The organism is Paenibacillus xerothermodurans (assembly GCF_002220865.2).
Lineage (GTDB): Bacteria > Bacillota > Bacilli > Paenibacillales > NBRC-103111 > Paenibacillus_S > Paenibacillus_S xerothermodurans.
The window spans coordinates 1-57671 of record NZ_NHRJ02000019.1 but is presented as its reverse complement, the minus strand read 5'-3'; the positions used below and the strand labels follow the sequence as shown (position 1 = coordinate 57671).

Here is a 57671-nt window from a genome sequence, read left to right as displayed (position 1 = left end):
TTGCGGTCAGCTTTAACATGCTGCAGAATCCCAACGAAATTGCTGCGGGCGGGGTAACGGGCATCAGCATCATCGTGAGGGAAGTGTTGGGCATCGAGCCGGCGTTTACACAATGGGCACTGAACATTCCTTTGTTTGTTCTAGGATTATGGTTGCTTGGCGGACAGTTTGGCTTGCGAACCGCTATCGGTTCGGCACTGCTCCCTATGCTCGTTTTGCTCACGAGGGAACTGCCTCCTTTGACAGATAACTTGCTGTTGGCTAGTATTTACGGTGGAATTTTGGTCGGAATTGGATTAGGGCTGGTGTTCCGCGGCAGAGGCTCTACAGGTGGTTTAGATCTAGCGGCGCAGCTGGTACACAGATATACGGGGCTCAGTCTGGGACTGGCGGTGGCGATCTTGGACGGGTTGGTGATTCTTGCGGCGGGTATTGTGCTGTCTCCGGAAAAGGCGATGTATGCACTCATTGGATTGTTCGTTACCAGCAGAACCATTAACATTGTCCAGGTCGGACTTAGTTATTCGAAGGTGGCCTTCATTATTTCAAAGCATGCGGAAGATATCAGATCGGCGGTGCTGCATGAATTAGATCGTGGAGTTACGATGCTGGAAGCAAAGGGTGGCTACACCGGGGAGATTCGAACGGTTCTGATGATTGTCGTCGGCCAGACACAGGTAAACAATCTAAAAGAGCTGGTAAAAGCGATCGACCCGGGCGCCTTCGTGATTCTGAGTGATACAAATGAAGTGCTTGGAGAAGGCTTTAAGTTTCATGGCATACCTTAGATAAGGATAGAACAGGCGCGGACCATAAGGGTTCTGTGCCTTTTTACATTTTCATGTTAAAATTTAAAAGAATTTATTGGCTGCCGCCGATGGAGCATGCGCTGTTTGTTTGCAGCCATGGGAGGGGAAGAAAAGCAGGACGACTGTTGACCGGCAGGGGCAGAACACCAAGTGTGATCCCACACACGTCCCAGGCCGAGCGATTTGAGAGCGCTGCCTCACGTGTTAGCATACTTTTTGCCGGGCAGCAGTGAGCGCTTTCTTTTGCCCGCATATATACATAAAGCTCGGTAGAAGCGCTGAAGCTTCGAATGAAAGTAAAAATTACGTTGAATTATTATACTGACAAATGTATAATAATTCATAACTTGCAGGTGGGGGGAACGGATATGTCTACGAAATTGAGAGCGGCTATCATCGGATCAACCGGGTATGGCGGGGTGGAGCTGATCAGGCTCCTGCTCTCGCACCCGAATGTGGAGATCACGTCGGTTATTTCCACATCAAGGGCCGGCGTGCCCATAGCGGATGGTTTTCCGCATTTAAATCAAATCGTGACAAACACACTGGACGGAATCGACATTGGACAGCTGCAGCAAAAAGCTGACGTGGTTTTCACCGCTACACCGCATGGTGTGGCCACTGAACTTGCCCCGAAGCTGGTGGATGCTGGGCTAAAGGTCATTGATCTGTCCGGCGATTTCCGCTTGAAGTCAGGAGAGGCATATGAACGTTGGTATAAGCATAAGCCGGCCGATCCTGCGTATGTAGAGAAAGCCGTGTACGGTTTGTCGGAGGTGTTTGCCGATGAGGTGCGTGGCGCCGGGTTCATTTCAAATCCGGGCTGTTTTCCGACAGCGACACTGCTTGGTTTGGTCCCTGTGGTGAGTGAAGGTTGGGCAGATTTGTCATCCATTATTATCGACGCGAAAACGGGTGTGTCAGGTGGAGGACGGGGATTAAGCTTAGGCTTCCACTACTCCGAGATCAATGAGAACTTGTTAGCATATAAAGTAAATAGGCATCAACACACGCCGGAGATTGAGCAGGTGCTCAGCAGGGTGGCAGGCGAGGCTGCGGTAGTCACTTTTACGACACATTTGGTGCCCATGACTCGGGGGATTTTGTCCACAATGTATGTTAATCTGAGGGAAATGCATACGGAGGAAGAAATTATCAATTTGTACCGGCGATACTATGAAGGCCGGCGCTTTGTCCGAATCCGTCCAGCGGGAAAATGGCCCGCTACCAAAGAGGTTTGGGGCTCGAACTACTGTGATATCGGCATATCGCTGGATCAACGTACAGGGCGGCTCACAATCATATCCGTCATCGACAACTTGGTAAAAGGCGCTGCTGGCCAAGCGATACAAAACCTGAACTTGCTGATGGGCTGGGATGAAGGAGCGGGGCTCGCGTTCACTCCGGTATATCCGTAAACAAGCATGCAATAAATGAGGAGAAGATGAAGGTGACAGATCAATTTACCGTTATGCCGGAAGGTACAATCACCACGCCGGCAGGTTTTCGTGCCGGGGGATTGCACTGCGGGCTGAAAAAGACGACTCGCTATGATCTCGGCATCATAGTATGTGACGTTCCTGCGCAGGCGGCGGGAGTATATACGCTGAACGCATTTCAAGCGGCTCCGCTGGGTGTGACGCAGGCAAGCATCGCGGTAGATGGCAAGCTGCAGGCGGTGCTCGTCAACAGCGGCAACGCCAATGCTTGCACGGGCAAGCAGGGCGAGGAGGATGCACGTGCAATGCGGACGGCTGCGGCAAAGGCGTTCGGTGTGGCCGAGCATCATGTCGGCGTGACTTCCACGGGCGTCATCGGCGAACTGCTCCCCATGCCGAAAGTGTTAAGCGGCATTGAAGAGCTGCCGTCCCAAGTGAAAGCAGACGGCGCGGAAGACTTCTGCCAGGCAATACTTACCACCGATTTGGTGCAGAAGATGACTTGCGTCCGCCTGACCGTAGGCGGCAAGACCGTGCACGTTGCCGGGGCGGCTAAAGGCTCGGGCATGATTCATCCTAACATGGCCACGATGCTTGGTTTCATTACGACGGATGCGAATATTGCCAATGTGCATCTGCAAAAGCTTTTGAACGGTGTAACGGACACAACGTTCAATATGATCACCGTCGATGGCGACACCAGTACCAACGATATGGTGGTAGCTATGGCAAGCGGCTTGGCGGGAAATGAAAGCTTAACGCCGGAGCACCCGGATTGGGCGGCCTTTGAAGCCGGCTTCCGATATGTCGCTGAATATTTGGCGAAGGCGATCGCTCGCGACGGTGAAGGCGCAACGAAGCTGATCGAAGTCACCGTAGCCGGAGCGGAATCACAGGAGGCGGCCCGGGCGATTGCGAAGACGGTGATCGGCTCGAGCTTGGTGAAATCGGCCTGCTTTGGCGCAGACGCGAACTGGGGCCGCATTATTGCAGCGGTGGGGCGTGCCGGGCAGCCGGTGAATACGGAGACGGTCCATATCCAATTGGGCGACATCGTAGTGCTCGAGCAATCCAGACCGGTAAAATTTGACGAGGACCGCGCATTAGCCTATTTGAAGGGCGAGCTGGTACAAATACTTGTGAACCTCAATATGGGCAATGAATCGGCCACGGCTTGGGGCTGTGACCTGACATATGATTATGTGCGGATCAACGCTGCTTACCGGACGTAATGCGATGTACCGGCGAATGAACGGAAGCAACTGTGTGGGATTTGCACTAGCTGTGTGGTCGTAACACAGTCGATGTTTGTGCCTGCTGCGCGCCCGCAAAAACAGTCGGCTTTTACCGCAGCGATGACCAGACGTCCGCCGGGAGGCCGGATGTCACGGTTAGGCGTGCAGCAGAACTAGGCGGCTAAAGGGGAACGAATAGATGAGTGCGATGTGTTTTGTCATGAAATGCGGCGGGAGTACCTTGGCTGCTTTGCCAAATTCATTTTTTGATGATATGAAACGGCTGCAGGATGAAGCGATTATTCCGGTGATCGTGCATGGCGGAGGGCCTGCGATCTCCGATACGCTGGGCAAACTCGGCATTGAGACGGAATTCGTGAATGGACTGCGCAAGACGAACGAGGCCGTGCTGGACGTGGTTGAGATGGTCCTCGCAGGGCGCATCAACAAGGAAATCGTGCGCAAGATACAGCTTTCAGGCGCGAAAGCATTGGGGCTGTCCGGAGTGGACGGCCATCTCATCCAAGCCGAGCCGGTAGCGCATGCTGATGAAGTCGGACTGGTGGGTGACGTGACCGGTGTGAACGCGGATTTGATTCAAGGCATGGTCAAAATGGGCTATATCCCGGTGATCGCGCCGGTTGGCCTTGGTGCGGACGGAAGCCAGCGTTACAACATCAACGCGGACACTGCGGCTGGAGCCGTTGCATCGCATATGGGCGTCGAACGAATGATCGTGGTCACTGATGTGCCGGGCATTATGAAACCTGTGGGCGGTGCGAGAGTGGTACTGCCAAGCGTCACGGTCAGCGAAATTGATAAGATGATCGCCAGCGGTGAAATATATGGCGGCATGATTCCCAAGGTGCGTGCCGCCATCCAGTGTATTCAAGGCAAAGTCAGGGAAGTCATCATTGTCAACGGTACGGAGCCCGAAGTGCTGAGCCGAGTCATCAAAGGCGCTGAAATCGGTACACGGATTGTGAAATAAATGTGCATACGCATTATTCTAAAAAGGAGTGAGTCAACGTATGGGAGAGGGAGCGAGCTCACTGTTTCCGAACTACGGCCGCTATGGCTTAACTTTTGTCAAAGGGGAAGGCAGTCGCCTGTGGGACGACACCGGCAAAGAATACTTGGATTTGATGTGCGGTCTGGCCGTCACTAATCTCGGTCACGCACCCAAGCAGGTGTCAGAGCGCTTGAAAGAACAGGTGGATACGCTGTGGCACACAAGCAATCTGTTTCACATTCCGAATCAGCAACGCCTAGCTGAGCTGCTCACCGATAACAGCTGCGCTGACGCGGTGTTCTTCTGCAACAGCGGTGCGGAAGCGAATGAGGCTGCCATAAAGTTGGTACGGCGCTATTTTCAGAAAATTGTCGGCAAGCCGGAGCAGTATGAGATCATCACATTCGACCAATCATTCCATGGCCGCACTCTGGCGACATTAACTGCGACCGGACAGGATAAGGTTAAGGACGGCTTTGCACCGCTGCCTGACGGCTTTGTGTACGCGCCATACAATGACGCCACTGCTTTGGAGCGGGTGATCGGGCCGAAAACGTGTGCGATAATGCTCGAAATGGTGCAAGGTGAAGGCGGTGTGAACCGTGCGGAGCCAGCCTTTGTCAAGCGCGTGGCAGAGCTGTGCGAGCAGCATGGGCTGCTGTTGATTGTTGATGAGATACAAACGGGGATTGCGCGAACCGGCAAGCTGTTTGCATATGAGCACTATGGTATCGAGCCGGATATTTTTACGTTGGCGAAAGGGCTTGGCAGTGGGATGCCGATTGGCGCCATGTTGGGTAAAGAAAAATTGCGCGAAGCGTTTTCTGCAGGAAGTCACGGTTCTACATTCGGAGGGAACTACCTGTCCACCGCAGCGGGCATCGCTACGATGGAGACGATTCTAGGAGATAAACTCTCCGAACGTGCGCAGGAACTGGGCACATACATCGTGAGCACGCTGCAGCAAAAGCTGGCAGGAAACCCGCTGGTGAAAGAAGTGCGCGGATTGGGATTGCTCATTGGCATCGAGTGCACACAACCGGTGGCGGATCCAATCACTGCCCTCCAAGAGAAGGCGGTGCTCGTTGTATCCGCCGGGCCGAATGTCATTCGCTTGGCGCCGAGCCTCCTTATTGCTAAGGAAGATTTGGACAGCGGCCTGGACGTGATCTGCAGCGTGCTGAGTAAGCAGTCGGCTGCTGCTGTGTAGCAAGACGGGCTAAGTATGACAAGGCTAAGTATAACAATAAAAAACAAATCAACTTTGTGCGTGGAAGTATTCATTGGATACAAGCAATAACATAACTTAAACAGAGTTGAAAAGGAGCTCTATTATGGCCTGGACAGAAACAGAAGAGCAATTAGCCATTGATTTGAACGGTAGAGATTTCCTTGGGATCTCCGACTTCTCAACAGGCGAACTGCAATATTTGATCGACATGGCGATCGATTTGAAGAAAAAGCTGAAAGCGGGAGAGGTTTATCAGCCTTTGAAGGGCAAGACGCTCGGCATGATTTTCGAGAAGTCATCTACCCGCACACGTGTTTCATTTGAAGTGGGAATGTATCAGCTTGGAGGCCATGCATTATTTTTAAGCAAAAATGATCTTCAGTTAGGCCGTGGTGAGACCGTATGGGATACCGCGCAAACCATGTCACGTTATTTGGATGGTATCATGATTCGTACTCATGCTCACCGCAAGGTGATTGATCTAGCCCGAGGCGCTACGATTCCGGTGATCAACGGACTTACGGAGCGTTCTCATCCGTGTCAGGCATTGGCCGATTATCAGACCATTTTGGAGCATAAGGGGCGTTTGCGTGGCTTAAAGGTGGCTTATGTAGGCGATGGTAACAACATGGTGCATTCTCTGATGATGGGTGCCGCCAAATTGGGCATCGATTTCGCAGTTGCTTCTCCCGAAGGCTATGAGCCTGACAAAAATGTGATTCAGCAAACGCAGGACGTCGCTAAACAAACCGGCGCAAAGCTGTATGTGGGTTACGATCCGAAGGAAGCCGTGGCCGATGCGGATGTGGTGTACACGGACGTGTGGGCAAGCATGGGCTTCGAGGAAGAGCAGGCTGAGCGCGAGAAAGCCTTCCACATCTATCAAGTGAACGAAGAACTGGTGAAACTGGCCAAAAAGGATTATCTGTTCATGCACTGCCTGCCGGCGCATCGCGGGGAGGAAGTCAGTGAAGGTGTGATTGACGGGCCGCACTCGATTGTTTTTGATCAGGCGGAAAACCGTCTGCACGCGCAAAAAGCAATTATGGCCGCTATCATGTAGCACTCGTCATCATTCAGAGCAAAGGAGAAATCGGACTCATGGCTAAGCAAAAAATTGTGCTCGCCTACTCGGGCGGTTTGGATACATCGATTATTTTAAAATGGTTGAAAGAAACTTACGATGCGGAAATTATCGCCTTCACAGCAGACATCGGACAAAAAGAAGAACTGGACGGTCTCGAAGCAAAAGCTCTGGCGACTGGCGCTTCCAAAGTTTATATAGACGATCTGCGTGCAGAGTTCGCCCAAGATTTTATCTTCCCTATGTTCCAGGCAGGCGCGCTGTATGAAGGACAATACCTGCTCGGCACCAGCATCGCCCGCCCGCTGATCGCAAAGCGCATGGTGGAGATCGCACGCCAAGAAGGCGCGACGGCGATTGCACATGGAGCCACTGGTAAAGGCAACGACCAGGTGCGTTTTGAGCTGGGGGTTGCCGCTCTCGCACCTGAGCTGGACGTTATTGCACCGTGGCGGCTGGATGAGTTCCGTGAAACGTTCCCGGGACGCGCGGAAATGATCGCTTATGCCGAGAAGCACGGTATTCCGGTAACGGCCTCCGCTGCGAAGCCGTACTCGACCGACCGCAACCTGCTGCATATCAGCTTTGAGAGCGGGATGTTGGAGGATCCTTGGTTTGATCCGAGCGCAGCATCCAACAAAGACATGTTTGTGTTAAGCGTGGATCCGGAGGATGCGCCCGACCAAGCCGAGTACATCGAGCTTAACTTCGAACAGGGGAACTGCGTAGGCTTGAACGGGAGTCGCCTCACCCCGCTGCAGGTGATGGAGAGCTTGAACGAGCTTGGAGGCAAGCATGGCATCGGACGTGTGGACATGGTGGAAAACCGCTTCGTTGGCATGAAGAGCCGTGGCGTATATGAGACACCGGGAGGTACGATCCTTTTCACGGCTCATCGCAAAATGGAGTCACTCACCATGGATCGCGAGGTTATGAGTCTGCGTGATTCCCTTATTTCCCGCTATGCGACACTGGTCTACAACGGTTTTTGGTTTGCGCCTGAGCGGCTGGCATTGCAAGCTTTGGTGAACGAAAGCCAGAAAAATGTTACCGGTACGGTCCGATTGAAGCTGTACAAAGGCAACGTGATCGGTGCAGGCGTACAGAGCCCGGTTAGCTTGTACAACCCGGATATCGCTACGATGGAGGCTGACCCTACTCAAGCTTACAATCAAGGCGATGCGACCGGATTTATTCGCTTGAATGCGCTGCGCTTGAAAGTATCCGCCGGTGTGCAGCAGAGCACGCAGAAGTAACCACTCGCCGCAGGATACTCGAGCATTCGGCTCAGGACGAACGCTGCCGGCGTGCCTAATACACGCAGGTTGAGCGGATTTCACCTTCGGGTGAAGTTAGCGGCGGACGGGTCAGTAACAGTGTAGGCACATTGCCTGGTGAAGAAAGTGGCTGGGTGTGCGCAGCCAGTGGGGAGCGCTGCATCGAGTGCATCAATAGCGGTACGTGTCTACACTACATCATACGCACGAAACAAACGTCGGCGTTGTTGCAGTGCAGCATTGCTGCCGTTGATATGTGGTCGTGAGAGGATACAGGCCTTCCTAGTCCACTAGGGAGGCCTTCGTGTATAAGTGTTTTTATGTGAGCAGCTATATACGGATACACCGGAAAGGGGCAGTAACTTTGTCAAAGCTTTGGGGTGGACGGTTCACCAAGAAAACGGATCAACTGGTAGAGGAGTATACAGCTTCCATATCATTCGATAAAGAACTCGCCGAGGAGGACATCCAGGGCAGTTTAGCGCATGTCACCATGCTCGGCAAGTGCGGAATTCTGCCGCAGGCGGATGTCGACACGATCAAGAGTGGCCTGTTGAAAGTCCAGGGCATGATTCGCCGTGGAGAGCTGGAATTTACGATAGCCAACGAGGATATTCATATGAATATCGAAAAGGCTCTGCTCGACGAAGTCGGTCCTGTGGGAGGCAAGCTGCACACCGGCCGCAGCCGCAATGACCAGGTCGCTACGGACATGCACCTCTATTTGCGTAAGCGGGTAGTTGAGTTTGTATCTTTGCTGAACAAGCTGCAGGAAGCGTTGATCGGGCAGGCAAAGGCAAACCAGGATACTATCCTGCCAGGTTACACGCATCTGCAGCGCGCGCAGCCGATCTTGTTTGCGCACCATATGATGGCCTATGTATCAATGTTTCAGAGGGATATAGAGCGACTGCAGGACAGCTATAAGCGGATCAACGTACTACCGCTGGGAGCAGGTGCGCTGGCCGGCACGACATTCCCTATCGATCGTCATTTTGTGGCCGAGCAGCTTGGGTTCGACAGCGTATACGAGAACTCGCTTGATGCTGTCAGTGACCGCGACTTCATTATCGAATTTCTGTCAAATGCTTCGATGATTATGATGCATCTGTCTCGCTTGTCCGAGGAGCTGATCCTCTGGATGAGCACGGAGTTCCGTTTCGCCGAGTTGGACGATGCTTTCTGTACGGGCAGCAGCATCATGCCGCAGAAGAAAAATCCTGACGTGCCCGAGTTGGTGCGGGGCAAAACCGGACGTGTATACGGTAACCTGTTCGGCTTGTTGACTGTGTTAAAGTCACTGCCTTTGGCATACAACAAGGACATGCAGGAGGACAAAGAAGGTATGTTCGATACGGTGCGTACGTTGCAGGGAGCGTTGCAATTATTTGCACCGATGATTGCGACGATGAAGGTTAACAAGGACCGGATGCGTCAGGCTGTCAATCAGGATTTCTCCAACGCGACCGATATTGCTGACTACCTGGTGAATAAGGGGCTGCCATTCCGTCAGGCGCACGAGGTCATTGGCAAGACGGTACTGTACTGTATTCAACACAATAAATTTTTGCTGGATCTCACGTTGGACGAGTACCACCAATTTTCCGAGCTCTTCGGTCAGGACATATATCAGGTTCTGCAGCCGGAGCAGGTTGTAAATGCGCGTAACGTGTACGGCGGTACGGCATCCAATCAAGTTGCCGCAGCGATTGAGCGGGCAGAAGCGGTCAAGGCACAGACGGATAAATGGTGCGAGGAATATATCGAGAAAAGTAAGTAGTCTCTGTATCTGCATAAATCCCTTTCGCCGGAGTGATCTCTGGAGGAAGGGATTTTTTGCTGTTGGTGGCACCGGCGTGACGGCTCACTCAAGCGTCCCGGCGCCCTTGCTGAGCTGCAAGCTGCGGCGGTACACCTCAGCCCAGCATGGGGGTACCAACGCTGAGCTGTAAGCTTCCGGCGGCACGCGTTTGTTGCAGCGCACCGGTACCTCAGCCCAGCGTGCGGGCACCAACACTGAGCCGTGACCTGTAGCAGCGCACCGGGTACCCGCGCTCAGCTGCAAGCGCGAATCACAATCTTTGCCGTCGCAGCGTGCGCTGCCCAACAGCGTACGACCACTGAGTGTGCTTGCACCCGAGCGATGGAGGCTGTCTGTATTGGGCGACAGATGTGAAATTCTGTTGAAAATGTTTTCCAGGCGAAGGATTTTACCTGTTTATGTCGAATTATTATTAGCTAGTCAAAAATCAGGATGTGATACTGTGATTGAAATGCACGACGTGTGGAAGACATATCCCGACGGAAGTCCCGCGCTAAAAGGGATTAACGTCAAGGTGGACCGTACCGAGTTCCTATATGTGGTTGGACCGTCGGGAGCGGGAAAATCGACATTTATGAAATTAATTTATAGAGAAGAACGGCCGACCAAGGGAAGTATTTTCGTCAACGGTTTTAATCTGGAAAAGCTGAAACAACGTAAAATTCCTTTTGTTCGTCGCAATATCGGTGTTATTTTTCAGGACTATCGCTTGCTGCCGAAGCTGACTGTGTATGAAAATGTCGCTTTCGCAATGGAAGTTATCGAGGCGCCTAAGAAATTCATTATGAAGCGTGTGCAGGAAGTGCTCGATTTGGTGAAATTGAGCGACAAGGGAGGCTCGCTGCCCACGCAGCTGTCTGGTGGAGAGCAGCAGCGGGTGGCGATTGCGCGTGCCATTGTCAATAACCCTGCTGTCATTATCGCTGATGAACCGACAGGAAACCTGGATCCGGACACTTCATGGGAAATTATGAAGCTGCTGGAGGAGATTAACTTCCGTGGCGCCACCATTATTATGGCAACCCATAACAAAGAAATTGTCAACACGATGCGCAAACGCGTACTAGCTATAGAGCAGGGCGAGATTGCCCGTGATGAAGTGAGGGGTGAATACGGCTATGAGGGTTAACACCACGCTCCGCCACTTTAGGGAAGGCGGAAAGAATGTGGTCCGCAATGGCTGGATGTCGTTCGCCTCGATCAGTTCGATTTCCATTTCGTTATTTGTGCTCGGGATCTTCTTGCTGCTGTCGTTGAATGTCAATTACTTGGCACAGCAAATCGAACAGCAGGTTGAGATCAGGGTTTACTTGGAACTGAACACGCCGCAAGAGAAAATTTCAGAGCTGCAAGGCCAAATTGCCTCTTTTTCACAAGTAGCTAACGTGAAGTTCGTGTCGAAAGAACAGGGACTGGTCCAGCTGCGGGAAAAAATGGGCGAAGGCGGACGGCAACTGCTGGAGGGCTTCGATGGCGACAACAATCCGTTAAATGATTCGTTCACGGTAGAAGTTACCCAACCGCGCGAGGTCGCCGCAGTGGCGCAAAAAATCAATGAAATTAACAGCACCGATCCGGTTAAACCAATTCACCGTGTGAGCTATGGTCAGGGAACCGTGGAAACGATGTTCAAAGTGACGCAGATTATACGCAATATCGGTCTTGTTCTAGTGGCAGGTCTGGCGTTGACAGCAATGTTTCTTATCTCTAACACGATTAAGCTCACTATTGTCGCACGACGCAGAGAAATTTCAATTATGAAGATGGTCGGGGCGACCAATTCTTTCATACGCTGGCCGTTTTTCATTGAAGGGGCACTGCTGGGAGTGGTGGGCTCAGCTATTCCCGTTGCTATTTTGCTGTATGGTTATTGGCAGCTCATGCATTCCCCGCAGTTGAACTTGAATCTTATGATGATCAAGCTGTTGCCGTTTGAGCAGATCGTCTTCACGCTATCCGGCTTGCTGCTCGGTATTGGAATTATGATTGGTATTTGGGGAAGTACGCTATCGGTGCGCAAATTTTTGCGGGTGTGAGGGTGAGAACACTAGGGGACATGGGCCGAGCCCATGGTTGGACAAGATCAGGCGAAAATCATGTACACAAGTTTGTGTGCGCTCGGCGCCCATCACGCCTATGGATTAGAGCTTTTGCGGACAGGATGTCCGTGATGCACATTCTGGATTGGGGAGGAAACGCAGTTTGAGAAAGTCTCTTCTGTCTCTTGTCGTCGTGTCGGGATTATTGGGCACTGTCGTGCTGCCTCAGTTTACGTTTGCACTAACGTCATCGCAAAAAATTGAGCAAGAGTTGAATGAATTGGAGAAGCAGCAATCGGCTGCTAGGAAAAACGCGGATCAGGTTCAAGCGGAAATAGGCAGGCTGCAGCAGGAAAAGAAGCAAACGAGCAATGATCTCAATACGATCGTAGGTCAGATCGAAACGGTAAATTTGAAGTTGAATCAGCTGAATGACGAGATTGCAACCATCAAGAACACGCTCCGTGAAATTGGTATACAGCTGGAGGAGGCGCAGGAGCGCATTGAAACTCGTGATGCTCTATTAAAGTCTCGTTTAAGGCTCATGTATATGAATGGAGCTGTGTCCTACGCGGATGTGCTACTTAGCTCGACCAGCTTCAGTGATTTTTTGGATCGTTTGGACGCATTGAAATCGATTGTCAAGCAGGACAAAGAGATTTTGGAAGCCAATCAGCGGGATCGTCAGGCGATAGCGGATAAAGAGGCCGAGAAAAAGCAGCAGTTTGCTCAGCTCGAAGGCTTATACGCCCAGACGGCTGCGGTTAGAGCTGATCTACAGACAAAAGAGAAGGAAAAGGAAGTCAGAATCGCAAGCCTGTCGGAAGAGGAGCGGCAAAAGCGCGAACAGGCTGAGGATATCAGCGAGGCGCAGGAGCAGCTATTACTCCAGCACGCGCGCAAGGAAGCGGCTCTCGCCGCCGCCAGAAGGGCGGAAGCGGCAGCCAGAGCGGCAGCGGCGAGCAAATCCAAATCGGGTGGGAAGAGCTCGCCGACGAGCTCATACAACGCCTTTAGCGGTGGCCGAATGGCTTACCCACTGGAGAAAAATGCCCCAATGACCTCAGATTACGGCACACGCGCAGACCCGTTCACAGGCAAAAGAACATCGCACAAAGGCATAGACTTTGGTGCGCCGAGCGGGACAGGCATATTGGCTGCCGCCGATGGAGAGGTAATTGTCGCCGCATGGTGGAGCGGCTATGGCAACTGTGTTATTATTGACCATGGCAACGGAGTGTGGACGCTGTACGGACATATCCGCAATGGTGGAATCCATGTATCAAAAGGTGATACCGTGAAGCGAGGGCAGAAGATTGCTGAGGTCGGTACGACCGGACAATCCACGGGAAACCATCTGCATTTTGAAGTGCGTATTAACGAACGCCCGGTAGACCCGAAACCGTATTTGCGTTAACCGCTGTTAATAATTTCAAGTAGCTTGTCATATACTACACTGGGCACGTAGTGGACGAGACAAGTAATAAAGGCGGTGAATCGGCAGCAATGACATTTAAGGGACGTACGGTTCTGGCATTTATTTTGTTGGCAATGTTCGCCAGCAGCATTATGACGCTAACAATTGTGCATCCCTCGATCTTTGCCGCGGTAGGCGAAGACAGTGATGCGATGGCTTCGGTGAAAACCGGCCTGGGCACCAAGGATCTCAATAAAATTGCCACCACGTATCAACTGATCGAAGGCAAATTTTTATCGGAAGTCGATCGCGAGAAGGTGGTAAACGGGGCTATCAACGGCATGCTTGCAACGCTGGAGGACCCGTTCACGGTATACATGGATCAAAATGAAGCGAAACAGTTCGACGAGAGCATTACGTCTTCCTTCCAGGGCATCGGTGCTGAGGTGTCTTTGGAAGATGGCAAGGTGACCATTATGGCGCCGATCAAGGGATCACCAGCAGAGAAAGCGGGCCTTCACGTTAACGATGTGATCGTGTCGGTGAACGGAGAAAAGCTCGACGGTCTCACGCTCAATCAAGCGATTATGAAGATCCGGGGGCCGAAGGGCACACAGGCTAAGCTGGAAATCAGCCGGCCGGGTTCACCTGAGCCGATACAGATGATCGTGGTACGTGACGACATCGATGTGGAAACGGTGCATGCGGAAATGCTGCCGGGCAATATAGGCAAAATTGAAATCCGCCAGTTTGCGAGCAATACATCGAAGCGGTTTGCAGACGAACTGCAGGCATTGGAATCCAAGGGAATGAAAGGCCTGATCATCGACGTGCGTAACGATCCGGGCGGGCTTCTGTCGGCAGTCGTCGAAATAGCAGAGCCGTTCGTGCCGAAGGGCAAAGACATCGTGAAGATTGAGGACCGCAACGGAAACCAAGAGGCCACGCCATCACAGGGCACGGGCAAAAACTACCCGGTGACCGTGTTAACCAACAAGGGCAGCGCCAGTGCTTCGGAAATATTGGCGGGCGCTTTGCGGGACTCGGCAGGCAGCAAGGTCATTGGAGAAACGACGTACGGCAAGGGGACCGTTCAGATTACATTTGAGAAAGAAATGGGCGACGGCAGCAATATCAAAATGACCGTGTACAAGTGGCTGACACCGAGCGGTGAGTGGATTCATAAAAAAGGACTCGCGCCGGACATCCCAGTCGAACAGCCGGCTTATTTCAAAGTAGCGCCGCTGGACAAGAAGCAAGTCTTGAAGCCGGACACCAATAACGAGGATGTCAAAAACCTGCAGATTATATTGAGTGGGCTGGGCCTGGCTCCGGATCGCATGGACGGCTATTTCAGCGAAAAAACCGCGCTGTCGGTAAAAGCGTTCCAGCGGATGCAGGGGCTTCCGATCACTGGTGAAGTGGATGCAGACACCGCCAGCCGGCTTGAAAAAGCTATATTGGCAGAAATCAAGAATCCGAAAAATGATCTACAGTTGAAGGCGGCGGTACAGCATTTGCAAACAGCGCTCTCGAATTAACCCTTATAAAAAAGTGACAGCAGAAGGAAAATGCATGCGCCGCGTCGAAATATTCTAAGAAGGTTGGATCTTTCCAGCCTTCTTAATTTTTTTCCTACGAAGGAGAAGCCCTATGACCGTGTTCATGGAAGCAGCGTACAAGGGGCTGCTCGCCCTGCTGCAGTTGCTTACACATCCGTTCTATTATGTAGGTATTTTATTCATCATCTTACAATACCGCCGCCAAATCGCGCTGGAACGCAAGCTTTTTTCAACGAAGCTGCATTCGCTTTTATCAGAAACATGGCGGGCGCTGCTGTGGGGTTGGATCGGCGGGTTAGCTGCATCCGTTCTGATGGGCGTGGTGGGAGCGACCGTCCAGGCTGACGGTGTACTTGTGCTATGGCTCGTTTCACTGCTGCTTTTAGTTGTTCGCGTGCGCTTTTTGTGTTGGGCATACGCTGTTGGTCTAATTGGCATCGCACAGACCCTGCTTGGTGCATTTACAGTGAACACCGCTGCCTGGTCCCCGCCGGCGGCTTGGCTGGCCAACGCCGTGCTAAGTCTAAATATGCCGTCTCTGCTCGCTGTGATCGCCGTACTGCATTTGGTGGAAGCCGGGCTCATATGGCATCAGGGCGCGAAAGCGGCCACTCCGATGTTCTATGAAAGCAAGCGCGGAAAAATCGTGGGAGGCTATCACATACAGGGGTTTTGGCCCGTGGCGTTATTTCTTCTGGTGCCGCTCGAGGGAGGAAGTCAAGCTGCACTCCCCTGGACGCCTATATTAGGCGGTGACATGTGGAGTGGCGGGTGGACGATTATCGCGTTTCCTGTAATGATCGGCTTTGCGGAGTTGACCTTGACCCGGCTGCCCAAAGAAAAGACTCGTAAGAGTGCAAAAATGTTGACCATTTATTCCGCGACGGTGCTGCTGCTAGCTATATTAGCGCATCAATGGCCGGCGGCCGTTGGATTTGCCTCACTTGGCTGCATTTTACTGCATGAAGCTGTACTGTTGTACAGCCGCTGGGATGAAGCTCAACGTACTCCTTACTTCGTTCATGATGAGCGCGGGCTGAAGATTTTAGGAATCTTACCTGGAAGTCCGGCGGAGGAAATGGGTTTGGCGCCAGGAGAGATTTTGCACAAGGTCAATGGCATTGCGGTAACCACAAAACAGCAGCTGCATCACGCGATGCAGCGGAATTCCGCCTTTTGTAAGCTGGAAGTGCTCAATCTGGCTGGGGAAAGTAAATTTTTAAAGCGTGCGATGTTTTCCGGGGAGCACCATCTGTTGGGAATCATTTTGTCTCCCGATCGTGATGCGCTGTACTACGCGCAGGAGCGGCAGCCGCATCTGCTGTTATATTTCAGCAAAAAACTGCTGGGATTATTCAGTAATCAGTCAGGCACAAGGCCTATGTGACACATGGCTGCTGCCGGCGGGAGCGTGACCCGCTGCCAGCCGCTCGAGTGCAGATGGGCAGCTGTTGGAGATGGAGGAAGCTCAATGAACAACGGCGGCACGCGGCCTGAAGGGAACGGAAACACTCACCTAGCTGGTTAGCCCAGCGGGAATACCAAAAAGCTGCCGACTTTTTCCAGTCAGCAGCTTTTTGGTATTGCTGAATCGGCGCATGTGTCCGGAGCACGCCTGTTTGCATCACGCATCCGTTGCGTTTCACCCGTTTGCTCGTCTGTGCATCAGCCCGGCTGTGTTGTCAACTCACAGGTGTGGACTGCGCAGCACGACGATTTCCACGCGACGGTTTTCCGCACGGTTTTCCGCAGTGCTGTTATCCTTGATCGGGCGCGTTTCGGCGTAGCCTGTCGATATGAAACTCTTCGGATCATGTCCGAGATCATTGATAAAATAACGGAGCACGGACAAGGAACGTTCGTTGGACAGGCCCCAATTATCGCGGTAGATCGAGCCTGTAGACAGCGGCACGTTATCCGTGTGCCCCTCGATGCTGATGGTTGTATTTAGCGTTGGAAACAGCGTACCCAGTTGGTTTAAGATGGGGTAAGCGTCCTGTTTCAGCTCGGCCTTTCCTATATCGAACAAAAACAAGTCGTTGAGTGTCACCGCAATGCCTCTCGGTGTGTCAGTCGCGTGTACCTGCGCTTGAAGATTATTCTGCTGAATGTACTGCTGTATTTGAGCCAGCAAATCCTGGAGCTGTTGCTCTCGGTCCGCCTCTGCATTTTTATCCTGCTCGCCGTCTTGCGTCTTATCACCGTCGTTTACGTTGGCGACGCTCAATTGCTCCAAGATGCCTTCGCCGTTCGGCAGCATCGAATCCGCTTGTTTGAATTCCATATTGAGAGATTGGGATAGCAGTTCGTATTTGGCGCTATCGATCTTGCTCATGGCATACATGATAACGAAAAAGATCAGCAGCAGCGTGATCAAATCAGCATAAGTAATAAGCCATCGCTCGTGGTTCACGTGCTCTTCGCGTTTCCTACCTCTCCTGGCCACCGGTATCACCTTCATCTTTAGATTTCTTTTGGGCCTGGTGAACGAATGACTTTAATTTTTTTTGAATCAGCTGTGGGTTTTCTCCCGCTTGGACCGCGAGTATGCCTTCGAGCATGACTTCCATTTCGGCAATTTGCTCCTGGCTGCGGATTTTAATTTTGGTCGCAATGGGCAGGTACACAACGTTAGCAGATGCTACCCCATACAGCGTCGCGGTGAATGCAACGGCAATAGCCGGGCCCAGAGCACCCGGATCAGACAAGTTGCCCAGTACGTGAATAAGTCCCATGACGGTACCGATGATACCCATAGCCGGGGCGTAGCCGCCCGCAGTCTCAAATATTTTGGCCCAGCCCTCGTGATGGTGTTCGAGCGCATCCATTTCGAGCTCTAAAATCTGTCTGGTTAAATCAGGATCCGTGCCGTCGACCACCATTAGCACGCCCTCGCGTAAAAATTCATTCTCACTCTCCTGGGCACGCTGCTCCAAAGCCAACACGCCTTCACGCCGCGCCACAGTTGCCATCTGCACCAGCTCATCGATCACGAGAGACGGGTCCCGCTTGGTTTCCAAGAACGCCATCTTCAATGCTTTCGGTATTTCCTTCAAACGCGACATCGGGAAACTGACAGCGATAGCCCCCGCCGTACCGCCAAAAATGATGAGCATCGCACTAGGAACGATCAGGGCGCCGAGATGGCCGCCATCCCATAAGTAACCCCCGATTAGGGCGCCCAAGCCTATGATAAGGCCGATTATCGTAGTTAAATCCACTTTCCACCCACCCTTACGTCGATAAAATGCTTATTTTTGACCTCTGACTTCCTACGACCGCCTATTGCAGGTAAGGTTTAACCGTTTGCAACAACACATGAAAAAAGGTATAATATATGGGAACAAATATTCCTATGGAGGAAAAAAGTCGTTCGGGGTAAGCCGAAGTCGATTTTTGCATATAAATTGAGTTGGTGCATAGTATTTATCGGTATCAACAGGGTAAAAGTTAATAGAAAACGATCTTTTTCAACGGACGGGTGATGAAATGCACGATGTAAAGATGAACCATAAAACATTTGAGCTGGTGTCGGATTTTGCACCCCAGGGGGACCAGCCTGAAGCCATAAAGAAATTGGTCGGCAGTGTTACAGCGGGTAATAGATATCAGACACTTCTTGGCGCCACCGGCACAGGAAAAACGTTTACAGCAGCCCAGGTGATTGCTCAGTTAAACAGGCCGACGCTGCTTATTGCACACAACAAAACGTTGGCCGCGCAGCTGTGCGCTGAGTTGAAAGAATTTTTTCCTAATAACGCCGTCGAATATTTTGTCAGTTATTACGACTACTATCAACCGGAAGCATATATTCCTTCATCGGATACATTTATAGAGAAAGACTCCAGCATCAATGAGGAGATCGACAAGCTTCGCCATTCAGCGACCAGCGCGTTGTTTGAGCGGCGTGATGTGATTGTGGTGGCCAGTGTGTCCTGCATTTACGGCTTGGGTTCGCCTGTCGAATACGGGAATCTGATGTTGTCCCTGCGTGTGGGGATGGAGCGTTCACGCAACGACATACTGCATCGTCTGATCGACATCCAGTATCAGCGCAACGATATCAATTTTGTCCGTGGCACCTTTCGCGTCAGGGGCGATGTAATCGAGATTTTCCCGGCATCACGAAGTGAACATGCGGTACGCGTGGAGTTGTTCGGAGATGAGATCGAGCGCATCACAGAGATTGACGTGTTGACGGGTGAAATTTTGGGCGAACGCGAGCACATCACAATCTTTCCGGCGTCCCACTTTGTTACCCACGCGGACACAATGAAACGGGCGTTGGTGGACATTGAGCGCGAACTGGAAGAGCGGCTCGCTGAGCTGCGCGCGCAGGGCAAGCTGTTAGAAGCCCAGCGGCTGGAGCAGCGCACACGCTACGACATGGAAATGATGCAGGAGATGGGATTCTGCTCCGGCATCGAGAACTATTCCGGACCATTAACCTTCAGGGAACGCGGGGCTACGCCGTATACGTTGTTTGACTACTTTCCCGATGACATGCTGGTGATGGTGGATGAATCTCACGTCACACTCCCGCAGATTCGTGGAATGTTCAACGGTGACAGGGCTCGCAAGGAAGTGTTGGTCGAGCATGGCTTTCGCCTCCCCTCGGCATTGGATAACAGACCGCTGCGTTTTGAGGAATTCGAATCGAAGGTGAAGCAAGCAGTGTTCATCTCGGCGACACCGGGTCCTTTCGAGCTGGAGCACTGCCCGGACATGGTGGAACAGATTATTCGTCCGACCGGATTGCTCGATCCGGTTATTGAAGTGCGCCAGACCAAAGGACAGATCGATAACCTCCTAGCCGAAATTAATGACCGGATCAGCAAGGATGAGCGCGTTCTAGTCACTACGTTAACTAAGAAAATGGCGGAAGATTTGACGGATTATCTGAAGGAAATTGGGATCAAAGTGCGCTACCTGCATTCGGACATCAAAACATTGGAGCGTATGGCGATCCTCAGGGATTTGAGATTGGGCACATTCCACGTTCTAGTCGGCATCAACCTCTTGCGGGAGGGGCTGGATTTGCCGGAGGTGTCGCTTGTTGCGATTCTAGATGCGGACAAAGAAGGCTTCCTGCGCGCGGAACGTTCCCTGATTCAGACGATCGGCCGAGCGGCGCGTAATGCGAACGGACGGGTAATTATGTATGCCGATAAAATCACGGACTCAATGGACAAAGCGATTCGGGAAACTAGCCGCCGCCGAGAGATCCAAATGGCTTATAACGAACGTAACGGGATCACACCGCAGACGATCCAGAAGAAAGTACGCGATGTGATTGAAGCGGTGAAGGTAGCGGAGCAAAAGGCCGATTACTTGACCGAAGCCAAGCAGGCCAAGATGTCCAAGAAGGACCGTATGGCGCTGATCGAGCGGCTTGATGCGGAAATGAAGGAAGCTGCCAAAAACCTGCAGTTCGAGCGGGCCGCCGAGCTGCGTGACGCGGTGCTTGAATTGAAGGCGGAATTGTAGTATACATTTGATTGCATCACAAGTTGGAAATACTATGGATTATGTTAGAGTAAATAATGGAACAGCGTAAGGTCAGCGTCAATTTCATGCATGTCGGTTCATGCGTTTGGAATATTGCACGTTGACCTGCTTTCGCGCTTCCGTTGAAATATAAAGGATGGTGGTTGGTACGTGGCTAGAGACAATATCGTCATCAAAGGCGCGAGGGCACACAATCTAAAAAATATCGACGTAACGATTCCAAGGGATCGTTTCGTTGTGCTTACGGGACTCAGCGGATCCGGTAAGTCTTCGCTTGCATTCGACACTATCTACGCTGAAGGACAACGCAGGTACGTAGAGTCGTTATCTGCCTACGCTCGTCAATTTTTAGGACAAATGGACAAACCGGATGTCGATTCTATCGAAGGTTTGTCGCCGGCGATTTCCATTGATCAGAAGACAACGAGCCGCAATCCACGGTCTACCGTAGGTACAGTGACGGAAATATACGATTACCTGCGTCTGCTCTTCGCCCGTATTGGACGGCCTCATTGTCCGCAGCACAACATTGAGATCACTTCCCAGACCGTCGAGCAGATGGTCGATCGAATTATGGAATATCCGCAGAGAACTCGTCTGCAGATTTTGGCGCCAATCGTGTCGGGACGTAAAGGCGAGCACACCAAGATGCTCGAAGATATCCAGAAACAGGGATTTGTCCGCATTCGCGTCAATGGTGAAACGATGGACATTGCAGACCGGGTCGAGCTGGACAAAAATAAGAAACATACCATCGAAGTAGTGGTGGACCGTATTGTCGTCAAAGACGATGTGCAGACCCGGCTGGCAGATTCGTTGGAAACCGCGCTGAAGTTGGCCAACGGGCGGGTTATCGTCGATGTATTGGAAAAGGAAGAACTCCTATTCAGTCAGAATCTGGCTTGTCCAGAGTGCGGCTTTAGCATCGAGGAGCTCGCACCGAGAATGTTCTCATTCAACAGTCCTTTTGGCGCGTGCCCTGAGTGTGATGGTTTGGGCAGCAAGATGATCGTCGATCCGGACCTGCTTGTACCTAATCCGAAGTTGTCTATCGAAGAGGGTGCTTTCGAAGCCTGGGCGGGCAGTACGTCGAATTATTACCCCCAGTTTCTCGCGGCAGTGTGTGAGCACTATGGCATCCCGCAGGACAAGCCGGTCGGCGAGCTGCCTCCGGAGCAAATGAAAAAGCTGCTGTATGGCACCGGCGGAGAAAAGGTTCGATTCCGCTACGTCAACGACATGGGGATGAAAAAAGAAGCTTTTGTCCCATTCGAAGGGATCATAAACAATTTGGAACGCCGCTATCGTGATACGTTTTCCGAAGGCATTCGAGAACACATTGAATCATACATGAGCGCCAAGCCTTGCAGCAAGTGCAAAGGCCAGCGTTTGAAGCCGGAGTCGTTAGCAGTAACCGTTGGCGGCAAGAACATTGCGCACGTAACGTCCCTTTCGATCGGCGATTCGCAGCAATGGTTCGATGAATTGGCGTTAACCGAGAGGGAAACGCAGATCGCACATTTGATATTGAAAGAAATCAAAGCGCGGCTAGGGTTTTTGGTTAATGTTGGTTTGGATTACCTGACGATGCATCGTGCTGCGGGCACCTTGTCTGGTGGTGAGGCGCAAAGGATCCGTTTGGCAACGCAGATTGGTTCCAGCTTGATGGGCGTGCTGTACATCCTGGATGAGCCAAGTATCGGCTTGCACCAGCGGGACAACGATCGATTGATCAAGACACTGGAGCACATGCGCGACCTGGGCAATACGTTAATCGTGGTGGAGCACGATGAAGACACGATGCTTGCCGCCGATTATATCATAGATATTGGCCCGGGAGCCGGTATCCACGGCGGGAAGGTTGTCTCTCAAGGTACTCCGAAGGAAGTTATGGAAGATCCGCAGTCTTTGACAGGGCAGTATCTAAGCGGTAAGAAGTTCATTCCTGTGGCTTCCGACCGCCGTAAGCCGAACGGCAAATGGCTTGAGATCAAAGGCGCGAAGGAAAATAATCTGCGCAACGTAAATATAAAAATTCCTTTAGGAGTGTTTACGTGTGTGACAGGCGTGTCAGGCTCCGGTAAAAGCACCTTGGTCAATGAAATTTTGTACAAAACATTGGCTAAAGAGATTAACGGCGGCAAGGTACGCCCAGGCGAGCATCGCGAGTTTATGGGCTTAGAGCATATTGACAAGGTCATCGATATTGACCAATCTCCGATTGGACGAACACCTCGCTCGAATCCGGCAACCTATACCGGTGTGTTCGATGACATCAGAGATCTGTTTTCCGCTACGAATGAAGCCAAAGTCCGCGGATACAAAAAAGGCCGGTTCAGCTTTAACGTCAAGGGCGGACGCTGTGAGGCCTGCCGCGGTGACGGTATCATCAAGATCGAGATGCACTTTCTGCCCGATGTGTACGTGCCTTGTGAAGTGTGCAAGGGTAAACGGTACAACCGGGAGACGTTGGAGGTCCAGTACAAGGGAAAGAATATTGCTGACGTGCTCAGTATGACGATAGAGGATGCATGTGAATTTTTCAAAAATGTCCCACGCATTCACCGTAAATTGCACACATTGTTAGATGTAGGGTTGGGCTACATGGACTTGGGACAGCCGGCGACAACGCTGTCAGGCGGGGAAGCTCAACGTGTGAAGCTGGCCGCTGAGCTGTACCGAAGGAGTACCGGTAAGACCATCTACATCCTCGACGAACCTACAACAGGTCTGCACATCCATGATATCGACCGCCTGTTGAAAGTGTTGCATCGGCTGGTGGAGAACGGAGATACCGTGCTCGTGATCGAGCATAATCTGGATGTCATTAAGACGGCCGATTATATGATTGACCTTGGACCGGAGGGCGGAAGCAAGGGAGGCACTATTGTTGCCACTGGCACGCCGGAGCAGGTGATCAAAGTACAAGAATCATACACTGGCAAGTACCTCAAACCGATTTTGGAAAGAGACAAAGCGCGTTCGGAAGACTATGCTGAGCGTGTCAAACAGATTGAGGACTCTGCGGTATCGTAGCTGCGCAAGGCAGACAAACTGGCAGAACCACTACTACCAGAAGTAACTGCTTTCGTAGCAGCATGTGGTCTAAGTGAGATAGAACTCAACGAAACCAAGACTGAGAAGCAACAAAAAATTACATGAGATGGAACGAGACAGCAAAACAGCATGGCCTACTCAAATTGAGGAGAGCCATGCTGTTTTTTTACATCCAGGAGCGTCCGGCGGCTAACTTCGCACATAAGCACGTGTGGCGTGTGACTTCCCACCCCCGGCTGCAGATCTCATCGGATAACAATCGTGCTCTGCCAGCACAAAAACACAGGCTCGGAACCCACATCCGGGAACCGAGCCTGCACAGTGCTTGTATGGTTGCGCGCTTTGTTAAGAAGCGACTGGAGTCAAGATGGAAGTAAGCTTTTCTTGGAATGCAGCTACGCCCACACGGTTAACAAACTGATGGAACGTTTCTTCGACACTGCGATTTTGCTTGTAGAATCGGATAAGTTCAGCTAGCACATGACCTACATCATCGCCTTTGACGCGGCCTTTGAGGGCTTGGTTGAACTGAGCACCAGGTCCGAGAATACCGCCGACGGCGATATCAAATGCGTCAACCATGCCTTCAGGTGTCTTCACCAGTGCGCCCTGCAGACCGATGTCGGCAACGTGCTTTTGACCGCAGGAGTTAGGGCATCCGATGAAGTGGATACGAATCTCTTCGTCCAGTTCTACGTTGGCATCCAGATACTCGGCCACGCGTGTGGCTCTTTCCTTGGTTTCAACCACAGCCAGGTTGCAGAACTCGTTACCGGTACAGGAAACCGTACGGCTCATGAAGTGCTTCGGATTAGGTGTCAGACGCTCGAACACCGGCTCCTGCAAAGCGGCTTCAACTTTCGCATCAGGCACGCCGGAAATAATGATGTTCTGCGATACTGTCGTACGGATTGTTTTGTCGCCATACGTGTCGGAGACCCGTGCCAGTTCAATCAGCTCGTCGGCGTTCAGACGGCCAACCGGCACGCTAAGTCCGATGTAGTTCAAACCTTCCTGCTTTTGTGGATGTACGCCATCAAAATATGCAGCTTTCCAGCCCACAGTCTTATCGTTACCACGCGACGGCATCTCACCGATCAGTTCAACGAGCTTATCTCTGAACTTCTCCGGACCCCAATCGGCAACCAGGAACTTCAGGCGGGCATGGTGCCGCTTTTGCCGGTAGCCATAGTCACGGAAAATGGTTGTGACGCCAGTGGCAACCTTAAGTACCTCTTCCGGTCTAACGAACATGTCGAGTGGTTTCGCCAAATGAGGCTTCGCAGACAGTCCTCCGCCGACCCACACGTGGAAACCGATCACTTCTTCACCGTTGATCTCCTTCGTAGCTGGTGTGAACGCCAAGCACTGGATTTCGGCATGCCCGGAATTATAGATATTGGAAGATATAGACATTTTATATTTCCGCGGCAGGTTCGAGAAATCCCTGTTCAACAGGAAGAAATCGTTCACCTGGTTTACAAGAGCGGTGGTATCCATCAGTTCCTGTTTATCGATACCTGCCAATGGGTTACCGACAACGGTCCGTGGGCAGTCACCGCATGCTTCGTAAGAATACAAGCCCGCAGCTTCCAATCTCTTGAAGATGTCTGGCATATTTTCAATTCTCAGCCAGTGGAATTGAATGGCTTGACGTGTGGTTACGTCCACGAGATCACGGCCGTACAGCTTAGCGATATCAGCTAGCGCGCGCGCTTGATCGCTAGTCATAATCCCGGAATTGATACGCACACGCATCATAAAATGGCCGTCTTTGGGCTTTTGCTGATATACGCCCGCCCACTTAAATCGGTTCATGTCGTCTTCCGTAATGGAGTCATAACCTTCGTGAGCGTATTTTTCAATGATTGTACGGATTACGTCAAGCCCGTCTTTCTCAAGCTTTTCCAGCTCGACTTTACTCAGCTTGGACGGGTCTGCTGCCCAAACAGCTTCATATGCCATAGTAGTCTGCTCCTCCTTTAAAGCTTAATTCCGATAAAATTAGTATGATAACTACTCTAATACTACCACTTTTAACAGGTTACGTAAACGAAATCCGGTTCCGGCAACTATAACGATTTGTTATACATAAAGCGGTTAATCATTATATTATTGGCATATCGGAACGCCCTGTTGTCACTGACACGCCCACGGAAAAAGTTGACAAACTTGTTACACTTGGATAAATTGCTTGCAGTTGACAATAAGTCAGGCTAAGATAACATTAGGAATTTTTGTATATTGAAGGAGGTCTCTCGATGTATTTGGCTGAAGCGGCAGCACAACCAACGACCATATTTTCCGGATTTGACCCATTCATTATTTTATTCACAATTATTATTGCAATCGGTGTCGTGAGGCTTGCAAAGGCTCCTAACAAAAACCTTTTTGCGATCGGTTTCAGTGCGGTGAGTTTGATCGTGTTTTTGGTAATGGACGTAGTTATGGTGCTTGGTTGGATGGGAAAACTGTAACCCAAGACCGGATCACTGTTCGCAGCCGGTATAATTAGGTAGACTGCAAAAGAAGCCCACGGCCGCGAAGGTCCGAGGGCTTTTCGTTTCTATATTGGCACTTTCAAAAGGGAGTGCTATACCCACCACATCTCGCCTACCGGCTCCTTGATCATCACCTGCTGCAGATTTTCCACAGCTTTGGTGAACCCCTCATCAACCGACATCAATCCGTCCTCGTGCTCAATGCTCACCACATAGTCATAACCGACCAAACGCAGCGCGCTGATAATATCCGCCCAAGTTTTGAGATCGTGTCCGAAGCCAACGGTACGGAACTGCCACGCGCGGTCCAGCATTTGAGTGTAAGACTGCATATCCGTTACGCCGTGTTTATTGACGTTGACTGGATCAATTGTTGTGTCTTTCGCATGGAAGTGATGGATCGCACCGGCGCGGCCAAGAATCTGAACCGCTTGCACGGGGTCGATGCCCTGCCACCACATATGGCTCGGATCCAGGTTAGCTCCAATCACTTCGCCCGCAGCTTCGCGTAGGCGGAGCAGCGTTGCAGGGGTATGTACGGAGAATCCGCCGTGCAGCTCCAAGCCGATTTTCACGCCTCGATCGGAAGCGTATTTCCCGGTTTCAGTCCAGTATGGAATGACTTTGTTGCTCCACTGCCAATCGAGAATTTCTTGGTAATCGGGCGGCCATGGCGCAACCGGCCAGTTCGGATATTTTGCACCTTCGTGGTCGCCAGGACAGCCGGAGAATGTATTTACCACAGGGACTTCCAGCTTCTGGGCCAAATCTACTGTTTTAAGAATAGCATCGTGATGCTCTTGCGCAATCGGTTTCTGTGGATGCAGCGGGTTACCGTGGCAGCTCAATGCGCTAATGGTAAGGCCCCGTGACTCAACCGCCTGTTTGAACGCTTTCAATTTGCTGTCGTCTGCTAAGAGGACATCCGGATTGCAATGGGCGTTACCCGGGTAGCCGCCTGTTCCGATTTCGATCGCCTGCAGTCCCTTCGATGCGATGTAGTCCAGTGACTCGTCAAATGATTTCTGAGAAAATAAAACGGAAAATACACCTAACTTCATGAGTGACACCTCCGAATAAAGGTTGAAATGTACGCGTGTACGCGATTTCAATCAAAATTATAGCATTGTTTATAAATAACTCAAAGCTGCAATTCAAGCGGTATCGCAAAATGGACGAGCGTTAACTGTAAAAAAGTGGAGTTCGACATATGTCTCGACACTATTCCCATTTATTTGCAGACCGGATGCTCTACAATAGATACGGAATGCCAATTCAACGGAAAGGAGGAACCTTTAACCTAAAATTATAAGCGCGAGAGGGCTAACCGCGTTGCAGGTTCAAAAACTTTTTTGAGAAGAGGCGAACAACATGTGCAACAAAGATACCCAAATCGTCGAAACGGCTCTAGGCCAGTGGCTTCGTTTCCCTAATACTTTTAAAAAGTCCTCCTGCCTGGTCGAGTTGTCAAACCAGATTTCACTGAACATCGATACCCGGTCGGGTAAAGTGCACGTGCATGAAAAGGATCATAATCAAGTGTATCGTTACGTCGGAGAAATTCATATCACCACAAATAACAGCATCATGCATTGTTCTACGATACAGGCCCATTCAGCCGAAAGATCGGATTTGATGTTCTCTGCTGCGCATACCTCAGGTAAGATCGATAACAGAAAATCTGTGGAGACGGGGGAATCGGCATGAAGATCCGATTTGACAATAAGGAAATACCGGTGACATTTTTATCGAGCGACCATAAAATGATTCCTCAGCTTATTCAAGCTCTACATATAAAAAAAGGGGCCGACCAGCAAAACGGGACGTTCGATTTGGAAGCATTGGATCACATTGAAGTCATCGGCACCGAAGCGTATCTGTATGCTAAAACGAACGACACAGAAGCAACAAAGACCTATTTGGCGCTGTATTGAAATTCAGTGGTTAACTAGCAGCCAGAACACAGGCATGCAGCTGACGAGTTACAAAACTATAACAGACGGCAAAAAAGAGGAGGTAGTGTTTGCTCGCAGCAGCCACATACCTCCTCTCGCAGTTTGGCGTTACCATGGCCAGTTGAACAAACCACGGTAAATTTTGAACACTGTTTCTTCTTTTCCGCTGTACACAATGACCGAAAAGGTCACAATCAATTGGGTGAGCGCACATCGCGCAAAGAAGTAGGCACGGGAGACCTTCTTCTTGTTCACGGTGGATTTGCCCAGCAGGTTTTCCAGTGCCATGACGATGCCGTGGTACAGACCGTACAAGAAGTAAAGCCAAGTGAAGCCATGCCAGAGCCCGATCAACACCATAATCAATATCGACAAGCCTGCAGCAGTCACCTTGCTGGGAGCTTTGCGTGAGAAGAACATAAAGATATGATCCCGGAACCAATCACCCAGCGTTGCATGCCAATTGCGCCAAAATTGAGTGAGTGTGGGGGACTGGAACGGTTTTTTGAAGTTCTCGGGAATGTTGTATCCCATTAACCGGCCGAAGCCGATCGCAATATCAGAGTACCCTGAGAAATCAAAGAAAATAAGCGCGTAGAACCACATCATCAAAAACACCGATTCGAAGGTGTGGAGGTCCCCGTCCTTCATGTGATCGAACACCGCGGTCATCCAGAAGACTACGACGATTTTCTTGAACATACCGAGGATAATCCGTTTCACGCTGTCCTCGGCCTGTCCGGCAGTTAATTTATACGGCTCCTTGGTATCGGCCATGAAATTGCGAAATCTCAGAATGGGGCCGGAAGTAAATGTCGGTATAAATAAAATATAATTCACGTAGTCGAGCAGAGGCGCACGTGCGTCCTTGCCGAAGAAGTAAGCAAAATACAAAGCGTCAATGACCTTGAGCACGTTGTATACCAGCCCTAACAACAGGATGGCGTGAAACAGCGGATTTTCGAACAAGCCCATCTCGAAAAACCGCAAACTGCACACCCCGGCCACGTTCAGAACAATGAGAGCAATGAACCAGCCTTTCCGCCAGGAGCTCACACGGCACAGGAAGAGGAAAGCGGCATAATTCAAAAGCGAGTAGACCAGATAAAAAACAAAAAGCCGCTCACTGAACAGCAGCAGAAAGCAGAGGTTGAACGCGAGCAGCAGAATGCGCTTGTTGCTCGGCCACCAGCGGGTGAGCGCTAACACCAGGGCCATACCGGCCATCGCAACAACCGCGTTCATGTTCAAATACCACATAGTTTACTCCTTAGTGAAAAAAGATCGGGGCTTTCACGTACGGAGGCCGCCCCTAAAACCCTTCATAAATAAATAGTCCCTCGCCTGTAAAATAAATCAGGACCAAGATAAGCATCGCCGCATAGACGATCACCTCGATGGCTTTTCTAGTGACAGGAGCCATGCGTCAACCTCCTTTGTAAACACCGGAGCGCCTTCATGGCGGCTCAAATGCACGAGATCGTGAAAGTACTTGGACTCATATCTTTGCAGCAGGTCAAGCACCGGCACGTTATACGCAGCCAGACGGCGGTTTACGTCTTCCTGCAATCCGGGCATGTAATCGGGCAGAGCATACCTGGTGTTCCAAGGCATCCATACGACGCGCAGGGGGAGCTGGTGCTCTTTGGCGTAGCGTAGGATCCAATCGAGCGCCTCAAGGTTCTCCTTGGAGTCATGCTGCGACATCCAGCCGAAGCGTTGGTCGTAATCATGCCATTTTTTACGCAATTCCTGATCGGATTTTTGGCCGAAGTACAGCTCTTTGTCGATCCAACGTGGTTGGTAAGCGAAAGGATCGGTCGAGCTCAGTTTGAGAGTCTCCGGGAATTTAGCACAGGCTTCGAAACGGGAGGCATCCAGCTTTAGCAGCCCTTGTGTGAGCTGGCAGGCCACCTCTGTCCCTGTATCACGGAAATAATCCCGGTAGGCGTAAACATAAGGCTGATACCAGGGCTTAAGCCACTGATATGTATTATCGGTTTCTAGACTGTCGATCATCGTATGCACATCGATGCCAATGACGAGCGGCCCTTCAAAGTGATACAGTTCCTGCTCCATAATGGCCTTCAGATCGGTCAGCTTGCCCAATGACAGGCCCATCTCCACAAGCCCCGAACGTGACTCCTGCTCAATAAAGGCGCCGGTCACAGCCGAGTTGCCGTAAAACGCGGAGCCCCGGTCCTGCCACTGGTGATGATACAGCGTTTTTGTAAAATCATTTTTGTAAAACCGCCTTGACGTGACCAAGGGATCCCATATAGCAATGAGAGCATCCGCTACGACAAACACGGCCAGCAGCAGCAGCACAAAGCTGTTCTTGCGAAAAAAAGAAATCAATTTCATAAAGGAACCCACATCTTTTTTCTATTAGAGTGTTAGCATTCGGTTGAGTGACAAACTACGCGATTAGAGCGATTTTTGCTGCCAAGCATGGTACTGCTCACGGAATGCCGCCGGCCACTGTGCCTCATCGAGACCGTATTGCGCGAGGAACGCAAAGGCCCAACGCTCGATACCGAAACCGACGCAGCCGGTTACCGCATTGCGCTTGCCCATTTTAATGTTGAAGGCATTGCCGAACGTATTGCTGTGGAAGTTGACGGAGCTGCAGGCGATCGACTTGTTGATGTGCGGGATGGTCAGGCGCAGCTCGTACTTCATTTCCTGATTCCGCTGAAACGATGCCTTTGTTTGGAAATCGTTCGTAAAGAACGGATCGTTGGCAATTTCCAACATGCTATCTACGTTCCACTCGGCGGCTAACTCCTTCAAGTATTCAATGGAGCGCAGACGGTTCTCTTTAACGAAGTCAGGCTTTCCTACAAAAATAATTTCCCGCATGCTGAAATCGAGCAGACGGCCGAAATCGCTGTGGTTGCGTGATTCGAAGCGATGGCATTTGGAGATTGCTGCCACGATAATGCCGTCGCCCTCCAGCGTCTCGTTTTGCAGTCCCTCATAGCAGTGGTAGCAAGTCGAAGGGTTCATCGTGAACTTCGGTTTCGGCATAGCTTCATTCAAATCCAAAGGGGCTTCCTGCTTCCAGCCGCCGGCTTCGCGGATCGTTTGGGAGAAGGACTCGATGATATCGAGATCCTCACGCAAATGAGTGAGGAAGTGAATGTGTTCCGGGAACGAAGTGAAGTGGTTCGTTTTATTGAGCGTATCGGCATGAATGACGGCTGGATACGACTCTTCCTTGACATCACTGAAGCGGCCGGCGATTTTGCTCATGAACGAGTAATCCAAAAAACGCATGAGGCTGGAGAACGGCTCGCGGAAAATGAACAGGCCTGGTTCCAGCACCTTGATCACTTTCTTCTCGACCAGCTCCTGTATGATATCGCCTTGGTACGGTGTATCAACTCTATGCTCAAACAGCACGTTTTCTTTAAACCCGAAGTCCCCATGGGAAAAACGTTCGATTAGACGTCGGACTTGAGTCTCGATAGCCTCATTGCTTTTGGCCGATTCGTGTTTAATGTAGATGTGGTTGTTGTTAATCCGGATGTCCCGGATGTGCTCGTCGATAAAGGCGGCGGCGTATTTCAGCTGGCCGTGTTGGCTCGATGCCAGTCCTTCAAGGGATACGACGCATTCCATAGCTGATTACCTCGCAGTCTTTTTGTGAATGAAGTCGGCGATCTCTCGCACTGTGTTCATAGAGTACAGCATCAGGTCCTGGTTGGTCACCTGGAGGCCATAGGTTTTTTCGATGTGCGCGATCAACGCTGTGGCGCCGATAGAGTCAATGTAACCATAATCGAACAGATGAACATCAACAGTAAACTCGTCATCATCCGGCTCAATCTCATAACGGTTGCGGATATGGTCCTCCAGTTGTTGAAGCAGGTCTTCCATGGCGGTTCCTCCTTGGTATTGTGCGATGATAAAAGTTCATGGCATTGCTTGGCATTGTCCACACAATCGTATGCTGACGTGTTAGAACCTGCAAGTATCTAGCGGTAAGAGCCTGCCAGCGCGGACTATGTAGCGAGCTGCTGCGCAAGGACGCGCCTTTGGCGCATTAAAAACGGATCGTAACCGTTGTCGCTGCGCCAAAGTGTGTGATCGTATAAGTTTGTTCTTTCTCCTGCCGATCAATTTTCAGCTGGTCGCCCTCTATGTTCAGCGACTTAGCACTCCACAGTTGAATCTGCTGCATACCTGCGGAATTTAACTCAATGGTCCAGCTGCTGCTGTGACGCTGCAGCTTGTATGGCACGTTGGAGCGCAGTAGATGCGGCTCCCCCTGCCGTGCGTCCAGTTGTGTGCGCACGTGCTCGGTGGATGGTTCGGCGGATCCACCACCGACTGCACCAGCGCTGGCGCCCGCTTGGGCGGCAACTATGGAAACCGCGGCATGCTCTGTGCTGTTCGCATGCGTGAAACGCACCTCGGTTGCACTCGGAACGCCCAAATACAGCTTACCGCTGCGCCAATCCGAAATATCCGCATCGGTTATCACGCTGCGCTCCGCATACGCTTGTCCGCGCTCGACCACCACGCCGAGCGTCCCTTTATATTCGGCCGCCTGCTCAGGAACAGATGCGGTCGAGGGGTTGATATAAATTGACGGCTCACTGGTCATTCCAATCGCACGCTTAGCACGGTCGAGTATCACATCCATCCACGAACGCGATACGTCGACTTCCGTGGTTAATGTATTCAGGATGGAACGTGCCATCTGCGGTTCACTCATAAAATTATAGCTGTGTTGGTTACGGATCTCGTCCAAATAGGTTACGAACTCCAGCAGTTCACCGACTCTGTTGGGGAAACGGTACTCTACGTGCTCGAAATAGTCTATCGGCAGATCGAAATCTACGTAAGATTGAAACAGATCCTTAGTCGAATGGACAGGATCGCTGCGCAGCACCGGTGCAGGCGTATGGAGCAGCATAGGGGGACTGGATGGCTGTCCGGTGTCCGGGTCCGTCATAAGAAACGGCAGACCCCAATTATACTCCAACCCGAGGCGTGGCTCGTTCGGCGTATGCGCCGGCCTGAAACCAAAGTTAAACCAAATGCCTACATCCCGCTCGCTCCGTAACGTTTGCGTAGGATCGACATGGTTGATCCTCCAAGTGTGCTGGTTAGTGCCCGGCGCACTCCACGGTATGCCTAAGCGTTCGAACGATTGCTGCTGTAAGGCTATCTCGTCTTTTTCCTGCTGTTCACCCGTAAAGTTATGAACGTAAATATGCGGCAGCAACTCCAAGTAGTTAGTTTTGCTGTAATCAACAAACGCCTTCAACTGCTCGGCGTATGGGAATTTCGGATCGTCCACTGGGATCGGCATTCCGAATTCCAATTGACCGACGATCAGATCGTCTTTGCCGTCATGGTTCAAGTCGAACCACAGCGGTACGGAGTTGTGGCCACCGACGAGCGCTTTATTACCGACTTGATTCGTCGTGGCGCCTTCCAGTACTCCGGAAGGCTGCCAAGCGCCGTCGGCCTGCTGCGTATAGACGCGCAGGTCGCCTTCCCCGTTGCCGACCACGAGATCGGGTCGGCTGTCGCCGTTCACGTCGCGCACGGACGGCGCGGCGAACGGGACAGGCAGCCTGAACAGCAGGCTGCCCGCCTCAAAGGCGAGCGGCTCCCCGGCACTGCCGGAGCCGGAGCCGGCGCCTGCGGCGCCCGCGCGGCCTGCCGCCGGCTGGCCGCGATAGAGCGTCACACCGCCTGCCGCATCCCCGACCACGAGGTCGGGCACGCCATCGGCGGTGACGTCGCCCACAGCCGGTGCCGCAGGGGCACCGGCGCGCAAGGGCTGCCCGCCCGCAAGCAGCGGGGCGGGAGGGGTGAACACGCCGCCGGCTTGTGCATAGGCGGCGGCTAGCGTGCCGTCGGCCCGGCCGAGGATCAAGTCCGGCCGGCCGTCGGCGTTGAGATCGTGCGCCGCTGTGCTGGCGTGCGCACCGGCTTGCAGCGGCTGGCCGTTGTTCAGCCGCAGCTGCTCTCGCTTACCGAATGCATCGGGCGCGGCGACACCACCGGGCAGAATTTGCCCGGTATAAGCTTCAGGCTGCGCCCCCACGTTGGGGTAAGCGTACACGCTGCCGTCAGCAGATCCGACGAGTAGATCCATCCGTCCGTCCGCGTTCCAATCCGCCAGCGCCGGATACGCGCGGTATGGCTCCTTGACCGGATCGCCCAAGGAGTGGTAGGTCGGATTGACAGCCAGCTGCATGGGCTTATCCTCACTCATCACCCGAGTGCCGCTTGAGTAAAAGGAATTGGCGCTTTCGCCGGCAAACGCCGGCTGCTCGTTGGTGCCAGTGTTAAGATGTACGACCACCGATTCCTGCCAGCGCCCCCAGCTGAACGCCGAGCGCACGAGCGTGAAAGAAGGGATCTGGTTGTACTTTTTAAGCAGTTCCGCCCATTGAATGCCTTCTCCATCGCGAATCGCTTCTATGGCTTCAAAATGATTCTGATGAGCCATGGCCGGCCGGCCATACGGACCAAGCACCTTTTTAACGGTGTAGCCCAGTGTTTCCTTGGAGACGAAGGAAGCATACTCGCTTCGCATCAAAGCGCTCCCTGCGGCATAACTGAAATCGAAATACGGCTCTAGCGGCAGCTGTGCGCGGTCAAAATACATTGCACCCGCTTTAGGCTCCTTCGCGGCGTTCACCGACTCCGACAGCTTTGCGAATCCCAGTGCTGGGTCCATGCCGCTGGTTAGATCGTAGCCGGTCACGTGGAAGCGGTTCGGCAGCAGACCGCTACCGAAGAACACAGTGCCTTCACCATAGCGGTTCAGCGCACACAACGTTGTGCCGTTAAGCTGGACAACGGGTTCTGCGGTCGAAGCAACAAGCCCCTTACCCCACGCATAGTGTTTAAGATCCGCCAGACCGCCCTGCTGTAGATAGTTGTCCGTAAACCGGCGGAACAGGTGCTGAATCGTTTCCAGATGCAATCCAACCCTTGGGTACGCGAAGGCCGTAGTACCCGCAATAGAAGTTTGGTCACTGCTGGGCAGCAGAACATTTGGCACATTCACATCGACCAGCTGCTGCGCGCCGACGAAGTCTAACGGGAAATCTTCAGCCAGGTTGTTTTCCAGGAACAAATGCCCGCCTTCAGCGACGTGGTTCTGAAGCAGTTCGCGCTGCTCGTCTGTGAACGTTCCCTGCAGTGAGGTGTCCAGATAGATCGAATCGTAAGAGTCCAATTGACCAGCTGTGAGCTTCTCCAAGGGCTGCCTATCCAGCTCCAGGTTGGCGACTAACGATTGCTGCAAATGGCCGTAGGCCGCCGGGTCAAAGCGATCGCCGTTCGTGATGTACAACATGCGTACGGACAAATCTTTGTCGAACAGAGCTAATGCAAATGCTAGAATCAGCAAGATGGCCGCAAGGCCTGCTGCAATGCGGGCTTTAGATAATTTCAATGACATCCCTCTATTACTAGACAGCTTCGTAGACTACAAGCCATTATAGCATGGATACCGGCGGTTGTTAACTTTTGTCGCCCGGTTGTCGAATCAATGCAATGCGGAAAAATTAAACACACAGAGCGGTACAAACTTAGCGATTTTTGTTAAATGGCCTGAAGTTTTTTCACATCATTTCCAACGAATGAGCGCGTTTTCGTGCCGTGATTCAGTCCCTCGAATCTTTTAAAAGATCTTGCGCTATACCGCGCATGGTCTTTTTTGTCGTTTTTGGGCCGACGCCCGTTTCCCGGTCAGCGGCTGTTTGTTAAGCACGGTTGGCGGCGGCCGTTTCTCAGTGAGATCGGTTAATCCATTTTGGGGTGACCGCCTTTTCTCCAAATTACACCGGTGGAATGGGACACTGGCCGTTTCTCTGTTATACTGTATATATGTATGTAAAATGGCAATGGTAGGATGTGTATTGGTAATAGAGTAGCGCCTGCAAATGAGCTAGGCTCTTAGACGGGTGCATGCGAAAGTGTATATGGAGGAATAGACAAGAATGAGTGTTATAAAAAGATCTGACATAGAGCTGTTGGCGCCGGCGGGAGATTGGGATTGCCTGCGTGCGGCGGTTGCTAATGGCGCGGATGCCGTATTTTTTGGTGTCGAAAAATTTAACGCAAGGGCAAGAGCCAACAATTTTCATACGGACGAACTGTCAGACATTATGTCGTTTCTCCATCTATATGGAGTGAAGGGTTTTCTGACGTTTAATATTTTGGTGTTTGAAGACGAAATCGAGGAGGCCCGCAAGTTGATAGAGGCCTGTGTCGATGCGGGGGTTGACGCAGTGATCGTGCAGGACCTCGGCCTGGTACAGCTAATTACTGAAATTTCACCTGATTTTCCAATCCACGGATCGACCCAGATGACGATTACTTCGCCGGAGGCGGTAGAGTTTACGAAGCCTTTCGACATCGAACGTGTCGTGTTAGGACGTGAAAACAATCTGCGGCAGATCAAACAGATCGGTGAACAAGCCAAGCTGCCGATGGAGGTCTTTGTTCACGGGGCGCTCTGCGTTTCTTATTCTGGTCAGTGCCTGACGTCGGAGATGTGGGGAGGACGCTCCGCTAACCGTGGAGAGTGCGCTCAAGCGTGCAGGCTGCCGTACGATCTGATGATTGATGGCGTGCAAAAACCGATGGGTGATATCGCATACCTGCTGTCGCCCAAAGATCTCGCAGCGTTGGAGTTGGTGCCTGATTTGATCGAAGCAGGGGTGACCTCATTCAAAATCGAAGGTCGGCTAAAGAGCCCCGAGTATGTAGCCAACGTGGTCAGCAAATATCGGCGTGCGATCGACCGCTACTTCGAGGCAGGTACCGCTAAGCCAACTAAGGAGGAGTTGCGTGAACTGGAGCAAAGCTTCTCCCGCGGTTTTACTTTTGGCTTCCTCCAGGGAACCAACAATAAGAAGCTGGTTGACGGTACCTATCCGAAAAGCCGCGGTGTGTATTTGGGCCGAGTGAAACAAATTTTGCGTGGCGGTGTGCTTTGTGAGCTTGAGGCTCCGCTAAAGCGGGGTGACGGCATTGTTTTTGATGCAGGCGATCCGACCAAAAAAGAAGAAGGCGGCCGCGTCTATGACATCCGCCGCAAAGGAGTAAAGCTCGAAGGCGAAGCCGCGGGCGGGATAATAGAAATTGTACCGGGACGCAACGATGTAGATCTTGGTCGTTTGCACGTGGGTGACCGTGTTTGGAAAACGAATGATCCGCAGCTGGACAAACGCCTTCGTCAAACATACCAAACGGATAAGCCGTACCGCACGTTCCCTGTCTCAGTACGCGTCGCGGGTACGCTAGGCAAGCCGCTTACGAGCTGGTGGACCGATGAGCTCACAGGGCACACAGCAGTGATTCAATCCGAGCTGCCGCTCGTGCAGGCAGAGAAACGTCCTATGGACACGGCGCTGTTCCAGGAGCAATTCGGTCGGCTTGGCGGAACAATTTTCGAACTCGGCGAGTTGGATGTACAACTGAACGGCGAGCTGATCCTTCCGATGCGCGAGCTCAACAGCATGCGGCGCCGTGCGGTGGAGCAGCTGGAAGCTGAACGGCAGCGGCCGCGAGTGTACATGAAGCGCAGCGGCATGGACTTGATGGTGAACACTGCAGGAGGCGACATACCGTGCATCGGCGCACAAATCGACACAGCGCGCGTCAACACAGCGCCTGCTGCCGCACAAATCGACACAGCGAGCATCGACACAGCGCCTGCCGCCGCACAAATCGACACAGCGAGCATCGACACGGCGCGCGCTGATTCCCCACGACTCGACGCCGCACGCATCGACGCAAGCCGCGCTGCTTCAACACGTGCAGCGCAATTGACCGCCCTATGCCGCAATTTAGACCAAGTGCAGGCTGCCATCAAGACGGATGTAGATATGATCTACGCGGATTTCGAGTTTATTAAACAATTTCCGGCTGCCGTGAGCGCCGCTCGCCAAGCGGGCAAGCGTATAGCGCTCGCTACCCCACGGATTCATATGCCTGGCGAAACCGGGTATTTTAAAAACATTACCAATCTGCAGCCTGACGCGGTGTTGGTACGCAACACAGGCGCGGTCTACTATTATATGAAGCAGCGTTTGGAACATCCCGAACAACGCCATTTGGAATTGATCGGTGACTTTTCGCTAAATATTGCCAATCATAAGACTGCCGAGCTGTTCTTGGCTGCAGGGCTCAGCAAGGTGACGCCATCGTATGACCTGAACATTCAACAGATGGTTGACATGCTGAGAGTGGCGGACACGTCGCGATTGGAAGTCGTGATTCATCAGCATATGCCTATGTTCCATACGGAGCACTGTGTGTATTGCACATTCCTGAGCGAAGGCACCGACTACACCAACTGCGGACGCCCTTGCGAACAACACCGTGTGTCGCTGCAGGATCGCGTGGGCATGTCGCATCCGGTACGGGTGGACGAAGGATGCCGCAACACGGTTTACAACGCCATTGATCAATCGGGCGCAGAATATTTGTGTAATTTTCAGGAGCTTGGAGTCTCTTCCTTCCGAATTGAATTTTTGGAGGAATCCGCAGATAAAGTACACGAAGTGATCTCATTGTACCAGCGGGCGTTACGTGGCGAGATCAGCGGCACGCAGGTGTGGAAGACTTTGAAAGCAACGAACCAGCTTGGTGTCACACGCAGCCAGCTGGTGAAGTAGTAAGCTTCGACAAATTGGTCCCACTGGGACTTCCCCATCACGTCAGACCAGTCAATACACCTTCAAGAAAATGCAACCATGTCGTAAGATATGAAATGCCTTGGAGGTGTTTTTGTGCTGTCAACTGTAGAGTGAGTTACCCGGCAGAATTGAAGATGCAGCAATTTATCCCGTCCGTGGTGATGGTAACGTGTGCGACAGGACCGGTACAGAAGTGGTTTCATTTTAAATTGCATCCTTTTACCTACTGTCCCATATAATTGACAGAATTTCAGCGGGTCCACTTGTTTTGATATTTTTTCTGTTATAATTATATTATGTTATCCAATATACATATTGTATCAACTGTAAAGATATAACATAATAAAAGTAACAAAAGACACATGCTCATAGCCGTTACTGGGAGGTTGCCGATTGAGCTGCAAAATAACGACTGCTCTGTTTACATGTTTATTCTCATGTGCTTCTGGTTTTTTTTACTCACTGTCGCTCGGTTTTGGTTCAGCCATCGTCGGTATCACACTTAGTCTGCCGGACATAAAATCACGATCAGGCAAGATTTCATTGCTATTGAATGTACTCGCGATTCTATTTCTGGTTGTTGCGTGCGTATACGGCTCTCTAACTTTTCGAACAATCGATGCTTAATGGTGATGACTAAATATTCGTCTGTATCATCACTGTTTTGTAGACCGCCCACCGAAGTTAAATACACTCAATGCCACCAATCTACTTGCGTCTCGTTTTTGATCCATGCCGTAATCTAGCGCATACTGTACTTTCTCTCTTATACGCCAATTTTACCGATGCCTCGCTTTTTCGCTCGTACCCCAGTTCGTGCCCGTCATCCATCCACGTGCCATTGCTGAACACGGAATCTAGCGTTCTATCTATTTTTTTTGCAATCCTGGACATTGTTGTGTTTCGAAGAATATAAATCTGTCCAAAACATATACATCATACGAGTCGTACATAACTAATCCATATTCGAAAGGAGAGAACTAAATGCCGTGGAAAACGCTTACATCATTCCTATTGATCGCTTGCCTTTTGCTTGCCACTGCCTGCGGCGGGCGGAATACGGCTGAAAACAATGGCAAGGTGGAACTCACGCTCTGGTACTGGAACCGCTCAATGGATGACCAATTGTTGAAACAGGTGAGCAAGCAGTTTCCGAACATTAACTTCAAAGCTGAGAAAATCGGGGGAGACTTCAAAGCGAAGCTGATGTCGGCATTCGCAGCCGGATCAGGTGCTCCGGATATTGTGGGATTGAACGACTGGATCTCAATCTTTTTCCCCAACAGAGACCAATTTGTGAACTTATTTGAATTAGGCAGTAAGGAACTGGAGCCGACATATCTGAATTGGAAATGGCAAAAAACGATCACGCCGGATGGACAGTACCAAATTGCTCTGCCGATGGACTCAGGACCGACAGCGCTGTTTTATCGGGCGGATTTATTTGCACAGGCGGGGCTGCCTACGGACCCGAATGAAGTGAGTGCCCAGCTCAAAACCTGGGACGATTACATAGCGGCCGGTCAAAAGATGCAACAAGCACTCAATAACAAAGTTCATATGTTTGATAACATCACCACCGTGTTTGCGCAAAATCTGGCACAGAGCGACAAACTGTATTTCGACGAGCAGGACCGTTTTGTTGGCGACTCGCCTCATATCAAAAAGGCGTGGGATACAGCGGTGAAAGTGCATGAGCTCGGACTGAGCGCCAAAACCCCTCAAGGGATGCCTGAGTGGAACGCCGCCATGAACAATGGCGCAATTGCCTCATTGGTAGGAGCTGTATGGACGAAGCAGGTGATTCAGGATGCGGCGAAGGACTCGTCCGGCAAGTGGCGGGTGGCAAGAGCGCCGGGCGGAGACGGCAATAGTGGTGGTTCTTTCGTTGGGATTACCAAGCAGTCTAAGCACCCAAAGGAGGCGTATGAGGTAATCAAGTGGCTCCAAAACCCAGAAAATCAGCTCACTGCATTGGGCACCACCAATCTGTTTCCGTCAACACCAAGTATTTACGGCGATCCCAAGATGGCAACTCCAGAACCATTTTTTGGTAATCAAGCCACGAACAAAATTTTCAGCGAGTCTGCCAAAAATGTTAAGCCGGCATACTTTGGACCGAAGAACTCGATTGCAGACACAATTGTCAGACAGGAAATAAACAATGTGGAAACGCAGAATAAGCCGCCCGAAGCAGCTTGGAACGATGCAATATCACGTGTAAACCAGGAATTATTGCTGTACTAATTTAGCCGCGGCGTGAGCAATCCACAAAGGCCAAGGAGGGGATACAATGAATTATTCAAAGGCGACTGCGTCCACCAGTCGTTCGGTCGGCAAGCATGCTGTGCTATGGCGTGAAATTGTAAAACATCGTGTCCTATACCTATTTATCTCTCCATTTTACATACTGTTTGCGGTGTTCGGCCTTTTCCCTATTATATTTTCTTTCTATCTAGCGTTTAACAAATGGGATGGCATCGGCAAAATTCAATTCACGGGCTTGAATCAATTCCGCTACATGATCACAGACAGTGAATTTTGGAAGGCAATCGGCAACACGCTTGAGATTTGGGTTTACTCCACGATACCGATGCTGATCATGGCACTCCTTATAGCCTACCTGCTGAATGCTGCGTTTCTGCGCTACCGAACTTTCTACAGGATCGCCTACTTTCTGCCGAATGTGACGTCTATTGTGGCTGTTGCGATTGTGTTCGGGACGCTGTTTGGTAACAAATACGGCTTGCTCAACTATGTTTTATCATTGATGGGTATAGGCACTGTGGAATGGCTGAATTCGGCATTCGGGATCAAGATCGCTATCGCTTCTATGGTTGTGTGGCGTTGGACGGGGTATAACGCAATTATTTATTTGGCCGGACTGCAAAGTATACCAACCGTGCTCTATGAAGCCGCGCGGATTGATGGAGCGAGCACTTGGCAAATTTTTACCAAGATTACAGTTCCGTTAGTTCGTCCGATCATTCTATTCACTGTAATCACTTCCACTATCGGAGGTATGCAAATTTTCACGGAATCCCAGGTGTTGACGGGTAATACCGGAGGTCCGGGCGGGGCCGGCATGACCATCGTGTTGTACCTGTATCAGCTCGCTTTTGTGAAATACTTATTCGGATACGCCTCCACGGTCGCTTGGGGACTGTTTGTGATCATAGCGGCGTTCTCGTATCTTAACTACAAGCTTGTCGATAAACCAGGCGCGTAACCGGGAGGAGAGAAGTATGGTTGGTCAAAGCCCTTTAAAAAATATTTTACTGCACACGGTGCTGCTGCTCGGGGTTGCGGTGTCCGTCTTTCCATTCTACTGGCTGGCAGTCATGGCCACACGTACCACGAGCGAGATTTACAGATTTCCGCCTACGTTAACATTCGGTGGAGAGCTTCTGAATAACATACGTAATGTGTTGAGTCATATTGATTTTTTTGGTTCATTGTTGAACACGCTGTTTGTAGCTGTAAGTTCTAGCGTGCTGGTACTATTCTTTTGTTCATTAGCCGGATTTGCATTTGCGAAGTTTGAGTTTCCCGGCAAAAAAATACTCTTCTCGCTGCTGCTCTTGACTATGATGATTCCACATCAGTTATCCCTTATCCCTTCGTTTATGATCATGCAGAAACTCGGATGGGTGGGTACGTTCAAGGCGCTGATTGTGCCGGGCATGGCGAGCGCCTTCGGCATCTTCTGGCTGAGGCAGTACGCAAGCGGGGCCGTGCATGACGAACTCCTTAGCGCAGGGAGAATCGACGGTTGCGGATACTTCCGTCTGTATTGGAATGTCGGCCTTCCCATTCTCAAACCCGCGCTTGCGTTTCTCGGTATCTTTAGCTTCATCGGCTCGTGGAATGATTACTTATGGCCGCTCGTTATATTGACCAAACCGGAGAAATATACGCTGCAGGTGACCCTATCACAGCTGAACGGAGTGTACAGTACAGATTTCGCGATGGTAATGGCGGGCACGCTGATGGCTACATTGCCGCTTATCGTGATGTTCCTTCTGGTGAGCCGCCAGTTCATTTCCGATATTGCTGCAGGGGCGATTAAAGACTAGGCGGACCGCTCTGCATCGGTATGCTTGCATCAATCGCGGCGAGCACAAGTGGACAGGAGCTGGGGACGGGCATGTCAAGATCAGGCACTCAAACCATATTTCTAAGCACAGCACAACAGACGTGAACCGGCGGCCGTCACGTTACGACATTTACGGCCGGGTTCATGCCTGAATGGGGTAACCAAATGGCAGCCCGTTGGGGTATATCCAGCCGACTTCATGCCTGACGGCACAAGCAATGGCAGGCCATTGGCCGGAGGCTTCATCAGCCAGTGACTGTTTTACAAGTCTGCGGACAGTTCACTACGAATGCGGCTGCGAGCATCCGGTGATGGAGCCCGTCAGCTAGATACAATCATTCGACATACGCCGCGCGGCAGCGCGGTTTTTTACTGCATCGTGTCAAAAATTGTTCCACGGAGAACTTTTTTCGCCCTCCCGCTGCCGCTCAAACAAATAGAACACGTAGTCTGTCGAAACCCCTGAGTGCCCTGCTTGCCGGAGCATTGCTGATAGATTCCCCCGGTGGTATGTGCTGTGATTGCTCACGTGGTTCACTAGCTGAAATAAAGTTGTTTCCAGACGTCCGAAGTGTGGCTGTGTGGGTGTAACAACCCGCTCGAAATTTGTCTGGCTGTTGATGAAGTGTATGTATTGCGAGCTCAAAAAGCGATACTTCGCCTCCATCTCATCCAATGCTATTCCCTCCACCTCACGCTGCAGCCGGGCGGATTCGCGATCTCATCGAAGCCGTATCTGACATCACGCCCAGCCATACCCGGTCCGCAAGTAATATGTGGCTCATCACTTCGGCAACGCACGAGAAGGTGCTTTCCATTTTTATTCGGTAAACTTCGTCCCGCAGCTCCTTCAATCGGTCGAAAACTTTGTCGGTTGCCCACATGTGGTAATCGTACTCCAACAGGGCCTGATGCTTAGGCTGGGCTTGTCCTTGCTCGGCTGCGCTATTGTGTTGCTGGCACATATACCTCCATGATTCATGTTTTTTTCAAAGCTGAATTGTGGTTTACGCAACTTGTACATACAAGACACGAGGCGCTCAACATAGCGTGAATCGGGAAACATGGAGTCGTTATGGAATCGAGAAACATCAGGCGTTGCGCATGGCATTGTGCAAGCAAGAAGACTGCGGATGTCGCTCTGCCAGCAAGAAACATGAGGCGCTTGAAAGTCGTGTGCCATCGGAGAATCGTCAGCTGCAGCATGTCTGCGGACAAGCAAAACCTGCAGGCGCGAGCATGTCGTGTTGTGGGCAGGGAAACCCAAAGCCGCCAGACATAGCGTGCACACAAAGCATAGGTCTAAGCGGCGCTCTATGCGAATGTGAATTTCCAATGTATCCGCCCATCGCCGGGCCATGATGCGCTTACTCCTTTTCAGCAGTTAAAGATTGTCCGGCTTTTCGAAAGCAGTGCGTTGGTCCCTCCTATCTATCAAGTTAGTTCACCTATTTCAATGTCTGGAGTAAACAACCCCTGTTGAGCTGTGTGCGCTGATCTTCCTCGCTTCACTGTCGCGGCATATACACTCACACAAACCGGTCACTGGAGATGCGGTCGAAATTAAGCACAAATCATATAACTGGAACTGTCGCAAACGGGTAGTCCGTGCAATGAAATTACGCTAGAATATACTTGGACTTGCATCACAAACACCGCTTTGACATGTCCATACATACATCCATTTTGCCACAATTTGGACACAGATTTTTAAGCTAATTTTCAGATTGATTTAATCTAGCGTTAGTGAATCACTTGTATATTGATGGTTAGACTGAACTCCTGGATATGGTTGAAAATGGTGTGAAGATGGAAACTTTCGTTTTCGATTGGAGGCTGCTAGTGTGCTAGAGGTTAAACAGGTCAGCAAATTGTATGAGAATCAAAGAGGGGTGCACAGTATCGAGTTCTCTATGAGCCGTGGTGAGGTTGTAGGCTTTCTGGGACCGAACGGTGCAGGCAAAACGACCACGATGCGGATGATCACCGGCTATTTGAATCCGACGCACGGATCGATCACCATTGACGGTTTTTCCATGGCAGAGAATGCGAAGAAAGCACGGCAAAAAATCGGTTATTTACCGGAAACGCCGCCGCTGTATCCCGAAATGTCGGTAGAGGCGTATCTGCAGTTCATTGCGGACCTTCGGGGCATTCCGGTGAAGGAGCAAAAGCGCCGCATCGGTGAAGTCATCGAGCGTCTGGGACTGCAGGGGCGGGAGCGGCAGGTGATCCGCGGCCTGTCCAAGGGTTACAAGCAGCGCATGGGGCTTGCTCAGGCGATACTGCATAACCCGGATTTGCTGGTGCTCGATGAGCCAACCTCCGGTTTGGACCCAAAGCAAATTATTGAAATACGTCAGCTGATCCGTGAGCTTGGCGAGAACCATACCGTGCTGCTCAGCACGCACATTTTGCCTGAGATCAACGCGCTGTGCAACCGTGTATTGATCATCAACCAAGGGCGCATCGTGATGGACGGACATCCCGATCAGCTTGCGAACACGATGGGCGAAACATTCGAGGTTTCGCTCGAGGTGAAAGGGCCGCGCGAGGCCATCCTGGCCGGGCTTCGCGGCCTGCCGCAGGTCGCCAGCGTGACTCCGCTGGCGGACGAGCCCGCTGCCGCCGGTGCCGCGGCAGCAGCCCACACGGCTGCGCTCACGCAGCAGCCGGAACCTGGCGCGCCCGAGCCCGGCGTGGGCGAGCAGCACGGGCAGGCCGCCGAGCCTGCGGCGGGGCCTGCCGACACCTTCACGGCCGGCGGCGATTCATCGCCGACCGTGAAGGTCCTCGTGTCCGCGCAGGACCGCGCGGACATTCGCGAAGCGATCTTCTACCGCATGGCGGAGCTGCGGTATCCGATCCTCGCGATGAAGAAGGAGAGCATGAGTCTCGAAGATATCTTCCTCAAGCTGACGACGGACGAAGCTCTAGGAGACGTACGAGATGTTTCCTCCGAGGAAGTAGCATCCGCATCTGAACAGAATGCTTCCAAGGAGGTGAATCCAGATGCGTAGAACATGGGCGATTTGCAAAAAAGAGCTGCAAATGTACTTCTATTCACCCACCGCGTACGCGGCGTTCGCTTTCTTTTTCCTGATTTCAGGGTATTTTTTCAGCGTCAACTTTTTATATCCGCCCAACATTATCGATATTCGGCCCGTGGTGGGAACAGTCACTTTCGTGTTTCTCCTTATTATTCCGTTGCTAACAATGCGGCTTATGTCCGATGAGCTGCGCCACGGCACGGATGAACTGCTGCTCACATCACCGGTCAGCATCACCGAAATCATTGTCGGCAAATACTTGGCGGCATTGACCGTGCAGTTGCTTCTTGTCGGGGGCTGCCTGCTGTATCCGTTGATCATGAGCGCCTACGGTCCGCTGGACCAACCTGTTCTCTGGCTGTCCTTCCTAAGCATGTTCCTGGTTGGCGCAACAATGATGGCCGTCGGCTTGTTCGCATCTTCACTGTCCGCGCATCAGATGGTGTCAGGGATTATTGCGTTTGCGATCCTGCTGCTGTTCTGGACGATTGAATGGCTGGGTGACAGCGTAGGCGGCAAAATCAAAGATTATCTTGGCACTTTCTCCATAGTCAGCCGAAGCGGCGATTTACAGAAGGGTGTGCTCGATTTCGCCGACATTCTGTTTTATGTGACGCTGATCTTGGTGTTTATCGTGCTGAGCATCCAAGCGCTGGAACGAAAACGCTGGAGATAAACACTCGAAGGAGGAAAGAAACAGTGAACAAGTGGATCCGCGGAACGAATGCCGTCGTATTATCTCTGGCGGTCATCGGCATTTTCATCGTCCTGACGATTTTTCTGAACTCCACCAAAAATCTGCAGGTCGATTTAACCCAAAACAATAAATTTACTTTATCCGAAAAAACAACGCAAACACTACAGGCGCTTGATAAAGATGTTCGCATCATATCACTGACTAGCGATCAGACAGACCCCTACATCAAACGCCAGGTTGATGAGCTGGTGCAGGAGTACAAAAAACATAACGGCAACATAGTGTTTGACAGCTACGACATCGTGCAGCAGCCTGCTATGGCCAAACAGTATGAGGTCGATCCGTCCGGGACTCTCGTGGTCGAAAGCGGTGAACAGAAGAAGACATTGTACTATGTCGAAATGTTCATTCCCGGCCAGGAGCAGGGGCAATATCAATTCAGCGGAGAAGAAAAGCTGACCCAGGCGCTAGTAAACCTTAATGCCAAGGAAAAAAGCAAGGTATACTTCCTGTCCGGACATAACGAGATTCCTCTCAATCAGATGAATATATGGCGGAGCGGGCTTGAAGGTGAAAACTATGAGGTGAAGGACTTAAATCTGCTGCGTGAAGGCAACATCCCGGACGATGCGGAAATATTGTTTATCATTGGCCCACAGAACGATATTAGCGACAAGGAAAACGAACTTATCAAGCAGTATCTCGCTGGCCAAGGCAAATTGTACGTAGCACTCGGTTTTCACAAGGACATGGCGACCCAGTGGAAGAACATCGACGGTTTGTTGGCGCAGTACGGTATTCAGGATCAGCATGCAGTGGCGATCGAGCCAAAACAGAGCCAACTGTTCGATCCGCTCACGATCATTCCTGAGTATGGTCCGCATGCGATCACGGAGAAGCTGCAAAATTACAATTTGCTGACCATGATGAATCTGGCGGTTGCTCTTGGCTCCGATCAGCCTGTGCCTGATTATCCGGCTACATTGATTTTAAGATCTACAGAGAATGCCTATGGGGAAACGGACATCGATGCCTTGACCAAGAACCGGACAACCCGGGACGACAAAGATATCAAGGGTCCGCTTAGCCTGGGCTATGTGGTCGAAACCAAAGAGAAGAAGCCGAAGGCCGTCGTGCTCGGGGGTTCCTCGTTCCTGGTCGACAACGTAATTCAGCAGCAGGGCAATCGCGACTTTGCGCTTAACAGTGTCGGCTGGCTGCAGGAGCAAAAGGATCAAGTGACAATCCGTCCGCGTGAGGGTGATGCGATTCAACAAGCTATGATCACAGGAAGCCAAGCTAACACAATTTTCTATGGCACTGTGTTGTTATTCCCATTACTCTTCCTGCTCGTCGGCGGTACCATTTGGTGGAGGAGGAGACAAGGATGAAGCGGCTGATCCCGACGCTGATATTGGTCATTATTTGTATTGGCGCCTTCTGGTATGCCTCAAGCAAAGACTTCTTTAAAGAGAAAACCGAGCCGGCCGCGTCCCTCGTCAAAGTAAATAAAGATGAAGTGGCTAGTTACTCTGTTAAAACTGCGGACAGTGAGGTTGAGATACAGCGCAAGGATGGTTCATGGACTATGTCCAAGCCATCCCCTCTGCCCTTGAGCGAATTCGCCGTATCCGGTTGGGTGGAATCCTTCAACAATGTGAGCAAGGATAAAACTGTCGAGGCAAACCCATCGGATCTAGCGCAGTTCGGTTTGGATAAGCCGGCTAAGCAGTTTACCGTAACCATGAACGACGGGACATCCCATACACTCAGCGTGGGCTCGCCGGTGGCCATTCAGGGATTGAGTTACGCGATGGTCAGCGGTTCGCCTGAAGTGTTTACCGTCAGCGACATGGCAGTTCAGCCTCTAGCCAGGGCACCGTTGGATTTTATGGAAAAAAGCCCTGTTAAACTCGACTATGAACAGCTGCGTGAATTGAGTGTGGAGTGGAAGGGGCAAAAGTGGACGCTCGCGAAAGTAGACGTTGACAAGAAATCCTATGATGCAGAGTGGAAGCTGGGCGATCAAACGTTGAAGGGCACCGACGCAAGCACATACTTGGATAAGGTTCAATCTATGAGTACAGCCAAATTGGCTCGTCCAGCCGCGGAGATCAAAATGGACGCTCCCGAGCTGCGCATCGAGACGAAGTCCGCAGATGCCTCGGGTAACCAGTCTGCCACCGCGTATATCGGCAAGGTTGAACAGGAACAAGTGTGGGTTACACAAGAGGGCGGGCAGTGGGCGTACAGCCTGCCGGTCACCACGGTCCAAGAGTTGGCGGATAAAATGAAACAGCCGCCGCCGGATCCTGCTGCCGCACAGCCGCAAGGAGGAACTGCACCTCCTGCTCCGGCCCAACCATAACAGCTAACGTAATGTGACAGCGGCTGTTAGTACCTGGCACTATACCCTAATAGCAGTGTTGTATTGAAAATTTTTCAAGGCAATGAATACGGCGACTGCAATTTTTTGACCGGCGGTGACCTGTGACCTTGCTAGCGACAGCACTGTTAGCTTATTTAATAGCAGACTCTATAATCTAGCTGTGACAATTGCTCAGGCAGGACCAGCTCGCGTTCCCATCGTTGCATGGGGGTGCGAGCTTTTTATGCCTCGCCAGGCTTTATCGTCCGGCACTTGTGCCTCGCCAGGCTTTTTAGCCGTACCGGCACTTGTGTCTCGCTAGGCTTTTTATCCGTACCGGCACTTGTGCCTCGCCAGGCTTTCTATCGTACCGGTAGTTGTGTCTCGCCAGGCTTTTTATCGTCCGGCACTTGTGCCTCGCCAGGCTTTTTATCCGTACCGGCACTTGTGTCTGGCCAGGCTTGTTATTGTGCGCGCAGTGCGGCTTACGCAGCAGCTTGCCGTCCAGTCATCAGCTTGGGATGGCATGCTTCTTGCTTTGCTGGTTTACCGATAGGAAGCTGCTATTGCCAGGCTCTAGAATCTGTTGCGGCCGGTGTTTCCCATAATCTCCCGGCCTAAACGTTTGTTTCAGAACCGGGCTCCGGAGTTATTTAACATTAAGCTAGTACACCGGAGGGGTGATCCTTGCATGCCATCGCAATCGAGTATACCGACCACTAAGCGGCCCAAAATGCCGCAGCCGCATTCATGGCGCAGCCGATTTATCCTGCTGTTGCTAGCGCTGGTAATTCTGTACAGCGGGGTCATCGCTTACCATGCCCACAAACCTCTGCCCGCCGGCCTTTCTATGCAAGGGCCGGTTCACCATGTGCAGGACGTTAATTTTTTATACGATTTAACCTACAAAAATCCCACTCATCCCACGCAACAATCAATGATCTTTGAACGTATTTTTCGCGCCGTCGAAGAAGCGCAACAGTTTATCGTCGTTGACATGTTTTTATTCAACAGCTATCACAAGGAGCAGTATCCCCCGCTCAGCGGTATGCTGGCGGATAAACTGATTGCTCAAAAACAGAAGTATCCGGACATGCATATTGTTGTGATCACTGATGAAGTTAACACATTCTATGGCTCCGCCCGGTCCCCTGAATTGGATCGGCTGAAGGCTGCGGGCATTCAAACCTACATCAGTGATGTCAACCCGCTGCGGGATTCCACTCCGCTCTACTCGGGCTTGTGGCGTATGTTCGTTCAATGGTTCGGCCAACCTGAGGGAGGATGGCTGCCCAATCCGATGGTGGACACAGCACCGCCGGTGACCTTGCGGTCGTATTTGAAGCTGCTTAACGTGAAAGCCAATCACCGGAAGGTCATTGCCACGGAAAACATACTCATCATACCTTCCGCCAATGCGCATGACGCCAGCGCATACAATTCCAATGCCGCTTTCGCCGTCAATGGGGACATCATAAACGATGCTCTCGCAAGTGAGGCCGCGGTGCCTGTACTATCAGGCACTGTAAAATCGCCACGCTACAGCTCCGAAAGGCAAGAGGAAGGCAACATTGAGGTACGCCTGCTGACGGAGGGCAGGATTGGAGATCATGTGCTCGCATCGTTAGCCGAAGCGGAAGCGGGCGATAAGGTATGGTTGGGCATGTTTTATTTGGCCGAACCCAAGGTTCTGGACGCTCTTGTCAAGGCATCCCGCAGGGGGGCCGAGGTCCGTCTTATTCTGGATCCGAATCAGAACGCCTTCGGCCGGGACAAAATCGGACTGCCAAACCGGCCAGCAGCCCAAAAATTACTGGAAAGCTCCGGCGGTAACATTAACATCCGGTGGTACAACACTACCAAAGAGCAATATCATACCAAGCTGCTTTTCATTGATAAGAATGACCGAATCATAGCCAGCGGCGGGTCGGCGAACTTTACCGCGAGAAATTTGAATGATCTTAATCTGGAAACCAATCTTGCTGTTGCAGCCCCAGGCGACAGCGGGGTGGCTCAGGAGCTAAGAGATTATTTCACTCGAATTTGGAATAATGATGGTGCTGTGTACACGTTGGATTATGCAGCGTACCACGAAGAAACCGTGTGGGTTAAACGCATGCTATATGAGCTGCAAGAGTGGCTTGGTTTGACCACTTATTAAGGCTGGCGCACGATTGTTTTTCCTACGGATACCATGGGAACAAATGTTTGGAAACTGCCGCCTGAAGCTATGCCCAAACCGATTTGACACGGTGGGCAGGGTGGCATAGACTTATTTTAAGAGATAAAATTGGAGACTACTTTTAACATCAAAGTATTACTGGGAGGCACAGCCTGTTGTTAACGGATATCAAGCAGTGGAGGCACGTCTTTAAGCTCGATCCAGATCGTGAAATGCCGGACGAGCATTTGGAACGCGTGTGCTTATCAGGCACCGATGCAATTATCGTCGGCGGTTCCTCCGGAATCACTTTTGATAATACAGTTGATTTGCTGGCCCGGATACGCAGATACGAAGTGCCTTGCGTATTGGAAATTTCGACACGCGAGGCAATAGTGCCGGGCTTCGACTTGTTTTTTATACCGATTGTGTTGAACGCCGGCGATCCGCAGTGGATCGTAGGCCATCATCAGCAAGCGCTGCGTGAATATGGAGCTGTTTTAGATTGGGAACAGGTAGTGACCGAAGGCTACATTATGCTAAATGAGCACTCGACTGCCGCACGAATCACACAGTCTGACACCGCGCTGGACGTGCAGGACGTGCAGGCTTATTCGCGCCTTGCCGACCGTCTGTTTCGTTGTCCCATCGTATATATTGAATACAGCGGCACATTTGGCGACATGGAGATCGTCTCCCGTGCGAGGCAGACCGTGCGCGATGCGAGGCTGTTTTACGGCGGCGGAATCGATGGCCCTGAGAAGGCGATGGCGGCGGCGCAAGCCGCTGACACCGTGGTTGTCGGCAACGCATTGTATGAGCAGTTTGAACAAGCGCTGGCAACTGTGCACGCAGTAAAGGGCATGCAGTAGGCTGCTGCCCGCCCGCCCCCGACATTTTCACTGAAAACATCTAACCCCGTAAATTTGCCCGAAAATTGCGCTCTTTAACATAAATTGACATCATTAATTTGCAACCTTTCACTCCCAAGGGCGTAATGTTTTGTTCGACATTCTGCCACTTTCACTCCTACGAACGCAACGTGTATTTATAATTGTCACTTTTGACTGCGAACGCAACGTAACGTTTTATTGAAGGGATTCGATAACTATGAACGAAACTATTGATTTGTTTGCTTCCATAGATTCCTTAAACCCGCCGCAGAAAAAAGCCGTGCAAACGGTGGACGGACCGCTCTTGATCATGGCAGGGGCCGGCAGCGGCAAAACCCGCGTACTTACCCACCGCATAGCCTATTTGATCGCTACGAGAAAGGCGGCGCCGTGGAGCATATTGGCAATCACTTTTACCAATAAAGCGGCACGTGAAATGCAGGAACGCGTGAGCACACTTGTCGGCCCCAACGGCCGTGATATTTGGGTGTCGACGTTTCACTCGATGTGCGTACGGATCCTGAGAAAAGACATTTCTCGCATCGGATTTACGTCCAACTTTACCATTCTTGACTCAGGCGACCAACTGTCCGTCATCAAGGCGTGCATGAAGGAACTCAACATTGATACGAAGAAGTTTGAGCCGAAAGCGGTGCAAGCAGCAATGGGCGCGGCGAAAAATGAACTAAAAACGCCCGAAATGGTGGAGAATAAAATCGGCGACTACTTTGACGGTATCGTGGCAAAAGTATACAAGCTGTACCAGAAGAAGTTGAAACAGAACAACTCCCTCGACTTCGACGACCTGATCATGTTGACGATCCAGCTTTTTAAGGAAGTGCCCGAAGTGCTGGAGTTCTACCAAAATAAATTCCAGTACATCCACGTCGATGAGTATCAGGATACGAACCGTGCGCAGTATATGCTCTGTCTGATGCTGGCTGATAAGCACAAGCGTATTTGTGTGGTCGGCGACAGCGATCAATCGATTTACCGTTGGCGTGGTGCGGACATCAGCAATATTCTCAATTTTGAACGGGATTATCCGAACGCCACTACGATTCTGTTAGAGCAAAATTACCGCTCTACCTCCAACATCCTCAATGCGGCTAACAAAGTCATTTCCAACAACGCCGGACGGAAGGCGAAAAACCTGTGGACGAGCAAAGGGGAAGGTGACAAGATCCGTTTATATCAGGCCGACTCTGAGCACGAGGAAGGGTATTTCATTACGGGCGAGATCAATAAAAATGTAGCGAACGGCAAAAGGTATCAGGAGCACGCCGTCCTGTACCGTACGAACGCACAGTCGCGGGTAATAGAGGAAATTTTGATCAAATCGGACATTCCGTATCAAATCGTGGGCGGCATCAAGTTCTACGACCGCAAAGAGATCAAGGACATTCTCGCTTATCTCCGGCTCATTTCCAATCCGAATGACGATATCAGCTTCGTCAGGGTCGTCAATGTTCCTAAGCGCGGCATTGGAGACACCACGGTTGAACGGTTGGCCGCAGCGGCCGCCCAGCGCGGAATATCGCTGTTCTCCATGCTGGAGCAAGTCGACGCCATGGAGATCGGAGCTAAGGCGAAGAACGCTTTGGCCGATTTCCGGGATATGATCGACAATCTCAACCGGATGGTGGATTATTTGTCGGTCACCGAGCTAACGGAGAAAATGCTTGAAATGACCCGTTACCGTGAAGAATTTCAGCGTGAAAAAACGATCGAGGCTAACGCGCGGCTTGAAAACATAGATGAGTTTCTGTCCGTTACGTTGGATTTCGAGAAACGTAACGAAGACAAAACGCTCATCTCGTTTCTCACCGACTTGGCGTTGATCGCAGATATCGACACGATGAACAGCGCCGGTGATGAGGCGGCCGATGCAAGCAATGCAGTGGTACTCATGACGATGCACAGTGCCAAAGGACTTGAGTTTCCGGTCGTCTTCATCGTCGGCATGGAGGAAGGCGTATTTCCTCACAGCCGTGCGGCGAACGATTATGAGGAACTGGAGGAAGAGCGTCGGCTGGCGTACGTCGGGATTACCCGCGCCGAACAGCAGCTGTACCTCACCTGCGCCAAAATGCGTACGCTGTTCGGGCGCACCAACATGAACGCTCCATCGCGGTTCCTCAAGGAGATCCCCGAGGAGCTGCTAGAGCTCGCTTCGCCGGGCGGCATTATCGGCGGCCGCTCGGGCGTTGGCGCCTGGGGCAGCCGCGAAGGCCGCTACGGCAGCAGCGGCAGCTTCGGCTCAGCCGCGGCGCCTGCCGCCGGCAAAACGGTGAGCTTCCGCACGGCAGGCGGAAGCGCGGGCTCGGCTCCGTCCGGCGCAGCACGTCCGGTCGCGGCAAGTGCAGGCGGCGGTGCCGCCCGCGTGGTGCCGGAGTTCAAAATGGGCGATAAAGTCGCCCACGGCAAGTGGGGCACCGGCACAGTCGTCGCCATTAAAGGCGGCGGCGACGACACCGAGCTGCAGATCGCGTTTCCTGCACCGGTGGGCGTAAAACGGCTGCTCGCGAAATTCGCGCCAATCCAAAAGGCCGAATAGCAGCCGGCCGGGGAAGTACAAGACAGTAATCATGAGAGGACGGTTTTTCCTTTATGGCGGACGCCCTTGAGGCTATGAAAGCACTCATCGAAGAAATCAACCAGCATAATTATGCTTACTATACATTGGATCAGCCCACGATAGATGATGCGGAATGGGATAAGCTATATGACCGTCTGGTGGCGTTGGAGCGGGAAACCGGCGTTGTCCTGCCGAACTCCCCTACCCAGCGGGTTGGTGGAGAGCTGCTCAAAGGTTTCGATGTGCACAAGCACAGAGCGCGCCTATGGAGCTTAGACAAGGCTCAGAATCACACCGATTTAATGGCGTGGCATAACCGCGCTCAGCGGCTGGTGAACGACTACAACAGCCGGCATCCGGAGGCCCCGCTGCCTCCGCTTTCTTTTGTGCTGGAGCTAAAATTTGACGGCCTCACACTGAATCTCACGTATGAGGATGGAAAGCTGGTTCAGGCAGCCACCCGGGGGAACGGCGCCGTCGGAGAAGGTATCCTTCCGCAGGTGAAAACGATCCGCTCGATCCCTCTGGAAATACCATACCGTGACGGCGTGATCGAAGTGCAAGGGGAAGGAATCATGCAGCTGTCCGTCCTTGAGGAATACAACAAAACCGCTGCAGAGCCGCTGAAGAATGCCCGCAACGCTGCGGCCGGCGCTCTGCGCAACCTCAACCCCAGAGTTACCGCTTCCCGCCGGTTGACCGCTTATTTTTACAACATTGGCTACAGCGAGGGACTGAATTTTAAGGACCACCGGCAGATGGTTGAATTTCTCCGCGAAAACAGATTTAAAGTTAGTCCATACGTACATTTTTACGACTCGATCGATGCGGTCGCCGAGCAATTGGAACATGTCGCTTCCATGCGCCACACGTTTGATTTTCTGATTGACGGCCTCGTTGTCAAAATCACCGACATGCGCACGCGCGAGGTATTGGGGTACACGGATAAATTTCCGCGCTGGGCCGTTGCCTTCAAGTTCGCTGCGGAGGAAGCTGTTACCACGTTGTTATCGGTATCATGGGAAGTGGGCCGCACGGGAAAAATTACACCTGTAGCCAAAGTGGAACCCGTTGACATAGCCGGCGTCACAGTGCAGAATTGCACGCTCAACAATATCGGCGATATCGAACGAAAAAACTTGAAACATGCGCTCGGCACCGAAGTGTACATTCGCCGTTCCAATGATGTCATTCCCGAGATTCTCGGTAAAGTCACGGAAGCCATGGACGGCGAGGAAATTACCTATCCTGATCATTGCCCGTCCTGCGGCTCGGTGTTGGAGCTGAAAGGCGCCCATTTGTTCTGCCTGAACCGGCTTGACTGCCGTCCGCAGTTAATCGGTCGTATCACTCATTTTGCGTCGCGAGATGCTATGGACATCGAAACGTTCAGCGTGATGACAGCAGAACAGCTTTATCAGGAATTGGGCGTACGTGATCCGGCGGACCTGTATTATTTGCGCTTTGACGATCTAATCAAGCTAGCCCGTTTCGGTGAGAAGAAAGCCAACAATCTTCTGGCTTCGCTGGAAAAAAGCAAGCAATGTGATCTCGCTTCTTTCCTGTTCGCTCTGGGCATTCCCAACACGGGCAAGACGACCACCAGGGTGCTCGCCGATCATTACCGCAGCCTCGACAAGCTGATGCAGGCAGCACCGGAAGAACTCGTCATGCTTAGCGATATCGGTGGCATTGTGGCTGACAGCATTGTGACGTTTTTCCGGGATCCGACGATCCAACGAAGCATTGAGCGGATGCTCCAGGCGGGGGTAACTCCGGTGAGCGAGGAGGCACCCGTGATCGTCCACACGGATAATCCGTTTTTCGGTAAAACCATCGTGCTTACCGGCACGCTAACCTCCATGAGTCGTGACGAAGCCGGCAGCAAATTGGAGGCCATGGGGGCCAAGCTCACGGGAAGTGTATCGAAGAAAACGGATATCGTGATTGCCGGCGAAAAAGCCGGCAGCAAATTGGCCAAAGCCCAGCAATTGGGCATTCGTATTATAGATGACGAGCAGGAGCTGCTCAGACTACTGGGGGAGGCGTAATCGCCTCCTTTTGTGTTGTCGATTCATTACCGCGGCCTGCACATCCCAATGTACCGACTGCGAATCATGGGGCAGCCGTTGCACGGGCGTCTCTGCTTTTCGCAATAGGAAGGACAAAATGTTGCACATCGTGAATGCAGACAGAGTTGCTAGCATCCTGCAGGCAGGTGGCGTCTTCGAGCGGCAGACGGGAATCGAACCCGCGACCCTCGCCTTGGCAAGGTGATGCTCTATCGCTCAGCCACTTACCTTGGTGTGGGCGTGAGTTTTTGTATGAGGGACCCATTTTTGCGGGCTCCACCGGAGACGCTGCTCGTGCAGCTCGCCGCTCTTATTATGCCGATGGAGGGCACCAGCGGCAGGCTTCAGCAGCTGACCGAGACATAGGAAAATGTATTTAGCGCAATATGACCGGCATGATCAGGTAATACTATGCTTTGAGCATGACTTGTTTGATCAGACCATGCTCATCTGCCTGCTGCAGTGGTTTGAATGAAATCGTGCACCTGCAACCCGCCTGTCGCTCATTTCCGCGCGCCGACGGTGGAAAGTACTTTATCAGGCTTCGATATCAGTAGAGGTCGTACGGATAAAGTCGCATCGGATTCGTTTCCGGGTGCGGATAATTTCACAGGACTTGGACAGTAACGTGTCGGTGTTCACGGGATTGAGCCTGCTGGGAGGCTGTTATCTAAGTGGGCGAGCGGGCACATGGCGCTGGGGCGGGCAGTATCGAACACTGTTCGCACTAGAAAAAAAAGTCACTTGCATTGGGCATGCGGGTTGTGGTACATTATCTCTTGTCGCCGCAGAGGTGGTCGAAAACAAATGTTTGCCAGCTAACCAAATGGATTCGCAGCCCAGAAAAAAAGATGTTGCAATTACATCGCGGATATGATAGGATATATTCTTGTCACCCCAAGCGGAGACATAAGAGTAACGAAAGCTCTTTGAAAACTGAACAAATGATAGTTGAATGCCAGATGTTTTTCAAAAGTTTTTTTGAGCTTAAGACAAGCTTAGCTGATAGACCGCTGCTAACGCAGCAATTTATTGGAGAGTTTGATCCTGGCTCAGGACGAACGCTGGCGGCGTGCCTAATACATGCAAGTCGAGCGGATCTCACCTTCGGGTGAGATTAGCGGCG

41 protein-coding genes and 1 rRNA gene (1 of these 42 running past the window's edge) are annotated in these 57671 nt (G+C 51.7%); 31 read left to right on the top strand and 11 right to left on the bottom strand.

Annotated elements, in window-relative coordinates; all coding sequences use genetic code 11:
- The 13 genes from CBW46_RS19520 to CBW46_RS19455 form a co-directional block, all read left to right on the top strand.
- Positions 1-788, top strand: the 3' portion of a protein-coding gene (locus tag CBW46_RS19520; RefSeq protein ID WP_243633411.1) for a YitT family protein. 97 nt of this gene lie to the left of the window's left edge; 788 of the gene's 885 nt are visible here — the last part of the coding sequence; its start codon lies beyond the left edge, outside the window; it ends in the stop codon at positions 786-788.
- Positions 789-1177: 389 nt separating this feature from the next.
- The gene (gene argC / locus CBW46_RS19515; protein WP_089201636.1) at positions 1178-2227 is read left to right on the top strand and encodes an N-acetyl-gamma-glutamyl-phosphate reductase; all 1050 of its coding nucleotides are present in this window, start codon (positions 1178-1180) and stop codon (positions 2225-2227) included.
- A gap of 26 nt (positions 2228-2253) precedes the next feature.
- Positions 2254-3480 (top strand): bifunctional glutamate N-acetyltransferase/amino-acid acetyltransferase ArgJ, encoded by a 1227-nt coding sequence (gene argJ / locus CBW46_RS19510; protein ID WP_089201635.1) that lies wholly within the window; start codon positions 2254-2256, stop codon positions 3478-3480.
- Positions 3481-3682: 202 nt separating this feature from the next.
- Positions 3683-4474 (top strand): acetylglutamate kinase, encoded by a 792-nt coding sequence (gene argB / locus CBW46_RS19505; RefSeq protein WP_089201634.1) that lies wholly within the window; start codon positions 3683-3685, stop codon positions 4472-4474.
- Positions 4475-4514: 40 nt separating this feature from the next.
- Entirely contained in the window at positions 4515-5705 is a 1191-nt protein-coding gene (locus CBW46_RS19500) for an acetylornithine transaminase (RefSeq protein WP_089201633.1), read from the top strand.
- Positions 5706-5829: 124 nt separating this feature from the next.
- Positions 5830-6789 (top strand): ornithine carbamoyltransferase, encoded by a 960-nt coding sequence (gene argF, locus CBW46_RS19495; protein WP_089201632.1) that lies wholly within the window; start codon positions 5830-5832, stop codon positions 6787-6789.
- A gap of 38 nt (positions 6790-6827) precedes the next feature.
- On the top strand, positions 6828-8066 hold the full coding sequence (locus CBW46_RS19490; protein WP_089201631.1) for an argininosuccinate synthase: 1239 nt from the start codon (positions 6828-6830) through the stop codon (positions 8064-8066).
- A gap of 385 nt (positions 8067-8451) precedes the next feature.
- A complete protein-coding gene (gene argH / locus CBW46_RS19485; protein WP_089201651.1) occupies positions 8452-9867 on the top strand; it encodes an argininosuccinate lyase in 1416 nt (471 codons plus the stop codon).
- 484 nt (positions 9868-10351) lie between these two features.
- A complete protein-coding gene (gene ftsE, locus CBW46_RS19475) occupies positions 10352-11038 on the top strand; it encodes a cell division ATP-binding protein FtsE (protein WP_089201650.1) in 687 nt (228 codons plus the stop codon).
- A complete protein-coding gene (gene ftsX, locus CBW46_RS19470; RefSeq protein ID WP_089201629.1) occupies positions 11028-11945 on the top strand; it encodes a permease-like cell division protein FtsX in 918 nt (305 codons plus the stop codon). Before ftsE ends, ftsX begins: the two co-directional genes overlap by 11 nt.
- A 166-nt stretch (positions 11946-12111) precedes the next feature.
- Positions 12112-13365, top strand: coding sequence for a murein hydrolase activator EnvC family protein (locus CBW46_RS19465; protein ID WP_089201628.1), 1254 nt, complete (start codon positions 12112-12114; stop codon positions 13363-13365).
- A gap of 89 nt (positions 13366-13454) precedes the next feature.
- Positions 13455-14906, top strand: a complete 1452-nt coding sequence (locus CBW46_RS19460; RefSeq protein ID WP_089201627.1) for a S41 family peptidase — start codon at positions 13455-13457, stop codon at positions 14904-14906.
- A 112-nt stretch (positions 14907-15018) separates the two neighbouring features.
- Positions 15019-16314: a PDZ domain-containing protein gene (locus CBW46_RS19455; protein ID WP_089201626.1), complete on the top strand. Its 1296-nt coding sequence runs from the start codon at positions 15019-15021 to the stop codon at positions 16312-16314.
- A 300-nt stretch (positions 16315-16614) separates the two neighbouring features.
- Here CBW46_RS19455 and CBW46_RS19450 read toward each other — a convergent pair whose 3' ends face one another.
- Positions 16615-17373 (bottom strand): flagellar motor protein MotB, encoded by a 759-nt coding sequence (locus CBW46_RS19450; protein WP_089201625.1) that lies wholly within the window; start codon positions 17371-17373, stop codon positions 16615-16617.
- A complete protein-coding gene (locus CBW46_RS19445; RefSeq protein WP_089201624.1) occupies positions 17357-18148 on the bottom strand; it encodes a flagellar motor protein in 792 nt (263 codons plus the stop codon). The genes CBW46_RS19450 and CBW46_RS19445 overlap by 17 nt, the downstream gene beginning before the upstream one ends.
- A 283-nt stretch (positions 18149-18431) precedes the next feature.
- Here CBW46_RS19445 and uvrB point away from each other — a divergent pair, with 283 nt between their 5' ends.
- A complete protein-coding gene (uvrB, locus tag CBW46_RS19440; protein WP_424446792.1) occupies positions 18432-20414 on the top strand; it encodes an excinuclease ABC subunit UvrB in 1983 nt (660 codons plus the stop codon).
- A gap of 171 nt (positions 20415-20585) precedes the next feature.
- Entirely contained in the window at positions 20586-23471 is a 2886-nt protein-coding gene (gene uvrA / locus CBW46_RS19435; protein WP_089201622.1) for an excinuclease ABC subunit UvrA, read from the top strand.
- A 366-nt stretch (positions 23472-23837) separates the two neighbouring features.
- Here the strand turns inward: uvrA and CBW46_RS19430 are convergent, their stop codons facing one another.
- On the bottom strand, positions 23838-25457 hold the full coding sequence (locus CBW46_RS19430) for a nitrite/sulfite reductase (protein WP_089201621.1): 1620 nt from the start codon (positions 25455-25457) through the stop codon (positions 23838-23840).
- A gap of 296 nt (positions 25458-25753) precedes the next feature.
- On the opposite strand from CBW46_RS19430, the gene CBW46_RS19425 reads away from it, so the two are divergent.
- Complete coding sequence (locus CBW46_RS19425) at positions 25754-25969, top strand: DUF2759 family protein (protein WP_089201620.1); 216 nt, start codon at positions 25754-25756, stop codon at positions 25967-25969.
- A gap of 116 nt (positions 25970-26085) precedes the next feature.
- Here CBW46_RS19425 and CBW46_RS19420 read toward each other — a convergent pair whose 3' ends face one another.
- Entirely contained in the window at positions 26086-27054 is a 969-nt protein-coding gene (locus CBW46_RS19420; protein WP_089201619.1) for a sugar phosphate isomerase/epimerase family protein, read from the bottom strand.
- Positions 27055-27364: 310 nt separating this feature from the next.
- Here CBW46_RS19420 and CBW46_RS19415 point away from each other — a divergent pair, with 310 nt between their 5' ends.
- Both CBW46_RS19415 and CBW46_RS19410 read left to right on the top strand, forming a co-directional pair.
- Positions 27365-27700, top strand: a complete 336-nt coding sequence (locus CBW46_RS19415) for a hypothetical protein (RefSeq protein WP_207802337.1) — start codon at positions 27365-27367, stop codon at positions 27698-27700.
- Positions 27697-27927, top strand: coding sequence for a hypothetical protein (locus CBW46_RS19410; protein WP_089201618.1), 231 nt, complete (start codon positions 27697-27699; stop codon positions 27925-27927). The genes CBW46_RS19415 and CBW46_RS19410 overlap by 4 nt, the downstream gene beginning before the upstream one ends.
- 129 nt (positions 27928-28056) lie before the next feature.
- Here CBW46_RS19410 and CBW46_RS19405 read toward each other — a convergent pair whose 3' ends face one another.
- The 5 genes from CBW46_RS19405 to CBW46_RS19385 all read right to left on the bottom strand — a co-directional run bounded on the left by CBW46_RS19405 (position 28057) and on the right by CBW46_RS19385 (position 35383).
- Positions 28057-29208, bottom strand: a complete 1152-nt coding sequence (locus CBW46_RS19405; RefSeq protein WP_089201617.1) for an MBOAT family O-acyltransferase — start codon at positions 29206-29208, stop codon at positions 28057-28059.
- A 129-nt stretch (positions 29209-29337) separates the two neighbouring features.
- Positions 29338-30306: a hypothetical protein gene (locus CBW46_RS19400; protein ID WP_089201649.1), complete on the bottom strand. Its 969-nt coding sequence runs from the start codon at positions 30304-30306 to the stop codon at positions 29338-29340.
- A 69-nt stretch (positions 30307-30375) separates the two neighbouring features.
- The gene (locus CBW46_RS19395; protein WP_089201616.1) at positions 30376-31572 is read right to left on the bottom strand and encodes a class-II aminoacyl-tRNA synthetase family protein; all 1197 of its coding nucleotides are present in this window, start codon (positions 31570-31572) and stop codon (positions 30376-30378) included.
- 6 nt (positions 31573-31578) lie between these two features.
- Entirely contained in the window at positions 31579-31830 is a 252-nt protein-coding gene (locus tag CBW46_RS19390) for an acyl carrier protein (RefSeq protein ID WP_089201615.1), read from the bottom strand.
- Positions 31831-31996: 166 nt separating this feature from the next.
- Positions 31997-35383 (bottom strand): FG-GAP repeat domain-containing protein, encoded by a 3387-nt coding sequence (locus CBW46_RS19385; RefSeq protein ID WP_089201614.1) that lies wholly within the window; start codon positions 35381-35383, stop codon positions 31997-31999.
- Between the two features lie 541 nt (positions 35384-35924).
- On the opposite strand from CBW46_RS19385, the gene CBW46_RS19380 reads away from it, so the two are divergent.
- From CBW46_RS19380 to CBW46_RS19365, 4 genes are all read left to right on the top strand, one after another.
- Positions 35925-38609, top strand: coding sequence for a U32 family peptidase (locus CBW46_RS19380; protein WP_089201613.1), 2685 nt, complete (start codon positions 35925-35927; stop codon positions 38607-38609).
- Between the two features lie 1005 nt (positions 38610-39614).
- Positions 39615-40877 carry an ABC transporter substrate-binding protein gene (locus CBW46_RS19375; RefSeq protein WP_089201612.1) on the top strand — a complete coding sequence of 421 codons (1263 nt, stop codon included), beginning with the start codon at positions 39615-39617 and terminating at the stop codon, positions 40875-40877.
- A gap of 46 nt (positions 40878-40923) precedes the next feature.
- A complete protein-coding gene (locus CBW46_RS19370) occupies positions 40924-41859 on the top strand; it encodes a carbohydrate ABC transporter permease (RefSeq protein WP_089201611.1) in 936 nt (311 codons plus the stop codon).
- A 16-nt stretch (positions 41860-41875) separates the two neighbouring features.
- Positions 41876-42706, top strand: coding sequence for a carbohydrate ABC transporter permease (locus tag CBW46_RS19365; RefSeq protein WP_089201610.1), 831 nt, complete (start codon positions 41876-41878; stop codon positions 42704-42706).
- A 402-nt stretch (positions 42707-43108) separates the two neighbouring features.
- Here the strand turns inward: CBW46_RS19365 and CBW46_RS22385 are convergent, their stop codons facing one another.
- Both CBW46_RS22385 and CBW46_RS19355 read right to left on the bottom strand, forming a co-directional pair.
- Positions 43109-43393: a DinB family protein gene (locus CBW46_RS22385; protein ID WP_424446804.1), complete on the bottom strand. Its 285-nt coding sequence runs from the start codon at positions 43391-43393 to the stop codon at positions 43109-43111.
- Positions 43394-43418: 25 nt separating this feature from the next.
- Positions 43419-43691 carry a DinB family protein gene (locus CBW46_RS19355; RefSeq protein ID WP_089201608.1) on the bottom strand — a complete coding sequence of 91 codons (273 nt, stop codon included), beginning with the start codon at positions 43689-43691 and terminating at the stop codon, positions 43419-43421.
- A gap of 879 nt (positions 43692-44570) precedes the next feature.
- On the opposite strand from CBW46_RS19355, the gene CBW46_RS19350 reads away from it, so the two are divergent.
- The 9 genes from CBW46_RS19350 to CBW46_RS19305 all read left to right on the top strand — a co-directional run.
- On the top strand, positions 44571-45746 hold the full coding sequence (locus CBW46_RS19350) for an ABC transporter ATP-binding protein (RefSeq protein ID WP_089201607.1): 1176 nt from the start codon (positions 44571-44573) through the stop codon (positions 45744-45746).
- Positions 45739-46452, top strand: coding sequence for an ABC transporter permease subunit (locus CBW46_RS19345; protein ID WP_089201606.1), 714 nt, complete (start codon positions 45739-45741; stop codon positions 46450-46452). Before CBW46_RS19350 ends, CBW46_RS19345 begins: the two co-directional genes overlap by 8 nt.
- Positions 46453-46475: 23 nt before the next feature.
- A complete protein-coding gene (locus CBW46_RS19340; RefSeq protein WP_089201605.1) occupies positions 46476-47864 on the top strand; it encodes a GldG family protein in 1389 nt (462 codons plus the stop codon).
- Complete coding sequence (locus CBW46_RS19335) at positions 47861-48841, top strand: DUF4340 domain-containing protein (protein WP_089201604.1); 981 nt, start codon at positions 47861-47863, stop codon at positions 48839-48841. The genes CBW46_RS19340 and CBW46_RS19335 overlap by 4 nt, the downstream gene beginning before the upstream one ends.
- A gap of 691 nt (positions 48842-49532) precedes the next feature.
- Positions 49533-51002, top strand: coding sequence for a phospholipase D family protein (locus CBW46_RS19330; protein ID WP_243633407.1), 1470 nt, complete (start codon positions 49533-49535; stop codon positions 51000-51002).
- 176 nt (positions 51003-51178) lie between these two features.
- A complete protein-coding gene (gene pcrB / locus CBW46_RS19325) occupies positions 51179-51874 on the top strand; it encodes a heptaprenylglyceryl phosphate synthase (protein ID WP_089201603.1) in 696 nt (231 codons plus the stop codon).
- A gap of 238 nt (positions 51875-52112) precedes the next feature.
- Positions 52113-54452 carry a DNA helicase PcrA gene (pcrA, locus tag CBW46_RS19320; protein WP_089201602.1) on the top strand — a complete coding sequence of 780 codons (2340 nt, stop codon included), beginning with the start codon at positions 52113-52115 and terminating at the stop codon, positions 54450-54452.
- Between the two features lie 53 nt (positions 54453-54505).
- Positions 54506-56524, top strand: coding sequence for an NAD-dependent DNA ligase LigA (gene ligA, locus CBW46_RS19315; protein ID WP_089201601.1), 2019 nt, complete (start codon positions 54506-54508; stop codon positions 56522-56524).
- Between the two features lie 1050 nt (positions 56525-57574).
- Positions 57575-57671 (top strand): 16S ribosomal RNA (locus CBW46_RS19305); the annotation flags it as partial.

Bases quoted from the DNA above. Each gene is read 5' to 3' on its own strand.
- CBW46_RS22385 (WP_424446804.1), bottom strand. From the start codon at position 43,393: ATGGAGGCGAAGTATCGCTTTTTGAGCTCGCAATACATACACTTCATC.
- CBW46_RS19380 (WP_089201613.1), top strand. From the start codon at position 35,925: ATGAGTGTTATAAAAAGATCTGACATAGAGCTGTTGGCGCCGGCGGGA.
- argJ (WP_089201635.1), top strand. From the start codon at position 2,254: ATGAAGGTGACAGATCAATTTACCGTTATGCCGGAAGGTACAATCACC.
- ligA (WP_089201601.1), top strand. From the start codon at position 54,506: ATGGCGGACGCCCTTGAGGCTATGAAAGCACTCATCGAAGAAATCAAC.
- uvrB (WP_424446792.1), top strand. From the start codon at position 18,432: ATGAACCATAAAACATTTGAGCTGGTGTCGGATTTTGCACCCCAGGGG.
- CBW46_RS19425 (WP_089201620.1), top strand. From the start codon at position 25,754: ATGTATTTGGCTGAAGCGGCAGCACAACCAACGACCATATTTTCCGGA.
- CBW46_RS19385 (WP_089201614.1), bottom strand. From the start codon at position 35,383: ATGTCATTGAAATTATCTAAAGCCCGCATTGCAGCAGGCCTTGCGGCC.
- argF (WP_089201632.1), top strand. From the start codon at position 5,830: ATGGCCTGGACAGAAACAGAAGAGCAATTAGCCATTGATTTGAACGGT.
- CBW46_RS19375 (WP_089201612.1), top strand. From the start codon at position 39,615: ATGCCGTGGAAAACGCTTACATCATTCCTATTGATCGCTTGCCTTTTG.
- argB (WP_089201634.1), top strand. From the start codon at position 3,683: ATGAGTGCGATGTGTTTTGTCATGAAATGCGGCGGGAGTACCTTGGCT.
- CBW46_RS19330 (WP_243633407.1), top strand. From the start codon at position 49,533: ATGCCATCGCAATCGAGTATACCGACCACTAAGCGGCCCAAAATGCCG.
- argC (WP_089201636.1), top strand. From the start codon at position 1,178: ATGTCTACGAAATTGAGAGCGGCTATCATCGGATCAACCGGGTATGGC.
- CBW46_RS19390 (WP_089201615.1), bottom strand. From the start codon at position 31,830: ATGGAAGACCTGCTTCAACAACTGGAGGACCATATCCGCAACCGTTAT.
- CBW46_RS19395 (WP_089201616.1), bottom strand. From the start codon at position 31,572: ATGGAATGCGTCGTATCCCTTGAAGGACTGGCATCGAGCCAACACGGC.
- CBW46_RS19420 (WP_089201619.1), bottom strand. From the start codon at position 27,054: ATGAAGTTAGGTGTATTTTCCGTTTTATTTTCTCAGAAATCATTTGAC.
- CBW46_RS19405 (WP_089201617.1), bottom strand. From the start codon at position 29,208: ATGTGGTATTTGAACATGAACGCGGTTGTTGCGATGGCCGGTATGGCC.
- pcrA (WP_089201602.1), top strand. From the start codon at position 52,113: ATGAACGAAACTATTGATTTGTTTGCTTCCATAGATTCCTTAAACCCG.
- CBW46_RS19500 (WP_089201633.1), top strand. From the start codon at position 4,515: ATGGGAGAGGGAGCGAGCTCACTGTTTCCGAACTACGGCCGCTATGGC.
- CBW46_RS19410 (WP_089201618.1), top strand. From the start codon at position 27,697: ATGAAGATCCGATTTGACAATAAGGAAATACCGGTGACATTTTTATCG.
- CBW46_RS19430 (WP_089201621.1), bottom strand. From the start codon at position 25,457: ATGGCATATGAAGCTGTTTGGGCAGCAGACCCGTCCAAGCTGAGTAAA.
- CBW46_RS19355 (WP_089201608.1), bottom strand. From the start codon at position 43,691: ATGTGCCAGCAACACAATAGCGCAGCCGAGCAAGGACAAGCCCAGCCT.
- CBW46_RS19335 (WP_089201604.1), top strand. From the start codon at position 47,861: ATGAAGCGGCTGATCCCGACGCTGATATTGGTCATTATTTGTATTGGC.
- CBW46_RS19490 (WP_089201631.1), top strand. From the start codon at position 6,828: ATGGCTAAGCAAAAAATTGTGCTCGCCTACTCGGGCGGTTTGGATACA.
- CBW46_RS19415 (WP_207802337.1), top strand. From the start codon at position 27,365: ATGTGCAACAAAGATACCCAAATCGTCGAAACGGCTCTAGGCCAGTGG.
- CBW46_RS19370 (WP_089201611.1), top strand. From the start codon at position 40,924: ATGAATTATTCAAAGGCGACTGCGTCCACCAGTCGTTCGGTCGGCAAG.
- CBW46_RS19345 (WP_089201606.1), top strand. From the start codon at position 45,739: ATGCGTAGAACATGGGCGATTTGCAAAAAAGAGCTGCAAATGTACTTC.
- CBW46_RS19365 (WP_089201610.1), top strand. From the start codon at position 41,876: ATGGTTGGTCAAAGCCCTTTAAAAAATATTTTACTGCACACGGTGCTG.
- ftsX (WP_089201629.1), top strand. From the start codon at position 11,028: ATGAGGGTTAACACCACGCTCCGCCACTTTAGGGAAGGCGGAAAGAAT.
- CBW46_RS19460 (WP_089201627.1), top strand. From the start codon at position 13,455: ATGACATTTAAGGGACGTACGGTTCTGGCATTTATTTTGTTGGCAATG.
- CBW46_RS19455 (WP_089201626.1), top strand. From the start codon at position 15,019: ATGACCGTGTTCATGGAAGCAGCGTACAAGGGGCTGCTCGCCCTGCTG.